The sequence below is a fragment of the Stieleria tagensis genome, assembly GCF_024129865.1.
Taxonomy (GTDB): domain Bacteria; phylum Planctomycetota; class Planctomycetia; order Pirellulales; family Pirellulaceae; genus Stieleria; species Stieleria tagensis.
This window is the reverse complement of record NZ_JAMYFE010000042.1, coordinates 115,344-157,011: the sequence shown is the minus strand read 5'-3', so window position 1 is coordinate 157,011 and position 41,668 is coordinate 115,344. Positions and strand designations below refer to the sequence as shown.

Below are 41,668 nucleotides of genomic sequence, written 5' to 3'. Positions count from 1 at the left end.
TACCAAAACGGCGGTCGTCAGGTCAAGAGATACAAAAATGAATGCGTTCCTAGGTTGCGAGCACCGGGAACACGCGCTGCCCGGCGGGATTCGGCGGCATGTTCACCCGGGGTTCCTGCCGAACCTGCCTCCAGCAGGTTCGGCAGTGACCCCGGGCTAAGCCATTGAACGCCGTTGGCGTAAAGATGAGATTGAGTGCATGCGACTCTCCCAATGGGTGGCACGCGAAGCTGGACGACCTTCGGGGCGGGCGAGTGAATCGCGAATGAGCTGGCTTCAAAACTGACGCGTCGGGTTGCCAAAAACCAATGCGCTCACGCGAAAGCGCACCGCGGCGGCTTTCGCGAGAAAAAACGATCGCTGGATGGATGCTAGACGCGGTTGATTGATCAGCGGCTGAGCATTAGCTCACGGTTCCCTGCTGCTCGCATTGCAAAGCCCGAGGAACCGGACGCTTGCGCGTACCGGTTGATCGACCCAGAATGTATTCTGACAGGTTCACGCAACACTTTCCCAACGATGCATGTGCGTCCATCGATGCCAATGGACAAATCATCCGGACTAGGGCAGTTCGATGGTGCGTAGTGAGAACGTGCCATTTTGATCGATGATGGCGACCGCGTGGCTATCGTTCAGTTTGTCCATCTGCTGAACACCTTCGAGTGCAACCACGGTTTCAAACGCCTGACCGGCGGTACCACCGTTGTCGACTTTCTCCGTCAAACTTTCTCGCTCGCCGATGTCGTCCGTACTGATCTTCATCACACCACGATTGTTGTTGCTCATCAAAATCGATGTCTTGCCATCTTTCTCATACACCAGCATGTCCAATGGGGTGTTGCGATTGCCCAGTTCGGCGACAGTCGTGCCACGTACTTTTTCTGATCCGTCGAGTGCGTTGACAGGGAAACGCACCAGGGGTGTGCAAGTGAAACCGGCCAGCAGACTCGGTTGACCATCGACGTTCATTGGCAAGAACGTTTGGATCGTTGCATCTTCGACGCGACCGTGTGCGGCGTGAAAAATTTCCACGCTGGTCATCACACTGTTTTCGGCAAACGGGAACGGCATTTCGATCACGCGAGAGGGTGCATCACCGGCGGCCAATCCTGAAACCAAAACCTTGCCATCGAAAAACGCCAAATCGGTGATCGATTCATTGCGTGCATTTCGGGTCCGACCCCGACGACTGACTTCTTTGTCTTCCGGCGGATTGGGAAGCACCTTTTTGGCGTGCATCACTTTGTCCAAGTTGACTTGGCTGATTTCACCGGCGCCGCTGATTCTGACCAATTGAACTTGATCACCGACCTTGATCGTCAGATAGGAATTACCAGAATCCGGATTGACGGCCAACTCCCCAAGTTCCACTTTGCCGTCCAAGTTCAACGAGGATTGAATGGCAGCGGGCAGGTTATCAATTTGTGGCGCGGCGTCTTGCGCGCTGCCAGAGTCCTCGGTGGCCAATGCGTAGATGGTCGCCGCTTTCGGGTCCGCAACCAGCAGGACTCCGGAACTGGCAAAGGCCATCGGGCCGACCGACTGAAGCTCGACCGGCCCCGGGGTCAATCCGGATGGGCCGGCGATCAATGTCGACGCTGCCAGCAGGCCCGCAACGCAACTGACCGACAACGCATGAAAGAATCTCGACACGGCAGACATGGTAGAATCCTTGTGACAGATGGTGGGTAGGAATTCGAAACTGGGAAGTCATCACGATAACGCAATCAACCAGTCTCTGTGGTCAAGAAGATTGTATTTCGTCGCCCAATCTGAAACGCCTACCCGCCAGCCCTACAGCTGCCCACCCGATTCGGAATTCAACCTCGATGACAGATACAGACGTTCAGAACTGCGTTCCGCTGGCACAAAATCGCGCCGTCAGCCGTCGCGATGCCCTGCTGACTGGATTGGCCATCAGCGGAGCGGCTGCCGCGGCATCCAACGCTGGTCAGGCGGCGGCGCAATCACCGCCGCCACAGCAAAAGAAGGATGACCGCAAGGCATCGCCGAAACGCTATTCAGCCAAAAAGTCAATCAACCTGTGGGCATTTCCCTATCCCGAGCGGATGTCGCTGCGGGAATGTATGCAATTGGCGAAAGACGCCGGCTTTGATGGGATCGAATTGAATTACGATTTGGAAAACGATCTGTCGCCAGCGGCGTCTCAAAAAGAGTTAGTCGCCATTCGGCAGCTGGCCGATGAGATCGGGATTGAAATCAGCGGCCTGTGCTCGTTCCTGTTTTGGCCGTATCCGCTGTCAAGCTTGGATGCGGCCAAACGAAACCGAGGAATCGAACTGGCGGGACTGATGGCTGACGCGGCGGCGACGATGCGGGTTGAGAACCTGCTGGTTGTCCCCGGAGCGGTCTACATTCCCTGGCGAGACGATCACCAGCCGGTTCCCAATGACACCTGTGAGAAACTGGCTCGCGAAGCCGTCGGGCAATTGGTCAAAGGTGCCGAAAAGAAGGGCGTCTCGCTGAACATGGAGAACATTTTCTTCAACGGGTTCTTGATGACCCCGATGGAGATGAATGATTTTGTCGACAGCTTCGGCAGCGAAAACGTGCAAGTGCATTTTGACACCGGAAACATTTCGATGTTCCAGTTCGCCGAGCACTGGGTGCCGATCTTGGGCGAGCGGACTAAGAATGTGCACTTCAAGGAATACACCAAGAAGGGCACCGATTACTCACTGGAAACGTTTCGCCCGCTGTTGGACGGTACGACGAACTGGCCGGAGGTGATGAACCAACTGGAATTGATCAACTACCAAGGCTTTGTGACATTCGAGTATTTCCATCCCTACCCGCACTATCCCGAAGCGTTGGTGTACCAAACATCCGATTCGTTGGATCGGATTCTCGGTCGCATGTAGTGGGTCAACGCGAGCAGATCCCTCGCTCGCGCGTTTTGAAGCCAGCGTTAAACTGCCGTTTCAACTCAAATGGATCGGCAAATCGCGACTTCGATCTCGTCACTCTCCCGCGAGGCGGGCGAGTGAATCGCGAAAGCGCTGGCCGGAAAACTCACGCATCGCGCTTGCGATGAAATTGCGACCGGTTAGGCGCCGGCTTGCACGACGGGTTGGGTGTGACGGTCGCTGCACAGCACGACCAGCAAGTTCGACACCAATGTCGCCCGTTGTTGGTCGTTGAGTTCAACGATGTTGTCGCGTTTGAGATGAGCCAGTGCCATGTCCACCATGCCGACGGCGCCATCGACGATCCGGGTACGAGCGGCGACGACGGCGCCGGCTTGTTGCCGTTGCAGCATTGCCGCTGCGATTTCCGGTGCATAGGCAAGGTGGCTGATGCGGGCCTCCAGGATCTTGATTCCGGCCTTTTCCAAACGATCTTGGATGTCGTCGCAAAGACGGTTACAGATTTCATCGGTGCTGCCACGCAATGATTCTTCATCGTCGCGGCTATCGTAGGGATAACGAGTCGCCAAACCACGTAATGCCGCTTCACTCTGCACCTCGACAAAATTTTCGTAGTCATCAACCTCGAACAACGCCTCGGCGGTATCGACAACCTTCCAAACCACCACGGCTGAAATTTCGATCGGGTTGCCGTCGCGATCATTGACTTTCGAGGGCTTGCCAGCCGAACGAGACTTGTGCTGGGTGATCACTCCCTGCTGGTTCTTTGTTTCCGGCGTGGTAGCGGATCCGGTTTCAAAGTTACGCACTCGCAAGCTGACTTTCCTCTTTGAGTAAAACGGATTGACCCAAAAGAATCCCGATTGTTTGACGGTGCCACGGTAATCGCCGAACAGCAACATCACACGGGAACTGTTGGGTGCCACGGCGATCATGCCGAACATTCCCACCAGCGCACACAGAAAGACGATGATGGCAACCGGCACCAACCAGCCGTTATCGAACCCAAGCGGTGTGGCAGCGACAAACAGAGCGGGGCCTCCCAGCAAGCCCAGCACGCACATCATCAGTGGCCCCCAGCCAGAGATCGGCTGCAGGTGTTTTTCAGCGTGATGTGGTGTTTCAGAGTGCAGATTCGTAGACATGGCCGTTCTCGGTGTGGGATGGGGTGGTTTCAAAACAGATCGAACTTGCCCCCATTGAAAACAGTCCTGAATTTGTGTCGCAAGAGGCGCAAAAAAGCAGAAGATGGCTTTGGGTTTGCACGGCAGGCGGCAACCAGCCCATACTCGGCATCCCCGTTTAAACCACCGACCACCTGGAATTGCTGAATGAGTCAATCTGAAGACAAACCCAAAAATGCCCCCACAGCCGTCCCGGCCGGCACACAACCCGGCGAAGTCACGCCATCGGACCAGCAAAAAGCGGAAATTGCCCAATTCGTGACAACAATCCGGAATCCTGCGGAACAAGTCGGGTTACATGTGATTGAAGCCTTACAGCACGATGACACCGTGGCGGTGTTGACCACGGTGGCATTGGGCGCCGACGGCCAGCAACGCGTCATCAGTGCGGCGTTGGACCCGGAACGGATGAAGCAAGTGCAGGAGATTCTGGCCGCCGCGGAATCGGAGCGTGAACCCGAGGAACCTTGTATCGGGTTTCATTGCTTGATTAAACCAAAGAAAGACAACGATCGAAATATTACGGTTTAACACGCTGCAAATGGCAGAGTGTGATGGCTGAACGCCGCCGCTGGCGGCTACAATAGAAAGGTTACCCGCCAACAATTCCTACCAATCGGTTTGCGGTCCTCCCGGGCCGACAACTGTCCCGCCGATGCAATTTCGCAATGGTCGATTGATGACGCATCTCCAAACAAGTCACCGGCTTGTTAACGGCTCGAAATTTGTCACTGGTTCCCGACCGAGCGCCGCAATTTTTGCCTGCCGAATGGCGCTGATCCTGATGGCAAGTTTGTTGGCCATTGATTCCGCCCGAGCGGACAGTAGCGAGGCCCCCATTCCCCAGGCTTCGAATTCATTCGCCGACATCGTCGTTCCCTTTCTCGAAACGCATTGTGTGGGCTGCCATGGCAGCGACGACGCGGAAGGCGGCATCGCGTTGGATCGATACGAACAGTCGGGAAATGTTCAAACCGATTATGAATTGTGGGAAAAGATCATTCGTTTGATTGGCGCCCATCAAATGCCGCCAGCCGAGGAGCCGCAACCGAGTTCCGATGCGGTCATTGAAGTCACGGCGGCGATCGAAACGGAACTGGCGACATTCGATTGTAGTGCCGAGAAGCATCCCGGCCGGTTGACGATCCAACGATTGAACAAAGCCGAATACAACAACACGATTCGCGATCTGGTTGGACTGGACCTGCACTTGGCCGACGACTTTCCATCGGACGACGTGGGCAACGGTTTTGACAATATCGGCGACGTGTTGTCGATCCCGCCGATCCTGATGGAAAAATACTTGGATGCGGCGATGGTCATTGCCCAGCGAGTCTATGACGACGAACAGGCTCGCAAGCGGGTGTTCCCACACCAAGCGGAATCAGATGAGGATCGCATTGAGACCGCACGGCGGAATGTCAGCGAGTTTGCGGCGCGGGCCTTTCGCCGGCCATTGCGTGAGGACGAGAAAGCCCGCTTGTTCGAGATCATGCGATTTGCCTGGCAACAGGATGCCAGTGAAGCGGACATTTTCCAAACCGTGATCGCAGCGATCCTGTCCAACCCCCATTTCATCTTCCGAGTCGAAACGGACGCGGACGTCGATGAGCCCGATACCAATGGGATTCGATCACTCAATGGATACGAACTGGCATCTCGACTGTCTTATTTCTTGTGGAGCAGCATGCCGGATGAGCGGCTGTTCGAACGGGCCGCCTCGGGCGAACTGACCGATCACGAGGTTTTGAAATCGGAAGCCATCCGCATGTTGGCCGATCCAAAGTCGGCGGCCTTGGTCGATAATTTTGCCGGCCAATGGCTGCAATTGCGCGATGTTTCGCGTCTGATGCCGGACCCCAACAAGTTCCCCGAATTTGATGGGAAATTGCGCCAAGCGATGCGCCGCGAGACAGAACTGTTCTTTGCCGCAATGATCCTCGAAGACCGCAGCGTGCTGGAGTTTTTGAGCGCTGATTACACTTATGTCAACGAACGACTGGCGCGGCATTATGGTATTTCGGATGTGACCGGCGACCAATTCCAGCGGGTCCCGTTGGCCCAGGGACGACGCGGCGTGCTGACCCATGCCAGCATTCTGATGTTGACGTCCAATCCGACCCGCACCTCGCCGGTCAAACGAGGCAAATGGATCCTGGACAACATGTTGGCCGAGCCGCCGCCGCCACCGCCGGCCAATGTCCCGGAACTGGAAGAGGGCACGGAAACGCTGGGATCACTGCGTGAGCAGATGGAACAGCACCGCGCCAATGAGTCCTGCGCGGTCTGTCACCGGACGATGGATGCGCTCGGTTTTGGACTCGAAAATTTTGATGCGATCGGAGCTTGGCGCGACAACGACGGCAAATTCGAAATCGATGCCTCGGGCGAATTACCCGGTGGGCGATCCTTTGACGGCGCCGCGGAGCTGATGCAAATACTGACCGATGAAAAGAAACAACAGTTTTGCAAATGCTTGGCTGGCAAAATGCTGACCTACGCACTCGGCCGTGGACTGGATTCCTACGATCGCTGCAGCGTCAATGATGCGGCGCAGGTTATGAAAGACAACAACTATCGATTCTCCTCACTGGTCACAGCAATCGTCACCAGTGATCCGTTCACACTGCGGGAAGCAAAGAGGGAAGAATGAGCATTCACCAAAGTCGATTGACCCGCCGCACGGTATTGCGCGGGCTGGGCGTTTCACTGGCATTGCCTGCGCTCGATTCCTTGCTGCCCAAAACCACCGTGGCGGCAGATCTGGCTGCCGCGGCGCCCCAGCGGATGGCGTTCCTGTTTGTCCCCAATGGCGTTCACCTGCCCGACTGGACCCCGCAGCGTCTGGGTTATGGATACGACCTGCCGCACATCCTGTCGCCGCTGTCCGGCGTTCAACAGGATGTGACAGTGATCAGCGGACTGACACACGACAAGGGACGTGCCAACGGCGATGGAGCCGGTGACCATGCGCGCAGCGCATCGGTGTTTTTAACCGGAGCCCAGCCGCGCAAGACCGACGGGTCGGACATCCGTTCCGGCGTTTCGGTGGATCAAGTCGCCGCCCAGATTGCCGGCCATGCCACTCGGTTCGCCTCGCTGGAACTTGGCTGCGAACCCGGACGCAGCGCGGGCAACTGTGACAGCGGATATAGCTGTGCCTATTCGTCCAACGTTTCTTGGGCATCGGAAACGATGCCGGTCGGCAAAGAAACCAACCCACGATTGGTGTTCGAACGTCTCTTCGGTGACTCGCCGCAACGAGGGCGAGACCAAAACGCAGCTCGACGCGAAGAGTTAAAGAAAAGCATTTTGGATTTCATTTCCGATGACGCCCGCGCCTTGCAATCCAAACTCGGCAGCCAGGACCGCCACAAGTTGGGCGAATTCTTAAATGGTGTCCGCGAAGTCGAACGACGGATCGAACGTACCGACGATGGACCACAGATTTCGATCGATGTGGATTACCCACTACCCAAAGGCACCCCAGAAGATTACGGCGAACATATTCGTCTGATGTGTGACATGATGGTGCTCGCATTCCAAACCGATCGGACACGAATTGCGACCTGCATGCTGGCCGATGCCGGCAGCAACCGCAGCTACCGACACATCAATGTTGCCGACGGCCACCATGATCTGTCGCACCACCGTGGCAGCGCAGAAAAACATGCCAAGATTCGGGAAATCAACCGATTCCATGTCGCCCAGCTCGCCTACTTCATCCAAAAACTGAAAGCGACGAAAGAGGGCGATGGCAATCTGTTGGACAATTCGATGATTTGTTACGGCAGTGCGATTAGTGATGGCGATCGGCATAATAATGAAAACCTGCCGGTGGTTTTGGCCGGACACGCCGGCGGAATGATTGATGCCGGAAGGCATGTTCGGGTCAAATCCGAAACCCCCATGTGCAACCTGTTCCTATCCATGCTGGAACGCTTCGGCACGCCGGTCGATTTTGTCGGCGACAGCACCGGACGGCTCTCGGAGTTGCAGGTTTGATGGCGATACAGCGATGGATGGCCATGCAGCGACTGGCCGTGATCTGGGTGCTGGCACTTGGCTCGTTCGCGTGCGCCGACCAGCCTGGCGATCGTGTCGAATCATTGGCAAACGATTTAAAAAGTGTTGAACTGCAAACGCGACGCGATGCGGCCTATGAACTGGTCAAACTCGGACACGATGCGCTGCCGGCGATCGACGCCTTGATCTTGGGGCTAGATGATCAAGACGGCCAGGTCTGGATGCAATCGGCGATGACGATTGCCAGGATCGGTTCCGACGCATCGGCGGCGATTGATCCATTGATCGAAAACTTGGGCAACCGAGATCAACAACGACGCTACCGTGCCGCATGGGTGTTGGCGCAAATCGGCCAGCCGTCGATTGAGGCGTTGACCGCCGCACTGAGCGACGAATCGAGCCAACGCCGCAGTGCCGCCGCGGATGCGTTGGGCTGGATGACAGACCACAGTTCTGAATTGACCCCGGTGCTGGCGACTGCGTTGGAAGACTCGGATCCTGATGTCCGCCGCCAATCCATCAAGGCGTTGGCCGGTTTTGGTGTGGACGCAACCGACGTGCTGAGCACAGCGCTGCACAGTGACGACGAACAGGTGCGTGCAATCGCGGCAAGTGGCTTGGCAACGTCGCCCGCAGTGCCGGATTCCGTGCGTGATCGTTTAATCGAATTGACAGCAGATACCGATTCCGGCGTTCGCGGCGCAGCGCTAATTGCATTGGTACCGACCAATTTGCCACGCCCCCAGCTAATCGAGTTGATCGCAGCCGCCGTCACCGACGACGAGTCATCCGTCCGCAGCGCCGCCGTCCTGGCGATTCGTAAACTCGGGCCGGATTCCCAGTTGGTTGTTCCGGCCTTGATCGCGTTGCTAGACCAGGACGCTGACAAATCACGCGCGGCGGCATTTGCACTGGGGACCATGGGAGCGAATGCCAGTGGCGCCACGGACGCCTTGATCACTGCCTTGATGCAACCGACCGACCAGGGGCCTGAAATCGCTCGCGCGCTCAGCCGGATCGGCAGCAGCGCGGTGCCGGCGCTACTGCGTGCGTCATCCGACGCTGGACCGGTCGCCAGCCGATTGGCCGAGGCGCTTGCAGGGATCGGTCCCGCCGCCATCACGCCGTTGATCGATGCTTTAAACGACGAATCGATTGAAGCCCGCACCAGCGCCGCACGCGCCTTGGCAGAAATGAAACCGATTCCGCCGGCAGCCCTGGAGCCCTTGGCCCAATCACTGGACCACGAGTCGAACGACCTACGAGCGGCGGCAGCGATTGCACTCGGGCGTTACCCGACACTGGATTCGGAATGGATTGCCAAGCTGGGGCAACTTGCCAACGATCCGCAAGCCAATGTGCGGGCTGCTGTGATCTTAGCCGTCGCCAAATTGGACACCCCTGAAAACTCCAAACCGATTTTGCTAAATGCATTAAGTGATTCCGATGCCAGCGTCCGCAGTCAAGCGATCAACGGTCTGGCCATTTTGGAAGATGACGCGAAAAGCGCAATCGGTCAAATCACGGGAGCGCTCGCTGATTCCGATCCGCAGGTTCGTCGTGTTGCCGCGCAGGCGCTGGGTGGTTTTGCAGCCGACGCCCGCGAATCCAGCGCCGCGCTGACCGCCATGTTGCGCGACAATGATCCGAGCTTGCGAGCCACTGCCGCGGAAGCATTGGGGAAGATCGGAACGGATTCGCCAGAGACGATCCAGGCTTTGTCAGACAGAGTTGCCGATGCAAATGAATGGGTGCAACTGGCGGCGCTCACTGCGTTGACTGAAATCGGCCCGGCAGCCAAATCTGGCGTGGATCAGATCGCTGCGCTGTTGAATCATGACCGCTCCGACCTGCGCTCCGCTGCGGTCAAAGCGATCGCGAAAATCGAAACCGACAAAGCACGCACCGCCGGATTGCTGATTCAGTCACTGGGCGATTCCGAGTGGACCGTTCGCCGTGATGCCGCGATCGAACTGGGGGAAATGGGATCCGACGCCAAGGCCGCCGTACCGATCTTGTTCGCGATGCTGGAAAACGAACAGGACCAAGACGCGGCGCGAGGGGCGCTGCGTGCGATCGATGATGCCGGTCCCGAAGCGGTTCCCGTCCTGCTGGCAGGCCTGGAATCGGACGATCGCCGTTTGCGTTTTTATGCCATGTTTCTATTGGGCAAAGTCGGCCCGGATGCGAAAGCGGCCCTGCCAACCCTGAAACGTCTGCGCGATGAAACCGAAAGCAAGCGGTTTAGAGAATCCTTTCAAAAGACAATCGATCAAATTGAAGCCAAAGACCCCGAAAGCGATTCCCAGGAAAAACAAGATGAAGATGGTTGATGCAGTCCGGCAATCCGTTTTGACGTTGGCGATTTCCAGCGCTGTGTTGTTCACCAGCACGCTCGCCGCCCAAGATGACACAGCAACCCCGGACGTCCCCCAACCGATCTCGCTGTGGGATACCGGTGCCCCTGGATCAGAGGACCGCAAGGACGAAGCTGAAAACGTTGACCGTGCGCCGGGAAAATGTAACGTCACCAACGTGCATGACCCATCGATCACACCGTACTTTCCCGCAACAGACGACGCGACCGGCACGGCGATCATCATCGCGCCCGGTGGCGGTCACCGCGTGCTGTGCCTGGGCCATGAAGGCGACGCGCTGGCCCAGTGGTTTGCCGATCACGGGATCGCCGCGTTTGTGCTGCGTTACCGATTGGCTCGTGAAAAAGACTCTTCCTACACCGTCGACGATCACGCCATGGCCGACACGCGGCGCGCTATCCGCATGGTTCGGAACCGATCGGAGCAGTGGGGAATCAATCCGCAGCGAATCGGGATACTCGGGTTTTCCGCCGGAGGCGAACTGGCCGCGTTGGCGGCAATGGATTCCGACAATGGCCTAGCCGATGCCGCCGATCCGATCGATCGCGCCAGTAGCCGCCCCGATTTCCAAGTCCTGATCTATCCCGGTAGTTCCGATCGTTTTCGAGTCGAAAAAGGAATGCCCCCTGCCTTCATCGCCTTGGGTGCCCAAGATCGACCGGACATCTCGTTAGGCATGGCCCAGCTCTATCTCAAATACAAGCAAGCCGAAGTGCCTTGCGAGCTGCACATCTATTCCAACGCCGGACACGGATTTGGCTATCGCCCGGGCACCACAAGCGCCGCCGGTGATTGGCCGCTGCGATTGCGTGAATGGTTAGTCGACAGCAAATTCCTGCAACAGTAGGCCAGGTGCAACCTGGCAACCGCTGGGCAACCAATGAACCGAAACACGCCAGGTTTCACCTGGCCTACTGGCCTCTAGGCGAACCAGTCGTCGACGACGCGGCCATGGACATCGGTCAGCCGGAAATCACGACCGGAATAGCGATAGGTCAACCGCGTGTGGTCGATCCCCATCAGATGCAACACCGTGGCGTGTAAATCATGCACATGCACACGTTTCTCAATCGCATGCATTCCAAAATCATCGGTTGCACCATGGGTCAAACCACCACGCACACCGCCGCCGGCCAACCACATCGAAAAACCGGTGTGATGATGATCCCTGCCGGCATGTTTCAAGTCTGTGCTTTTGTCAATTTGGGCGTAGGGTGTGCGGCCGAACTCGCCACCCCAAATCACCAGCGTGTCCTCCAGCATGCCACGGCTTTTAAGATCATCCAGGAGTGCGGCGGTGACACGATCGGCATCGGCGCACAGCGTTTCATGACCTGAGTTGTTGTTCTTGTGAGTGTCCCAGGGTTGCTTGTTCTTCTTATTGACATAGAAAACTTGAACCACACGGACACCGCGTTCGAGCAAGCGGCGACCCAGAAGACAACTTCGGCCAAATTCAGAATCCCCGTATGCTTCGCGCGTCAGAGTGGTTTCGCGATTGAGATCAAAGGCCTCGGACGCCTCGCGTTGCATCTCGAACGCCAACTCCATCGACCGAATGTGAGTTTCCAAGACGGCTTCGCCCGGTCGTTGGCCACGGTGAATCTCATTGAACCGTTGAATCAAATTCAATTGGTCACGTTGGTCGGCACGTGACAAATGGGGGTGCCGGATGTTGCGAATCAGTTTGTCGACATCGAAATGATTGGTATTGATTTCAACGCCTTGATGTTGCCCCGGCAGAAACGCGTTGGACCACAATTGGGGGCCGACCACGGGCAATCCCGGTGACAGCGCAACGAACGAGGGCAGGTTGGCATTTTCGCTGCCCAAGCCATACGACAACCACGATCCCATACACGGCCGTGTGGGTTGCTGGTTGCCCGATTGCATCAACAACAAACCGGGTTCGTGATTGGGTACATCGGTGTGCATCGATCGCACCACGCACAGATCGTCCGCATGACGTGAAAGATTGGGAAACAGGTCACTCATCACGACACCGCTTTCACCGTGCGCTCGAAATGGAAACGGTGACGGCATGTATCCCGAGGAACGATTTTTGTTTGCGATTTCGTCGCCCGTCGGTGTGTCTCCCTCGTGCTTGGCTAGCATCGGCTTTGGATCAAACGTGTCCACGTGCGAGGGGGCACCGTTCATGAACAAGAAAATCACACGTTTGGCGCGCGGCGGGTGATGCAAGCCGCCCGAGACCGATTCGCCGGTGGCTGAATCGGCGGCAAAGGCACGATTAGATGCCAGTGCGGACAACAACCCCACGGCGCCAAAACCGGCACCGCTACGGCGTAACAGACTGCGTCGAGAAAGCGGGGTATTCATCGCTAATCCACCAAAAACATTTCGTTGCTGACCAACAACGCTTGGGCCAACTGTTTCCAGCCCTCGTCGCCGCAGTCACTGACAAAGGTGATGGCAAGTTGAAGTTCGTCATCGTTCGGCTCGCGGCCATACGTTCGGCGATACAACTGCATGATTTGATCGGCATCCGTCGCATCCTGCCGTACCACTTGGCCAGCCAATTTGCTGCTGTAGTGGACCAGGAACGGACTATTAAGCAGGAATAGTTTTTGCAGCGGGGTCGTGGTTTCATGCCGACCGGGGCTGTGGGCATTCGGATCGGGAAAATCGAACCGCGCCAACATCGGATTCAAATCTAATCGACTGACTTTGCTGTAAACCGTGCGACGGTTGGCGGCGACATCATCCGGCTCGATCGACCGACCCTGCAATGCGGCATCAAGTTGTCCTGAAACGGCGAGAATCGAATCTCGATACGCTTCGACACTCAAGCGCCGCCGTGGCATTCGCCAGCGCCACTGGTTGTCGGGATCCAGTTCCGATTTAACCGGATCGACGTGACTGCTTTGCCCATAGGTTGCCGACAACACGATCTCACGCTGCAGCCACTTGATCGACCAATCCGCAGCCATAAATCGAACCGCCAAATCATCCAATAACAACGGATGCGTCGGCAGAGATCCCAAGGCTCCGAAATTACTGGGCGTGCCCACCAGCGGAGCTCCCATCAATTGATCCCAAATGCGATTGACGATCACCCGTGCTGCCAGCGGATTGGAACGATCCGTCAACGCCTGGGCCAATTCACGACGGCCACTGCCATCATCAAAGGTTTCGGGATCGGACCCCGCAATCACACTTAGGAAACGCCGTTCTACCTGAGGGCCCAACCGTTTGGCATCGCCACGGATCATCACATTCAGGTCGTGTGGTTTTCCTTCGCGGATGATGTGAATGGCTTGATCAGGATTCTTTGCTTGTCCGCCTTTAGTTTCCACCGAATCGTCCAGCGGACGGTTAAACATTTCGGTGCTGGCAAAAACGCCGGCCAGCGCGTAGTAGTCAGTTGTCGGAATCGGATCAAATTTGTGGTCGTGACAGCGGGCGCAGGCGACCGTCAATCCCAATAAACCACGCGTCACGGTATCGATCCGGTCCTCCCATTCGTCGGCCATGACCTCCAAATCGTTTCGCCGATAGTACTTGGGTCCCAGCCCCATGAAGCCCAGTGCGACATGCGACGACGGATCGTCTGGATGAATCAGATCGGCCGCCAATTGCAATCGCACAAATTCGTCATAGGGCATGTCGGCTGCTAAGGCAGCGATCACCCAATCGCGATACAGATAGGCATTGGGGTAGGTCAAGGAGCTGTTGTTGCCAACGATATGCGCCTGGTCCTCGGCATATCTGGCAACGTCCAGCCATAGCCGAGTCCAGCGTTCGGCGTTTGCCGGTGACGCAAGCAAGCGATCGACCACGCGTTGTTTTGCCAGCGGGCTATCATCAGCGATGAATTCTTCCACCTGCTCGAATGTCGGTGGCAAACCGATCAGATCAAAGCTCACACGGCGCAACCAAACTTGTTTGACCGCAGGTTCATTCGGTGCGATGCCCTGTTCAGCGAGCCTGGCAACAACGAATCGGTCCAGTTTGCGTTCAGACCAATTGTCCGCCGCCATTTTGTTCGCGGCGTCGATCTCGCTCGGTTCATGCAGAGCGGGTTTTTGAAAGGCCCAGAACTCGCGGGCCCGATCCCAGTCGATGGGATTGTCCGCCGCCGGCTGGACCATCGCTGGTGAACCCGTTGATTTCGGCATTGCAGCGCCGCTGCGGATCCAGGTCTCGAAATCACGCAAAACATGTTTCGGCAACGGTTGGTCGGGCGGCATTTGCACGCCGTCATAGCGAAGTGCCGCCAACAACAGACTGCCACCTGGCTGGCCCGGCTGGACGGCGGCCCCGGTGTCACCGCCGCGCAACATCGCGTCTCGCTCGTCCAGACGCAGCCCGCCTTGCACCAGATCGGCGCCGGCGGAGTGACACTCATAGCAGTGCTGGACCAGCACCGGCCGAATCTTTCGCTCGAAAAAATCCAGTGATTCCGCCTCGACCGCCGCCGGGTTTTCGGCGAGGACCGGAACGGTGAAGCTGGATGCGACAACAAACAGCAAGACGTTACGAAGCGCGCAGCCAAGTGGAAAGGGAAACACGATCTGGCACGTTTTGATTCAGGCGGGAACGGCGGGGCGGGACTTGATAGTGTAAACGATTCCTGTGCCGACCTGGAACAAAAACATTGCAACCGGCCTATCGGGAGATGCGGGCGCGGTAGTTGGATTCGTTGTCACGTGGGTTGCGCCGGGGGACAAACACGTCGCCAGCGGGCGGCGGTCCGGCTTGGGTATAAATCCACAGTTCATACGAATCCCAAACCACCAGCTCGTCGCGCGCATCGCCGGTCAAATCGATGGAATCGTAAGCCAGTGTCGGATGCCCATCGGCGGGCAATTTCAAAACGCATTGGCCGTTGCCATCGTACAACCCTCCGTGCTCCGGCGAAGGGTTGATAAACAGGTGCTCCACGCCATTGCCGATCCAGTTCACCGGCGTGATGGCGCTGCCATGTTCGGGACGCGGTTCATAGACACCAATGACGTCCGTGTTGCTGTCCAGCAAATGTAGAATGCCCTGATTCTTCCAAAAGTTCATGACCGCAACCTCTAACCCGGGCAGATCATCTCGCAGATTTGCCACCGTGATATTCTGGGCGTGCCCGACGCGTAGGTGCCGCCGAGGCAATCCTTGATCGTCCAACACGATCAGACCTTCATCGCTGCCGGCCCACAGCACCGTGCGTTTGCCATCACCATTGAGGTCGACCACGGCAATGGCATCGGCATGGTCATTAAACGTGTCGTCGCGACTCCACAACACTGCTCCATCGGAATCAATCAACGAATAGCCGATCGCTAGCTCGTCTTTTCCGTCGGCATCCAAGTCGACAGGGAATGGAAAATGCCCGGTGTTGCACTCGATCGACCACAACGGTTCAAACTGATCGGTCATCGCCCAGACGTGCCCATAGCGATCTTTGATCAAAAGGTCATTGGATCGACCTTGACCGCGCAAATCAGCAAGCGTTAACGAGTCACCGAGAATGTTGGGAAATCGATTGGCGGGAAATTTCGTGTTGGGATTTTCCGGTGTCGGCGCCGAACGAATCTCGTCTCCAGTGCGACCATCGGCGATCACGATTCGCATGTCCCTGCAATAGATGACTTCACAAGCGCCGTCGCCATCAAAATCGTGAACTTGAAAACCGACATCGTTCGTCAAATGATGTCGGTACCGATCTTGTGAACCAATCTGCCACAGGACCTTTCCCGCCAGATCAATGGCCGTGATACACGACACTTCGCTGTTGCTGTCGGTGGGACCATGGTGCTGGATCTGAGCGATGACGATTTCCAATTGACCATCGCCATCCAGGTCAGCAAACCGCAGATTGCGATCGGCACCAAAATCGCGGGTCTCAATCGATTTCCAAAGCTTGGCAGCCGGCATTGCCCGGGCGGCGACGCGCCGCCGCGATTCGCGTTTTCCGGCCGCGGCCTCGATCCGGGCCGATTCGTCCTGGGAACAAGAAACCATGATGTCGCGAAACGTCGCCGGGACATCAGCCAACAAACCGACTTTGCCCGAGGGGAACGTGGTGTCGCTGGCGGTCAGCGATTGGCCTCCGACATCGGCAATGATTTTGTTGCCGCTGACGGTGACTCGAATCGAGATTGATTCGTCCTGGCGTGACGGGAATGGTTTGGCGGCCAAGACGTCTTCGCCAGGAACACGAAACGCGACTTCGTTCTGCACCCGCATGATCACGGCTTGACCGTCATCGAGTCCGACAAACAGATAGTTGCGATCATTCAGCAACCGCACGGCGACACCGCTGCGCCCGGCATTGGGGTCAACAGTCAGCTGGACTGCCATTGAGTAATCTTGCCACAACTGGTCACCGGCACAGACCAGCGGGTGCCAGTGTCGATCACGATTGTGATAGGTCTGAATCAGCCCGTCGCCGGCGTCGTCATGAATGACCCGCCAGGCCCGCTGGGAAGCGGAACGGGAAGTAAACGTTGAAACCGTCCATACCCCCGGCGCGACCGCACCGGACAGAAAGTGGTATTCCGTCGTCGGCCCCACCACGGGCATCAGCGGTCCACTCGGCCGATCGCGCAAGCTGTCCTGGATCAACAAATGATCCTCCGCATACACGTTTTTCGGCCAGCCGATTTCGGTGGCCGCCCACCACACGAGTATCAATACGAAACACAGTTTGATGGACAGATTGGACATCACATGCACTCGCGGGTTGGACGGTCAACGGATCAAACGACTACAGCGTTTTGATCTTCAAATTGCGCCAACGCACTTCGAAGGGTCCCGCTTGTTTGCCGATGCCGTGGACCTGCAATCCGATCAATCCTTTGGGATGCGTTTCATAAATTTCTTGGTCGGTCAGGTCCGCAATCATTGCGCCATTGATCCAAACTTTGATATTGGGTCCTTTGGCGACGATACGGAACTGATTCCACTGGCCGTTCTTGAAATGATCGTGTTGGTTCACCGATTCGTCTTTCGAATCGGGTTGGGGTGACAACCAGCCGCGACCGGTGGCTTCGCCGTAGATGAATCCGGCTTGCGCGGGCCCGGATTCGATTTCGACCTGAGGTCCGTAAACGCGGCCGCCGTATGAATTTTTCTTGTCGACGTCTTTCAGAAGCGACCGAATTTGGACACCGGAATTCAAACCGTCGTCGACTTTGGTTTCGAAAGTCAATTCGAAGTCACCAAATTGTTCGTCCGTACACAAGAACGAGTTTCCGCTGCCTTTGGCGGTCTTGCCGACAATCACGCCCCCGTCTTCGATCGCGTAGGTCGCGAAACCGCTTTTAACGGACCAACCGTCCAGGGACTTTCCGTCAAACAGCGACTTCCAACCGTCTTCTGCATGGGCAGTTGGCTGGGCGGAAACGGCAAACAATAAACCGACAACGGTAGCGAGGCAAATTCTGCGAAGCATCTGGTTTCACTTTGGAGGGACAGGGGGGTAAGGCAGGATTACTGATCGCGGCATTATAGATCAATTCCAACCAAAGGGTTTGCGGATCGACCTCAATGCGTGCTAGCGGAAAATCACCAGACATTCGCGGAGTATTCGTTGGCAATGGCGGCTCCAACAGCTGGGGACGCAGGAAACGGCCGTGGTGCAACCGGGGCGGCTGCGGACAGCGTAGGGTTTACGGATTTCGGCTATCGAAACCGCAGATTCCTGGCTACCTTTGGAGATCACCTTCTTTCCCGCTTCAGCCTTCCAATCCCGTACAGCCTCGGTGCCCGAACGAAAGCCTCCGCCAGCCGATGACGACGCCCCGAAACGATTCCGTATCACCCGGAAGCGATTGGGCACCATTCGTTTTGTCGACCCCAAAGGCGAATATGGCTTTATCGAAGCCGAGGATTTCCGGGACGACGTGTTCTTTCATCACAGCGTCTGGCAAACCGCCGCGGCATCAACCGCCGGCCCATTGTCGTCCAAAGTGGAGCGTCGGCCCGAGTCCCAGCCCGATGCCAGCCCCTATGCGCGACGACCGCAGCGTCCGGCCAAATTGAATCCAGAAGAATTGGTCACCAAACACGTCGAGTTCGAAATCGACGACGAGCTTTGGGAAAGTGAACAGCGATTGCGGGCAACCGTGGTCCGACCGACTCGCCGACCGATGGGTCGCAAATTGTCCGGCCGAGATGCCACGTTTAAAATTGTCACGCACCACCCCAAAGCACGGCGGAAACGTCCTGATTGGCGTGGCTAAACGGACTTGCCATGCCCTAGTCAGGCTGGCGGTGACGACGTGAAATCCAGACGCTACACCCGGCATGACGCAAGACGTACTTGCTGGTGCTGCCCAACAGAAAGTCGTCCAGCAGACTGTGTCCGGAATCTCCAATGACAACCAGTTCGCTATTGTTCTTTGCAGCCAGATCGACGATTGCGTCGCCGACGCGTTGACCATGCGTGATGATCGATTCGGTATTGGGGAATGATTCCGAAATCCGATGCTCCATTGCCTTACCACCCTGTTTCATCTCGTTGAAGACTTCTTCTTCATTGGCGATCGCGGCAGCCGACAATCCGTTGCCCAACAGGTAGTCATAAATCGGCGCAACGCTCAACAGTTTGATCTCTGTCTGAGGGCTCCAATTCAACGCCAAAATCTCCTCGACCGCCTGTCGTGATGCCGCGGAACTGTCATAGCCGATCAACAGACGGTTTGATTCCGACTGCGATTGGACGCCGACGGCGTGCTGTGGATCGGATTCCTGTGGACGCACAATCAGGACGGAACATTTGGCATGTGTGGCAACGCTATCCGATACACTGCCAATCAACAGCCGGCCTAGCATGGAATGTCCTTGGGCACCGATCACGATCAAATCGCACTGCATTTGATCGGCCTGCGCCAAGATCACTTTAACCGGATGCCCTGATTGGCAAATCCGATCGACGCTGCGACAGCGAGCGCTTAACAGATCACTGATCTTTGCCTGGTGCATTTCCGCTCGCGTTTTTTCTTCACGCACCAAGTCGGGAAACCACTGCTCGGTCGATTCGGGACTGGCTCCATACGGATCACCCAGCGCGGTGATGATCGTGACGTCTAGCGGTGCAGTGAATTTCAGTGCATTGAGAAACTCTGCGGCCGCGGAGGCATAATCGGAGCAGTCGGTTGCGAATAAAATCTTCATTGGTCATCTCCAAATGGGCCGGCGAAATCCTGTTAGGTAGCATCTGTGGTCTGGCCAGTGACACGATTGCGTGTGACCCAGACGCTACAGGGTGCATGCCGCAACACGTACCGCGAGGTACTGCCGAGCAGAAAACGATTGACCGCACTGCGCGGCGTTTCACCGATGATCAATAGATCGATTCCATTGCTTTCCGCAAAGGAGACGATGCCTTCGCCGATGTGATCGGCTTTGACCAAGTGCGGTTGGGCTCCGGGAGCAACGTCGGAAAGTCGCTCCTTGGCCTGCATCAAATCCGTTTCATAACGTGCCGTCAAATTCAATTCCTCATCCGCGATCCGTTGGCCGATGAAATCGGACAAATAGGTTTCGACGGTCAACAAATGAAATTCTGTGCCGGTACGCCACGGGATTTCGGAGATTTCCTCCAGTGCCGCAGTCGCCGATTCACTGTTTTCATATGCCAGACAGACGCGAATCGGACGATTCGATTCTTGCAAACCAGTGGCGCGAACCACCAACGTGCTGCAAGGAGCATGTGTGGCGACATGGTCACTGACACTGCCCAATAGTAGACGCCCAATTTGGGAGTGTCCCTTGGCACCAAGAATAACTAAATCTGCATTCGTCTTTGCTGCGGTCTCAACAATTTTTTCGCCCACCGGACCATCACACAACTCGTGCCGAAGTGACGCATTGGCGCCATCGAACATTGCAAAAATAGTTTGATAGGTATCGACGGCAAATTGTTTGTCTCGACGATATGCCTTTTCCAGCAGTTCCGCTGTGGAATAGCTGCTGTGGATGAACGGTCGCTGCACTACACTGAGCACCGTTAGATCCAGCCGATCGGGGTGTGGTAGATGGGCCAGCAGACGGGCCGCTTGAAGCGAAGCTTTTGATCCGTCGGTGGCCAATAAGACGTGATGCATGAATGTGTCTCCTGTGGTTGGCGTCAATCTTGAGATTGTAGACAGTTCGTGCCCGTGCGCGTGCCCGTGCGGTTGTTTGCTAGACAGCGTTTGTTTGTCCACTGCCAAGGTGAGTGATAAGTGTGAATGACGAAACTGAATTAAAACATCTCGAAGCCGAACACTATTTCGACGAACTGGAAGACATGATTGTCCAACGGATGCGTTCAGAAGCCTCCACCAGTCGCGCGCGCGCCGAGTTGATGCGCAGCACAGGCGTGGATGATCCGGTTCTGATCGACGAACTCAGTGAACTGGGGATCACTGTCGACGAAATCATTGCGTTGCGATTCCTGCCGCTGGTATTGGTCGCCTGGGCCGAAGAAACCGCTGACACGGGCGAACGTGATGTGGTGCGTGCCGAAGCGGCCGAGATCGGTATCCATGAGGACTCCTCGGCTTGGATCTTACTGGACAGTTGGCTACGAAATCGGCCGCCGGGAATCGGCGTGGATGCGTGGAAACGCTACACCCACAAAATTTTGAAAAATGTTTCCCCGCTCGCCACCCAGCGATTGCTGGAATTGACTCGCAAGCAAATGACCAACGTCGCAAAAGCCTCCGGCGGGCACCTGGGATTCGGCAAGGTCAGCCAGAAAGAACGAACGATGATCGAACGTCTGATTACAATCATGCAGGAACAAGCCTCGCCCAACGGCCAATGAGGTTCCCAGACGTAAATCATGAATCATGCGACGTAGACCTTCCTCGGCCCGACGCAGGCTGCTGTTTCAGACCGTCGAGGCTAGAGAATTGCTGGCCGCTGACACCGGTCTGCTTCAGCCGGCAACATTTGCTGCGCCAGCCGAGCCAGCAGCGATCATCGCAACAGTTGCGTCGACATGCCCCTTTGATTCCGAAGATGTCAATCATGACGGCAAAGTAACTCCGTTGGATTCCTTGGTCATCATCAATTGGCTGGCGCGCGGCAGCCAATACCATTCGGCGATGGACACCAATTTGGACGGCGCCGTCACTCCCCTGGATGCGTTGCGGGTCATCAACCGAATGATGCTCAGCCAGTACAACGATGGTTTGTCACCAGGACCGGATTGCCCTACCGAAATCCAGTCGATCGACGGCACCGGCAACCATCTTGACGACCCATCGCTGGGTTCGGCAGGCACCCAGCTGAAAAGAATCGTTGAAACCGACTATGCCGATGGGTTCAACGCGCCGTCGGGTGAAAATCGAAGGTCAGCTCGTGAGATCAGTAACTTGGTTTCAGCTCAGGATGGTTCGATCCTGAACGACCGCCGGCTTTCAGATTTGATTTGGCAATTCGGTCAATTCATCGACCACGATATCAACCTCACAGCAGGCGAAGACCCCGCGGGCGAACGATTTAATATCCCGGTGCCAAGCGGTGATGTCTTTTTTGATCCGCTGGGCAGCGGGACACAGGAAATCGAACTGACACGATCGACTGCTGCCGATGGCAGTGGCGGCACCGATAGCGTTCGCCAACAGACCAATCAAATCACAGCCTTCATCGATGGATCGATGATCTACGGCAGTGACAATCAGCGTGCCGCAGCACTGCGGTCGTTCCAAGACGGTCGCTTGCTGACCAGCCAAGGCGATTTGTTGCCGCTGAACACTGCGGGCCTGGACAACGCCGGTGGCACCGACGACACCCTGTTTTTGGCGGGTGACATCCGTGCCAATGAACAGGTCGGATTATTGGCCATGCACACGCTATGGGTTCGCGAACACAATCGTTTGGCAGGTGAAATTGCCGGCAAGAATCCTGCGATGAATGATGAAGACGTCTTTCAGAGAGCGCGGCGAATCGTCATCGGCCAACTGCAAGTGATTACGTTTCAAGAATACCTGCCCGCGCTGTTGGGAACTGAAACGATCCAGCCCTACCAGGGCTATGACGCCGCAGTGAATCCGTCCATCAGCAACCTATTCGCCACCGCAGGATTCCGATACGGTCACTCCACTCTGTCACCACAAATATTGCGATTGGACAACGACGGCAATGTGATCGATGCCGGCAACCTGGCATTGCGTGATGCGTTCTTTCATCCCGCAGCGATCATCGACCAGGGAATTGAATCGGTGCTGAAAGGATTGGCATCACAACAAGCCCAGGAAGTCGACACCCGCGTGGTTGATGACCTGCGTAACTTCTTGTTCGGACCGCCCGGCAGCGGAGGGTTTGATTTGGTGTCGTTGAATATCCAACGCGGCCGCGATCATGGATTGCCGGATTACAACCGTGTTCGCCAGCAACTGGGACTCAGCCCAGTCGACTCCTTTGCCGACATCACCTCTGACACGGAATTGCAAGCAGCACTCCGGCAGGCCTATGGCGACACCAGCGATATCGATGTCTGGGTTGGCGTTTTAGCCGAAGACCATTTGCCGGGATCCAGCGTCGGTGAAACGTTGCAAACGATCATCGCCGGCCAGTTCATGGCGCTTCGAGACGGCGATCGATTTTGGTACCAAAATGTGCTGACCGGCGACACGTTGCGGCAGGTTCAATCCACGCGTCTCAGTGACGTGATTCAACGCAACACCGGTTTGACCACCATCCAGTCCAACGCATTCTTTCTGCCCACCACCGACGGCGCCGATCGGTGACGACACTTCGAGTATTCAATATGATGCGGTTTTTTGCCAGGTCGACGACTCATTCCAAACCCACACTCGCTTGCTGGACGCTAGCCACCGTTTTCGCTCAATCGTTGCTGACGCTATCCCCGTTGACGCTGACGGCGGGTGCCCAACCGAACAGTCGCCCCAACATTCTGTTGATCTTTTCCGACGACCAAGGGGTCAACGATGTCGGTTGCTACGGCAGCGAAATCAAAACGCCGCACATTGATTCGCTGGCAAGAGATGGACTGAAGTTCAACCAATTTTACGCGGCCAGCAGCATCTGCACTCCGTCGCGTTTTGGATTATTCACAGGTCGTTTCGCGCAGCGTTCTCACGATCAACTGACCAGTGCGTTGATGTTCCTGACGGAACCGGATGCTTTGCGTGGCATTCGCGCCGATGAACAAACCTATGTTTCTCAATTGCAACAGGCCGGCTACCAAACACACTTGGTCGGCAAATGGCATCTCGGCCACGGGCAAGATTCGTTTTGGCCGACTGAGCATGGCTTTGACACATTCTATGGACACACTGGCGGTTGCGTTGATTTCTTCACTTGCCACTACGCCAATCGCCCCGATTGGTACCGTGGCAAAGAACTGGTCCCGACACAGGATTACGCGACGGATGTGATCACCGCCGAAGCGGTCCGCATCATCCAATCCAACGATTCAACTCGCTCGACCCGATCACCGTGGTATCTGCAGGTGTCCTACAACGCGCCGCACTTTGGCAAAGGCTGGGACGCCCAAACGCAAAAACCACAAAACATGATGCAACCCAAACCGAGCGACCTAGAACGCGTGATGGCGATCGCCGATCCCTTGCGTCGTTCCTTTGCCGCCAAGGTGGTCGGGATGGATGATGGCATCGGCCAGTTGCTAGGCTCGCTGGCTGCGACCGGCCAGGCCAGCAACACGTTGGTGATTTTCATGACCGATCACGGCGGCGACCCCGACTACGGCGGTTCAAATTTGCCACTGCGAGGCGGCAAGGCCACGTTGTTTGAGGGTGGAGTGCGGGTTCCCTGCCTGGTGCGCTGGCCTGGTCAAATTGCTGCGGGAACACAGACCGACGCGATTGCATCAGCGCTGGACTGGTACCCGACCTTCACAGCGCTGACCGGGATCACGCCGGTGCCCGAAAACCTGGATGGGCAATCGATTCTACCAATCCTGCAGGGAAAAACGGCACCGCCCCACCGGCCGATCATTTGGACCACGGGATCACATGCCGAACTCGGTCGCAAAGCTTGGCACGCCGTGCGAGATGGGAAATGGAAATGGATTCAACCGCCCGGAAAACCCGCGATGCTATTCGATTTAGATTCGGACCCCAGCGAGACCACGGACATCCTCCAATCCCATCCACAGGTGGCAGATCGATTGAATCAATTGTCGCAAGACACGATCAGCGTTCCGTAGTCGGAATGTCATCAAACGCGATCTCCAAGGTGCGTTCCCATCGCGAACGCAGTAGCTGCATCTGATCGTGACTCCAGCTCTGCCCTAGCAGACTGGCCAGGTGCAGCCCTAAAATCACCGCGATTCCGATTGGCACACACAACAGCGCCCAGGGCGGATTTCCCATCATCCACTGCACAAAACCGAAAATCATCGCAGCGCTCAAACAAAACGCCGCCACCATGTAGATCGCCATCACCATCGTCCAGATTTCCGGACGTGGTGAAAACCGACAGAATGCCTCGGTGGACAGCGCGTCTTCACAACGGTTCAATTGCACCGACAGATGTGGCGACCAAAACCGCCGTTCGGCGGGTTCGATTTTGTAGTCAAACACCCAACCCGCTGAATCAGCGTGTTGCACCAGTTCGTCCGTTTGAATCGCTTGACGTAAACGCAGTTTCGCCTGCTCCATATCCACCGGCAATTCGACGCGAAATGTCGGTTGCATTTGCAATTGATTCGTCATCATTTCTGTTGTCATGGCAAAACAATCCGAAGATCGAGAAGACTTGTTCCGTGACGGCACGGGGATGCCGATCCGTGGACGATTCTGGATCGACGAGAGTGAGATCGTGATCGGATTTCGCCGTGACGGGCAGCCCAGTTTATACTGGGACCAAGACCCCGTCTTTCAGTTCGATGCCGATTCAAGATTGCGCAGGGTGTTCCTGGATTCGGTACGCTACAAAGTTGATGCGGGCCAATTGCTTCGCTTGGTCCAGTCAGGTGACGATGGAGTCGAATCGTCGACACAGCGACTGAAACTGGTTGCCCAACCGCTGACAAAAACCGAAGTCGACGAGGTTCAAAAACGACTCGCTGGTTGTCTGCAAGGAATCGATCGGTTTCTGCAAGCTTACAAGGGTATCGACCAGTTGACTCTGGTAGAAACCACCGGTGAGCCGCCTGGCGAGTTCATCGACCGCGTCAAGCAATGGCGAGCGACCGTTTCCATTCCCGTTGAATTTGCGGACGGTCCGTCGGCATGAGTTTTGATGGTGCGCTTTTATGACAACCCGAAGCGCGAGCGAGGGATTTAGGGTGTTAACGAAATCTCTCGCTGACGCTTCGGGTTACCAGTGCCTCACGCGAAAATGCAACTCCCACCTCTCCCGACCCTTTGTGCGATTGAGTCTGCTATGAAACCGATTTTGATCTGTCTGACGCTGGCTTTGTTTCACTGTGCGTGCAGTGCCCCGGACAGCCGTGCAGATGAAGCAGAAGCATTTTCGAAAATCCAACCGTTAGTTGAACAAGCCATCGAATCCGGTGAGCTGCCGGGAGCGGTTGTCTGCTTTGCCGACGCTAAGAAAATTCGTTATTTAAAGGCATTTGGCGACCGCCAAGTGGAACCCTCTCGCGAGCCGATGACCACGGACACGGTGTTTGATCTGGCATCAATCACCAAACCGGTGGCCACCGCAACCTCGGTGTTGTTGCTCAGCGACCAAGGCAAGCTGGACCTGCAACGACCGGTCGCTGATTACATGCCTGAATTTGGGGCAAACGAAAAACAGTCGATCACGATCGAGCAGTGTTTATTGCACACCAGCGGGCTGATCCCTGACAACGCCTTGTCAGACTACGACGATGGTCCAGAAGTCGCGTGGCAACGCATTTGCCAACTGAAACCGCGCAGCACGCCGGGTAGCAAATTTTCATACTCGGACGTCGGCTTCATCGTGCTTGGAAAACTGGTCGCGCAGGTCAGCGGTACTACACTCGATCAATATGCCAGCCAGAATCTGTACGGTCCGCTGAACATGCAAGACACGCGATTCAACCCACCATCGTCTCTGCACCAGCGGATCGCGGCGACCGAGAAGCAGGGCGACGGTTGGCTGCGTGGCCAAGTTCATGATCCTCGCGCGGCGCGATTGGATGGAGTCGCCGGCCACGCCGGTTTGTTTAGCAGCGCAAGTGATCTGGTGACATTCGCACAGAACTTAATGGCTGCCGCCGACGATCAATCGCCGGTATTTTCGGCGGCGATGTTTCAGCAAATGACCGCGCCACACACCGTCCCCCGGGGCACACGAACCTTGGGCTGGGATCATCAATCCCCATACTCCAGCAACCGTGGCGAGGCATTGTCCGGCGCTGCGTTTGGACATGGCGGGTTTACCGGAACAGTGCTGTGGATCGACCCCGAAAAACAATTGATCTTTGTCTTTCTCAGTTCTCGCTTGCATCCTGACGGCGTGGGCAGTGTCAATGGCTTGGCAGGTCAAATTGCAACGCTGGTCGGCCAGCAATGGTAGCGGGCTAATGCTACTTTGATGCCTGCGGCAATTCGTACACACTGTAGGTCGCATTGCGTTGGCCGGCGGTTGGATAAAGTTTGACCAGCGGCAGATGATCGCCGGTGACTCGATTGTCCACCACCATCAAACGAACACCGTACTGCGTTCGGAACTCACGCAGTTTGCTGTACTGAATCGTCACACGGACTTTGCCCAGTCGCGCCGGATAGATTTCTTCGAAGCGCCGCTCCCATTCGATCAGCGACGCAGCGTCTTGGGGGACATCTTTCCAGTTCACCACTTCGGCGCGATGCGCATACCACTTGAACGTCTGCTGGTGGCGCGGCGTCAATAGAACTTCTTCCGGCGGTGTTGCCAGCTTGATCCAATCACAGACCGCAATCCAATCGGCATGCGACTGCCGCTGCTTTGCCGCATCGGCATCGGGATGCACTCCCAGCATGTGGTGGCTGGTCGACACCGGGATTTGCAAATGGTTTCGCTGGTAGGCGGACGCCACAAACAGTCCCACCGACAAGAGTAGAACCAGCGCGGCCGCCCAACGCTGCGCTGGCCAAGGTTGTGCATCATTGCCACCGGTTCGCAGTGCTTGGCAGATCCACAGCGCCAAAACCAGCGGCACGACCGCATCGCTTAACCGGAACCAGTAGTAACGCAGCAATTTGGCGGCCAGATCCGGAGCGTGTGGCGGCAACAGACCAACAATCAGCCCGCAACCTGCGATCACCAAGGCACCGACGCCAATCCAGGCCACGCGTCTTTGACGGCGATCGTGGTGCCGCCGCAGCGCCAGCACGGACAACATCGAGACCACCAAGATGCCGTGCCGGACGTACCACCAGGTGGGAAAATCGCCGGGCAGCAGGTGGTGACGGATCCGCATGTAGCTATAGATTTTGGCGGCGGCGATGCTGTCGGCCGGCGAGACACCGAGTGTCAGACGAATCGCCGGCCACAGGCCCAACAGTGACAACGCCCCACCGAGAAACAGTCCACTGCTGAAAAACCGCGCACGCGTCTGATCCGAATCTGGCGAGATGCGTTCGGTGACGACAAATGCGATACATGCTGCGATCACTGCCCAGCCGCCGGTCAATACATGAAAGGCCGATGCGCCGCCCAGCCAGATCCAGCCGAGTGACCAGTTGCGATTGGCGATCGCTGCAAAACCGGCCAGCACCAGTGCGTACGCAGGCACCTTGGCTTCGATCCCGCCGACGACCCATTCGCCGGCAAAATTCCCGTACTCGATGCCAACGATCCACAACACCGCAACCCCCAGGCACTGAAACGCAGCCAATCCAAATGCCCGACAACAACGTTGCAAACCGACCGCTAACATCAACCACCCGACGACGCGAGCGATCCAAATGCTGGTTTCCAACGAAGCGATTTGGGTCAGCCAACCCAGCGTCCAATAGAATGTGGTGTGGGCTTTTGCCGACGTCACAAACAGATCTTGGTCGCAAAACGTTGGGTCCCAAAAATTTTTGGCTTTGACCCAGTAGTGCGCTTCATTGACCGCCGGGGGCGGGTCGCCGGCATAGATAAAAAACAGCGTCAACAGCGCCGCAATCTCCGCCAGTGCGATCCACGGCGAGCGCTGATCAGATTCGACAGGTACAGGGTCTTGGTTCAATGGGTCGCCGGCGGATCCGCGGAAATCAGTTGGATAAAAAATTGTCAGCAGGGCACATCAACGACACAGATCGATCGCCATGCCAATCGCCGACAGCATGCTATTGCGACTGGCGGTTCCCTGCCAAGCCAGATCCAACGCCGTTCCATGATCGACGCTGGTCCGCACAATCGGCAACCCCAACGTCACGTTCACCGCATCATCAAACGAGAGGGCTTTTAGCGGGATCAGGCCTTGATCGTGGTACATGCAGATGTGCACATCAGTGGCCGCGCGCATCGCTGGTGTGAACGCGGTGTCCGGTGGCACCGGACCACTGATCTGCCACCGCAATTGCTGATCGCCAGCCCACTGCCGCACCGATTCGATTGCCGGTGTGATCAGGTTTTCCTCCTCACCGTGGCTGAGCAAGCCATTTTCGCCGGCATGTGGATTCAAACCCAACACGGTGATTCGCGGCGGGCGGCCAAATCGTTTCTCCATCGCGATGCCACCCAGACGGATGGCGCGGGCAATGCTCTCGATCGATAGCGAAGCGATTGCGTCGATCAACGGCAGATGGATATTGGCCAACACGGTCGAACAGGATTCACCCGAGAGCATCATGCAAAATTCGCTGGTTCCCGTCCGCTCGGCCAACAATTCGGTATGCCCCAGAAAACCGGTTCCGGCGTCATGCCAGGCCTCTTTTTGAATCGGACCGGTCACGATCGCATCCAACCGCCCCGCAAGTGTCTGGTCAATGGCCCACTGGACGGCCAGGAACGATGCCAACCCGGTTTTTGGCGAAAACGCTCCGGGAACCAGCGTTTCCAAGTCGATGTCTCCACAGTCGACCAGCCTTGGCTCAGTCGTCGTCGATGCGAATAATTCGTCTGCGGTCACGCGCGCCGGAAGCGGTAACGAAAGTCGGTCTGCGATCGTGGCGATCACCGTCGCCGGCCCGATCAGAACCGGTTGGCAGGACTGGCAAATGGTTGGATCGGCGGCACAGGCAAGCGCGATCTCGGGACCGACTCCGGCGACGTCCCCGACGGTGATTCCCAGACGAGGTGTCGAGCGTTGCAGGGACGGACGGGTTGACATTGGGCTGGTGTTTTTCGAGCGAATCGGTTGAGATAGCAAGCCGGACCGCCCAGCTTAGCATCGCGCCCGGATCACCCCCAAGCCCAGGATGCAACCCGATTCCGCAATGATCTGCATGACAGCACCGCACCGGCACGACTCTCTCACAGCCCGCCACCGGCGACTCGCATTGCCCGGTCGTGTTTCGCGGCGCTGTGTTTCGATGGGCTTGGTCACGCTCGCGATGCTGTGGGTCTGCCCAGCCTGCAACGCCCAACTCCCGGCCGCCCAACTCCCGGCCGGCGTGGCGGAGTCCGTCCCGGTCGCAGATCCTCTTTCCGCACCCTCGGTCATCGTGGTGTGTCCGTCACGCTTTCGCGCCGCGATCGCCCCGTGGCTGGACTATCGCGAAAGCCAGGGTGTTACGGTTCGCGTGATCGATTCGCAACCCACCGCCGCCGCGTTGACAGATTCGATCCGACAACACGCGACCGCCAGCGATCAATTCCTCATCCTCATCGGCGATACCCCGGTGATCGGCTCGACGGCCGACCCCGCATTTCAAGTGCCGATGCACTATGTCGCAACTACGGTCAGTGCAAAATTCGGCAGCACGCCGACGATGGCGACGGACTATCCGTACGCCGATGTCGACGGTGACGGAAAGTCTGACTTGGCGGTCGGACGATTACCGGTTGATACCCCACCGCAGTTGGCTGCGATGATCGGCAGAATCCGAGCCTATGAATCCAGCGTTGATTTTTCTCGTTGGCGACATCGCATTCAATTGGTCGGCGGCATCGGTGGTTTTGGCATGTTGGCCGATGCTGCGATCGAATCGGTCACACGCATGATGGTGACCGCCTCTTTACCAGCGGAAGTGCGAACGAGCGTGGCGTATGGCAGTCCCGGGCACCTGTTTTATCCACGCGAACGATTTACCGATTCGGTATCCAACCGCTACAGCCAAGGCTGTCGCTTCTGGGTCTATGCCGGGCACGGCATGGTCGATCGCCTGGACCAAGTCCCACGCGGGCCGACCGGTATGCCGGTGCTGGACAACAATTCTTTGCGAAACCTGAAATGCGATCCGGCAACGGCGCCGATCGCTGTCCTGCTGTGTTGTTTCACCGGCGCGATCGATGCCAGCGTGGACAGTTTCGCCGAACAGATGCTGTTGCATGAATGCGGTCCGATCGCAGTGATCGCGGGAAACCGGGTCACCATGCCCTATGGGAACGCGTCGTTGACGATGGGTTTGATCGATTCGATCTATGGACAAGGTTTCCGCACGGCGGCGCCCGCGGAACGACTGGGCGAGGCCTGGTTGGATGCGATCACACGATTGGAGATTGATCCCGCGGAAGATCGCAGCCAATTGCGAACGATGATCGATGCGATTGCCACACTGGTCAGTCCGGCGGGAACGAAACTGGCCGACGAACGCAGCGAACATGCGGCGCTGTACGGATTGCTGGGTGACCCACTGTTAAAATTGCATCCACCATCCAAGGTCGTTGTCGAAACCGCCACGGGTTTCGATTTTGGCCAACCCATCGACGTCACCGTGAACAGTCCGATCGACGGCCAGTGCGTCGTGATGCTCGATCATCCCCTGGGCGAACAACGCCGTGCGGTTCCAGGACAACCGTTTATCGATCCCAACGAAATCACACTCACGCAACAAACTGGTCCGGTCCAATCCGATCAGCCGAAAACCTTTTCATTGTCGCTACCAGAATCGCGAACCGGCCTGATCTCCATCCGCGTGCACATCGCCGGTCAACGCACTTGGGCTTCCGGCGCCGGGCAAACCTTTGTCCGCCCGGCGAATTGAATGCCAGTTAAACTGCTATCTTTACGGTTGAACGGTGTATCACGGAACTGGAATTCCGTCGTACCCGTCGATCGAACTTTGTCGCAGCAGTGGTTCCAGTTTCAAGTTTGAATTGCAACGGTAAGGATTGATGAAGGTTATTTCGCTGACGTGCAATCATTGTGGGGCGCCGCTGGAGGTGCCAGCCAAGGCTCGGTTTGTGACCTGCGGATTCTGCGAAGCACGACTGGCGATTGAACACACCGGAAATAGCTACACGACGTCGGTGTTGGAAGAACTGCAGGAAACCACTGCAAAACTGGCTCAGGACGTGGCCCAGATCAAACAGTCCAGCGAGATCGATCGGCTGGATTCCCAGTGGCTACAGACGCGATCCCAGCACATGGTCACCAACAAGAACGGTCACCAGAGTTTGCCGACCAAAGGCGGTGCGATCATCGGTGGTGTCGTCATCACACTGTTCGGATTGTTTTGGACCGTGATGGCACTGGGCATCACCAGCGCGGGCGCCGGGATGGGTGCACCGGGTGTGATCCGTCTGTTTCCGTTGTTTGGGCTGCTGTTCGTCGGATTTGGAATCTTCATGTCATTCCGCATGCACCACAAAGCGGACGCCTACCAAAAAGATCTGCAGCAGTATCGGCGAAAACGTCAAGACCTGGTTGACGACATCACTCAAAACTAACCGATCAATTCGCGGCGGAATCGGTGGTTGGTTGCGAACAAACGCAGCATCGACAGGTACACCACCGACACGGTTCCCAGCGCGGTCGCCCCGGCGATCAAGAACATGATCACGATTTGGTAACGCACCGCTTGTGCCGGATCAACGCCCGAAATCACCTGACCGGTCATCATCCCCGGCAGACTGACCAACCCCACAACCATCATCGAATTGATGATCGGGATCATCCCCGTCCGCACCGCTTCTCGCATCGGTTCGGCGGCGGCCTCGTGACGCGTCGCACCAAGCGCGATCAAGGTTTCAACCTGACCGCGTTGGCGAACCAGCGATTCGGTGAACGTGCTTAACCCCACCGAAATTCCGTTCAGCGCATTGCCCAAGACCATTCCCAACAACGGGATCGCGTATTGCGGTTCGTACCATTTGGGCAAGTCACAAAAAACCGCGAACAACACGTACGCAGTCAGTGTCCAGGAACTGGCCCAAACCGAGACGGTTGTGATCAACCGCAGCCCCGGGAACGTTCGCTTGCTGCGGGCTGCGGCGGTCCACCCGGCGACCAAGGTCATCACGGCCGCGATGGCGATGACGACGTACCAACGGTCGACGTGAAAAATCCATTCCAAGACCAACCCGACCAGCGCCAACTGAACGACCGTGCGAACACTGGCCAAGACCAACATCTTTTCGATTCGTAGCCGCAAGACGACTGAAATGATTCCATTGATAACGATCAACGCCGCCGCCAATGCCACCTGCGCATTGCTTAATTCAATGTAGTCCACCATCAATCAGTTTTCCTCTAGCTGGGTTTGACCGCTACGCATCGTGATGATGGAGTTGCAAATCCGCCGCGCCTGGGTGGCATCATGCGACACCCAAATCATGGCACGGTCATCGGGCTGATCTGCCAACCAGTTGATCACGATGGATTCGATATGTTGGCCGGACTGGGAATCGAGCGCCGACGTGGGTTCGTCCAACAACAGCACACGTGGCGACATCTGAACCGCTCGCAATAGCGCGACGATCTGAGCCTCGCCCCCAGACAACTGCTCATGTGGCTGCGACAAAAACGATTCGCCGCGGCCGATCGATTGAAGTTGTCGGACGATCCAGTCCCGATCAAACGTCCGACCGCGATTACACTTCAACAAATAGGGCAGGCACAGGACCGACTGGACCGTGCCTTCAAAGGGCGCCGCGCGCTGATGCACATACATCACCTGGCTGCGAAATTCACTGGCCTGATGATGGCTGACCGGCCGCCCCAGCCACAGAATCTGGCCGCTGTCGATCGGCTCTAACAGCGCCAGACTGCGCAGCAACAACGATTTGCCACTGCCCGACGGACCGAGCAAACCGATTCGGTCGCCTGGCACCAGTTCGATCGACACATCATCCAGCAAGCTACGATGCGCGATACGACGGGAAATCCCTTGGGCGGCGATCAATGGAAGCTGGCTCACGAGGACCGTCCCTGCGGCGGAGAGAGACAAAGGAGTTGGAAAGTTTGGCGGCTGTCGTGTGGGATGAAAACCCGGCAAGCGCCCCGTCACCCGACGCGAAATCGCTTGCAATTGCGGTTGTAGCGTGAGAAGATTCAGCCTGGTAGCTCGCCCCCCCAAGCCCACTCTCTTCTAATCCCCCACAGGTGCTTTGATGCGACTTCTTGCGACCACGTTGCTGTTAACCGGTTCGGTTCTGTTTTCTGCCAATGCTTTTTCACAAAGTGACGATCCGTTTGGCAATGGACAACGACCCGACCCATTCGGCGGAAAGGCAACAGCGACACCCGTCGCGCAAGCGCGAAAGGCTCTTCAAAACGGTCGCAAGCCAGTCCACGTTGCCACCCCACGCCAACATGACGTGGAACAGCAAATCCAAGCAGCGCTTGATTCAGAGACGTCATTCAATTTTGTCGAAACACCGTTGGCGGAGGCGGTGCAGGTTCTGTCAACAATGCATGACATTCCAATCGTGATCGACTATCGCGCGCTCGAAGAAATCGGATTGACTAAAGACCAGGGCGTGAATCTAAGTTTGTCCAAGACGTCACTGCGCAGCGCGCTGCGACTGTTGCTGCGAGACTTGGACATGACCTACATGATCAAAAACGAGGTATTGCAACTGACGACTCGTGCGGCGGCCGAGAACAGTTTGATTCTGGAAATCTACCAGTTGCCCGATAATCTGCGACCCAAGGCCGAGCAGGTGATCAAAATCATCAGTTCCACAATCGTGCCTGACACCTGGGAAACTCTGGGCGGCCCATCATCCATCCACGGTCTTGACCATTTGGTAGTGGTGTCGACGACCAGCGATGTGCACGACCAAATCAAAGAATTCTTGGCAAAACTATCCGAAAAATACGGCCAGTGATCCGCCGCTGCGCCACATTGTTTCTCTTGCTGGGACTGTCTTGGGTCACCATGACGACGACTCATGAACTGGGTCACTTGATCGGCGGCTACTGTGGCGGAGCCAAGTTGACGGACTTTGACCTGGCGCCGTGGAGGTTGCCCTACAGTTTTCACCACCCAGATCCTTATCCCCTGTTGACCCTGTGGTCCGGACCGCTGATCGGCATTGCCCTGCCAGCACTGCTGGCAGGTTTCATTCGTCGTCACTGGGCGGTGTTTGTCGCCGACTTTTGTTTGTTGGCCAATGGATGTTATCTTGCCCTCGCATGGCTGACCGAGGACCCACTGTTGGACACGGCCCGATTGATGGATGCGGGGGCACACCCATTTTCCATTGTGGTGTTCTGTGTGCTCGCGATCGGCATCGGATACGCCCGCTTTCGCCGTGACTGCGTCCGCCTTTTCCAGACTCAGCGCGATGATCTGGCGAAATCTTGACGAACCCGGCGGCCGGAATCGGAGTCACGTCCCCCGTCATCCGAATCTCGCCCCCAGCAAATATTGACTGTACCGACGGCTATGAAATACCCACTTTCGACTTTTGGAAATCGTCTGGCATTGCAGTCGGGCATCGGTGAATTGATGCAGGATTTGGGCCAGGCTCTGGCATCGGGCGACGAAAATCTGTGCATGTTGGGCGGGGGCCAACCGGCTCACATTCCTCAGGTCGATCAAATTTGGGCGCAGCGCTTGAGCGAGATCGCGGCGGATCCTCAGCAGGTCAACCGCGTGTTGGGCGATTATCAGCCGCCTGGTGGTGACGCAGCGTTTCGCGATGCCGTCGCAAGTTTGTTTCGGCGTGAGTTCGGCTGGCCGATCAGCGGTGAAAATGTCTGTATCACGGCGGGCGGCCAAACGGCATTTTTCCTGCTGCTCAATGCACTCGCCGGGCAATTCGATGACGGCACGACCAAAAAAATCTTACTGCCGATCGTTCCCGAATACATCGGCTATGCCGACCAATCGACGTCTTGTGAATTGTTCCGCGGCGTGCGACCGTTGATCGAGCGGATCGGGGATCATGAATTCAAATACTCGATTGATTTCGACTCGCTGCGAATCGATGACCAGATCGCCGCGATCTGTTTGTCGCGTCCGACCAACCCATCGTCCAATGTGATCGGCGATGAAGAACTTCAGCGACTTGCGGAATTGGCCGACCAGCATGGGATTCCACTGATCGTCGACAACGCCTACGGCGACCCATTTCCCGGCGTGATCTTTACCGACACCTCACCGATTTGGAATCCGTCGATGGTACTGACCTACAGTCTTTCGAAACTGGGGTTACCGGGGACGCGAACCGGCATCGTGATCGCCGATCAAGCGGTCATCGAAACGATCTCGTCGATGAATGCGATCACCTCCCTGGCCAACAACAATGTCGGCCAAGCCATCATCCAACCGTTGATCGAAAGCGATGAAATCCTGACGGTCAGCCGTGAACTGATTCGACCGTTCTATCAACAGCGAGCTGCCGAAGTCCAAACCTGGTTAAGTGATGTACTCGACGATTCGGTGCCCTATCGAATCCATCGCAGTGAAGGCGCGTTTTTCATCTGGTTATGGGTCGAAGGTTTGCCGATCACCTCGGCAGAACTCTATGATCGACTGAAGCGCCGTGGTGTGTTGGTGATTTCCGGCCACTACTTTTTCTTTGGCATCGATGATCCGTCATGGGATCACCGCAACGAATGCCTGCGAATCAGTTTCACCGCGCCCGAATCAGTTCTCCGCAAGGGCTTTGCAATCCTGGCCGAAGAGATCAATCAACTCTTCGCCACGAACTGATCGTTTCGCAAAGGGGCAGTCGCTTTGGTTGGTGTGGAGGATTGATTCGACCAGACAGGTTTCAGACGCAGTGGCGCATGGTCGGATGAATCCTCCGCACCAGCGCTCACCGCCAGGTTGCACCTGGCCTACTGGTGAAGAGGGAACCACGAATCACTCCAACGACACGAATCCGGACACCGAGCATGGGTATTCGTGCCATTGGTGTTATTCGTGGTAAAACATGGCAAACCGTTTTGACAGTGGTGCCCGTCCAGCCATCCCTTTCCCCCGCAGTGATTTGTGATGACGATTCGAACCTTGACCCAATGTGTTCTTCTGATGGCGTTGGGTCTGTGGCCCTGCGGCGTCGTTGCCATGGGGCCTGAACCCGGGGACTTGTATCGCGAGTTCGCCAAACACAACGGTGGCAATCGTGACTGGAGAGTGACCGACAAAGAAGCGGTCAAAAAGTTCGACGCCGCGAAAGAACACCTACCCAACGCGCGGCTGGAAATCCAAATCGATGATTTGCAGCATGCCGTTCGCGCCGAAGCATTGTTCGATCGTTGGGGAGGCCACCGCGGCACGATCAACAAACGAATTCGCTTCAACGACAATGCTTGGATCAACGTTCCCGAGATCGAATCCGTTCCGGCGGGGATCCGCGCCGAACAGTTGATGTATCAAGACAATCCGATCGTCGCGATTCCGCTACAGGATTTGCGTGAAGGCGTGAATATTTTTGACGCTGATTGTGATGAACAAGGCGGATTCGGCTGGGGACAGTGGGGCCTGTATTCACTGGTCGTTCGCATTTATTACGACCCGGTCAAAAAGGGTGAAAAACAACGAATGAGTGGTCGTATTACATCACCCGCACCGGGCGCGGCGCTTGGCGAAAACCCAACGGTTCAGATCCAGGCGGATGCCACGATGGGCGTTTCTCGGATCGATGTCCTGGCGTCCTACGATGGCTATGACGAAGACGGTGACGGGGTCTATGACGGCTATCATGAAAGTCATTTTCAACTGGTCAGCGGCCAACCCAATGAACTTCGCGACCACGTTGGCACACTTTGGCAACAGCCTTACCAAACCACCTGGGACACCCACTGGGTGCCCGACCAACGGCCCGGCGCGGTCGCGCTGGTGGCCCGGATCCAAGACTCACGAGGCTACTGGACGGTGACCGAACCGGTCACCGGCCTATCGCTCGTCCGGCCCGATGTGTCGGTCAAACTGTATCGGGCAGAAGACGTTCCAGAAGACTTCAGTGTGCGTGCGGATGAAACTCAATCCTGTACGTTCACGATCCCGTCGACTGATCCAATCGCATCGGCCAGTGAAGCAATCTTGCACTTGCGGACCTGGCACGGCTGGGATGGTCATCACGATCCGATTCGTATCAACAATCACGAGTTGGCGATTGGCGGCAAGAACCATTTTTATGACTATGATCGATTGCCACTGCCGGTCGAATCGCTGAAATCGGGGACCAACACGTTTGCGATGCATTCGACAACCGAGCACCACATGTTGGAAGTTTTGTGGCCGGGACCTGCGATCGCCGTGCGGATGCCGCGACCGGCGGTTTCAATCCAGCAGGACTTGTACCAACAGCGCGATCATTTTGTCGTCAACACACCCGCCGCAACCTATTGGCTGGATCAACGATCCGGCGGCCTATCACGTCTGATCGATCTCGACGGCAACGATTGGATCGCCTTCAAAAAAAAGCCCTGGGATCAGTACCCCGCCTCGGCGGCGGCGGCCTTTCGCGGAATGCCAAATCTATTGTTTGGTGGCGATGAAAGCGGGTTCGGACATCCTGGTTGGGACCGCGGTCAAAGCCGCCAAATCGACGAGCGAACGATTCTGTCGACCAGCGACAGTGGACAATGGCGATTGCGTTGGACGTTCAGCGATCAGCATGTGGATTTGACGGTGGAAACCGACGTTGCCCAACGCAAGTTTTGGTTTCTGTACGAAGGCCCGGTTGCCGGACGCTGGGCGCCCGACCAACAGTACTTCGCCACCGATTCACTGTCGCCGGTGACCCAACCGCGCGACTACATGGCCGGGGAACGAATCGAGGGGCATTTTCGCTGGGTCTATCTAGGCGACAGTTCAGTTGCACGGGTGCTGGCGATCGCACACCGGACCGCAGACCAGCAGCGTGACACGTTCTCGCACCTGGGCGCCAGCGATCAAGGGCTTGATGCTGACGACGGCATGGTTGTGTTGGGGTTCGGACGCGGCCCCAAGGGGATTGATCCGCTGCTGACTGGTGCCCAATCGTTTCGCATCGGTCTGATAGAATCCGCCGGCAGCTCCATGACCGAGTACGAATCGATCGGCAAACAACTGGAACCATGGGCTGTTCCAGCTGCTTCCGATGCTACCCCCCGACCACTAGACTGATGCCACTTCACCCGCAATCTCAATCGTTTTTGGATCAATTGGCCCAGCAGAATCCGCCTAGCTGGGAACAGTTAGGCGTCGACGACGCACGCGCGGTATTTGATTCTTTGGTGGGCGCACACGGCGAGAGCCCGCCGGTCTCGCGGGTCGAAGACCACAGCACACCTGACGGAATTCGGTTACGACTGTACGTCGACCACGCCGATCCACGACCGGTGGTGATGTTCTTTCACGGTGGCGGATGGGTGCTGGGCAACATTGCCTCGCATGATGCCCTGTGCCGTCGGTTTGCCATCGATTCCGGCTGTGCCGTGGTGTCGGTCGACTATGGCCTGTCACCGGAAAATTCGTTCCCCGGTCCGATCGATGATTGTTATCGGGCCACGCAATTTGTCGTCGATAACGCGTCGCTGCTGAACGTTGATGCCTCGCGACTCGCGGTCGCCGGGGACAGTGCCGGCGGCTATTTGGCGACCGCCGTTGCGATTCGAGCACGTGATCGGTCCGGCCCCCAGATCGCATTGCAAACATTGTTCTATCCAGTGATTGAGCCCCATTTCGAGACCGAATCCTATCGCGAATTTTCCCAAGGATACGGCCTGACCCGCGATTCGATGCGTTGGTTTTGGAACCAGTTCCTGGGCGACCAACCCGCATCCGCCGCATCGGTTCCCAGTCGCACGCCTTCTCTCGCAGGACTGCCCGCTGCGCTGATTGTCACGGCCGAGTACGATGTCTTGCGTGACGAAGGCAACGCCTATGCCAGCCAACTACAGGCCGCCGGCGTTCCGGTCACACACCTTCAATGCGATGGGGTGCTGCATGGTTTCGTGCACTTCGCCGGCCTGTTCGACCGTGGACTGGAAATCGGTCGCGATCTCGCACAGCAGACCGGACAACGGTTACGTGCCTAGCGTGTCGTCGCCGTTCATCACCGCGTCTTTGATCGCTTGCACCAATCGCGTTCGGCTGAGTCGGGCCGACGCATGTTCGTCGACGTGAATCCCCATTGATGTGGCCAAGCGGATTGCCAAGTCCACATCACGAATGCCGTGATACTGGTTGGTGACGCCATCATCGGTGTAGATCGTTTGATGGTCGTGATTGAACCCCGACTCATAGGCATCGGAAAGTTGCTCGATCCAATCCTCCGGCAACCGCCGTGTGCGGCAATACGCGACACTCCAAATTTCATCGCCGGTGCATTCCGACAACAGCGACAGGACACGGTGTCGTGGCAGCGGTGTCATCGATTGGCCAACAGTTGGTCGATCTGCGCCGCCAAGATAAAATCGTTTTCACTCAGGCCACCGATCGCATGGGTCGTCAGCACGACCTTCAGGTGACGATAACCGGTCAGGTGCAAATCTGGATGATGCTGTTGGGTTTCGGCGACTTCGGCAATCCGATTGACCAGTTCAACCGCCCTGACAAAATTCTTGCAATTGATTTTGCGCGAGATCGCCGATGCCGCAGCATCAAGTTCCCACTCGGGCGTGGCTTGGGCATACGAATCGGCTTGTTCACCGGTCAGCTTGTCGACACCGCCTTCGCAGGGTACGCACTTGGCTGCGGCTAGCGACTGAGCGGTCGGACGTTCACTCTCGTTTATCAACAAAAAATCCCTTTAGTAGGCTCAGGTGCAACTTGGCAAGCAATCGGGAGTGGATCTTGTGAAAGATCCGCACGCGACAGTGTCCACGACGGGCACCCCCATTCTTGCGACTCGTAGACGCTTGTCGATGGTCTTGAGAGTAGCAATCCGGTCCAGGCGAACGACTCGGCGGAGCAATCCACTTTCTGGGCGACACGCTAGCTATTCTCTCCAGCCTTCCCAGGGAAACCGCCGAGGTAACCTACGACCTTTGGGAAGGTTTCTGAAGTCGATCTGGCGATTTTCTGGAAGAATCTCTAATGTTCCCCGAATGGCCTTGGATGGCGACTGCATTCGTTCGCCATTTTAGCCGAATCGGGGGGAATCGGTTCAGCCTGCCTCTTCTCTATTCCACACGAAGGATCGTGACGATGTCCAACGGCGAACGCACACGTAAATCAGATTTTCGAAAACGTTCTCAGCGCCAGACGGCGACGAAACCCACCGCGCCGATCGAGGTGTTGTTGGAAACCGATTCGCCGCGATTTTTGATTAGCCGCATGAGTGCAATCGGCGACACGATTCTGACGCTACCCGTTGCCTGTGCCCTGCGCGATCGATTTCCCAAGTCGCACATTTCATGGATCGTCGAAGAAAAATCGGCTCCGGTGGTTCGCCGCCATAGCGCGGTCGATGATTTGATCGTGCTCGAACGCAGTTGGTTCACCAGCCCAAGCCGGCTGCGCAACGCCCGTCAACAACTGCGTGACCTGCGCTGCGATGTGTCAATCGACTGCCAGGGAATGACCAAATCCAGTTTGGCCTGTTACCTGTCCGGTGCTCAACACCGCATCGGTTACGCAGGAAAAAATGCACGTGAACTGAGTCGCTGGTTTTCAAACATCCAAGTCAAACCCGTGTTTCATCACCTGACCGATCGCTCACTCGAATTGCTGACACCGCTGGGAATTCATTCGCCCGCGGTGCGATGGGATCTGCCGGTCAGTGGCCCGGCCCAATCCTGGGCGCGGCGCTACCGCAGCACGGTTTCTGCACCGCGCGTTGCCATTCTAAATCCCGGTGCAACCTGGCACAGCAAACGCTGGTTGCCCGAACGATTTGGTGCGACCGCGCGCTATCTATACGATCGCTACGGCTACACGAGCATCGCGGTGTGGGGAACTTCTCTGGATCGTTCGATGGCAATGGACATTGTTTCATCGAGCAACGGGACGGCGATCCTGGCACCGGAAACCGATCTCCAACACCTGGCCGCTCTGATCGGAACAGCTGATTTGTTTATCAGCAACGA

Annotated in this window: 35 protein-coding genes (1 of these 35 running past the window's edge); 20 read left to right on the top strand and 15 right to left on the bottom strand. The window is 56.7% G+C overall.

Annotation, left to right across the window (positions count from 1 at the left end):
• Positions 1 to 561: 561 nt before the first annotated feature.
• Entirely contained in the window at positions 562 to 1,662 is a 1,101-nt protein-coding gene (locus tag NHH03_RS10145) for a hypothetical protein (RefSeq protein ID WP_253155815.1), read from the bottom strand.
• Between the two features lie 167 nt (positions 1,663 to 1,829).
• Between NHH03_RS10145 and NHH03_RS10140 the strand changes: the two genes are divergently transcribed.
• Positions 1,830 to 2,882 carry a sugar phosphate isomerase/epimerase family protein gene (locus NHH03_RS10140; protein WP_253155813.1) on the top strand — a complete coding sequence of 351 codons (1,053 nt, stop codon included), beginning with the start codon at positions 1,830 to 1,832 and terminating at the stop codon, positions 2,880 to 2,882.
• A gap of 185 nt (positions 2,883 to 3,067) precedes the next feature.
• Here the strand turns inward: NHH03_RS10140 and NHH03_RS10135 are convergent, their stop codons facing one another.
• Positions 3,068 to 4,033 (bottom strand): SPFH domain-containing protein, encoded by a 966-nt coding sequence (locus tag NHH03_RS10135; protein ID WP_253155811.1) that lies wholly within the window; start codon positions 4,031 to 4,033, stop codon positions 3,068 to 3,070.
• 186 nt (positions 4,034 to 4,219) lie between these two features.
• On the opposite strand from NHH03_RS10135, the gene NHH03_RS10130 reads away from it, so the two are divergent.
• The 5 genes from NHH03_RS10130 (at position 4,220) to NHH03_RS10110 (ending at position 11,323) form a co-directional block, all read left to right on the top strand.
• The gene (locus NHH03_RS10130) at positions 4,220 to 4,603 is read left to right on the top strand and encodes a hypothetical protein (RefSeq protein WP_253155809.1); all 384 of its coding nucleotides are present in this window, start codon (positions 4,220 to 4,222) and stop codon (positions 4,601 to 4,603) included.
• Positions 4,604 to 4,856: 253 nt separating this feature from the next.
• Positions 4,857 to 6,725 carry a DUF1592 domain-containing protein gene (locus NHH03_RS10125; protein WP_253155808.1) on the top strand — a complete coding sequence of 623 codons (1,869 nt, stop codon included), beginning with the start codon at positions 4,857 to 4,859 and terminating at the stop codon, positions 6,723 to 6,725.
• Positions 6,722 to 8,077: a DUF1552 domain-containing protein gene (locus tag NHH03_RS10120; protein WP_253155807.1), complete on the top strand. Its 1,356-nt coding sequence runs from the start codon at positions 6,722 to 6,724 to the stop codon at positions 8,075 to 8,077. The genes NHH03_RS10125 and NHH03_RS10120 overlap by 4 nt, the downstream gene beginning before the upstream one ends.
• A complete protein-coding gene (locus NHH03_RS10115) occupies positions 8,077 to 10,431 on the top strand; it encodes a HEAT repeat domain-containing protein (protein WP_253155805.1) in 2,355 nt (784 codons plus the stop codon). The genes NHH03_RS10120 and NHH03_RS10115 overlap by 1 nt, the downstream gene beginning before the upstream one ends.
• The gene (locus NHH03_RS10110) at positions 10,418 to 11,323 is read left to right on the top strand and encodes an alpha/beta hydrolase (protein WP_253155804.1); all 906 of its coding nucleotides are present in this window, start codon (positions 10,418 to 10,420) and stop codon (positions 11,321 to 11,323) included. The genes NHH03_RS10115 and NHH03_RS10110 overlap by 14 nt, the downstream gene beginning before the upstream one ends.
• A gap of 74 nt (positions 11,324 to 11,397) precedes the next feature.
• Here NHH03_RS10110 and NHH03_RS10105 read toward each other — a convergent pair whose 3' ends face one another.
• The 4 genes from NHH03_RS10105 to NHH03_RS10090 form a co-directional block, all read right to left on the bottom strand.
• Positions 11,398 to 12,816: a DUF1501 domain-containing protein gene (locus tag NHH03_RS10105; RefSeq protein ID WP_253155803.1), complete on the bottom strand. Its 1,419-nt coding sequence runs from the start codon at positions 12,814 to 12,816 to the stop codon at positions 11,398 to 11,400.
• A gap of 2 nt (positions 12,817 to 12,818) precedes the next feature.
• Positions 12,819 to 15,008 (bottom strand): PSD1 and planctomycete cytochrome C domain-containing protein, encoded by a 2,190-nt coding sequence (locus NHH03_RS10100; RefSeq protein ID WP_253155801.1) that lies wholly within the window; start codon positions 15,006 to 15,008, stop codon positions 12,819 to 12,821.
• A gap of 97 nt (positions 15,009 to 15,105) precedes the next feature.
• Positions 15,106 to 17,154, bottom strand: coding sequence for a rhamnogalacturonan lyase family protein (locus NHH03_RS10095; protein ID WP_253155800.1), 2,049 nt, complete (start codon positions 17,152 to 17,154; stop codon positions 15,106 to 15,108).
• A 40-nt stretch (positions 17,155 to 17,194) separates the two neighbouring features.
• Positions 17,195 to 17,881: a 3-keto-disaccharide hydrolase gene (locus NHH03_RS10090; RefSeq protein WP_253155798.1), complete on the bottom strand. Its 687-nt coding sequence runs from the start codon at positions 17,879 to 17,881 to the stop codon at positions 17,195 to 17,197.
• A gap of 310 nt (positions 17,882 to 18,191) precedes the next feature.
• On the opposite strand from NHH03_RS10090, the gene NHH03_RS10085 reads away from it, so the two are divergent.
• Positions 18,192 to 18,671: a cold shock domain-containing protein gene (locus NHH03_RS10085; RefSeq protein WP_253155797.1), complete on the top strand. Its 480-nt coding sequence runs from the start codon at positions 18,192 to 18,194 to the stop codon at positions 18,669 to 18,671.
• A gap of 16 nt (positions 18,672 to 18,687) precedes the next feature.
• On the opposite strand, the gene NHH03_RS10080 is transcribed toward NHH03_RS10085, so the two are convergent.
• Both NHH03_RS10080 and NHH03_RS10075 read right to left on the bottom strand, forming a co-directional pair.
• Positions 18,688 to 19,605, bottom strand: coding sequence for a universal stress protein (locus NHH03_RS10080; RefSeq protein WP_253155795.1), 918 nt, complete (start codon positions 19,603 to 19,605; stop codon positions 18,688 to 18,690).
• Positions 19,606 to 19,637: 32 nt separating this feature from the next.
• Positions 19,638 to 20,537 (bottom strand): universal stress protein, encoded by a 900-nt coding sequence (locus NHH03_RS10075; protein WP_253155794.1) that lies wholly within the window; start codon positions 20,535 to 20,537, stop codon positions 19,638 to 19,640.
• A 122-nt stretch (positions 20,538 to 20,659) separates the two neighbouring features.
• Here NHH03_RS10075 and NHH03_RS10070 point away from each other — a divergent pair, with 122 nt between their 5' ends.
• From NHH03_RS10070 to NHH03_RS10060, 3 genes are read left to right on the top strand one after another with little or no spacing between them, the layout of a single operon-like run.
• Positions 20,660 to 21,241 (top strand): hypothetical protein, encoded by a 582-nt coding sequence (locus NHH03_RS10070; protein WP_253155793.1) that lies wholly within the window; start codon positions 20,660 to 20,662, stop codon positions 21,239 to 21,241.
• Positions 21,242 to 21,266: 25 nt separating this feature from the next.
• A complete protein-coding gene (locus tag NHH03_RS10065; RefSeq protein WP_253155791.1) occupies positions 21,267 to 23,171 on the top strand; it encodes a peroxidase family protein in 1,905 nt (634 codons plus the stop codon).
• Between the two features lie 20 nt (positions 23,172 to 23,191).
• Positions 23,192 to 24,613, top strand: coding sequence for a sulfatase-like hydrolase/transferase (locus tag NHH03_RS10060; protein WP_253155790.1), 1,422 nt, complete (start codon positions 23,192 to 23,194; stop codon positions 24,611 to 24,613).
• Here the strand turns inward: NHH03_RS10060 and NHH03_RS10055 are convergent.
• A complete protein-coding gene (locus NHH03_RS10055) occupies positions 24,600 to 25,136 on the bottom strand; it encodes a hypothetical protein (protein WP_253155788.1) in 537 nt (178 codons plus the stop codon). The two genes, NHH03_RS10060 and NHH03_RS10055, sit on opposite strands and share 14 nt — an antisense overlap.
• On the opposite strand from NHH03_RS10055, the gene NHH03_RS10050 reads away from it, so the two are divergent.
• Positions 25,135 to 25,644, top strand: coding sequence for a hypothetical protein (locus NHH03_RS10050; protein ID WP_253155787.1), 510 nt, complete (start codon positions 25,135 to 25,137; stop codon positions 25,642 to 25,644). The genes NHH03_RS10055 and NHH03_RS10050 overlap by 2 nt on opposite strands.
• A 150-nt stretch (positions 25,645 to 25,794) precedes the next feature.
• Positions 25,795 to 26,916, top strand: a complete 1,122-nt coding sequence (locus tag NHH03_RS10045; RefSeq protein WP_253155785.1) for a serine hydrolase domain-containing protein — start codon at positions 25,795 to 25,797, stop codon at positions 26,914 to 26,916.
• A 10-nt stretch (positions 26,917 to 26,926) separates the two neighbouring features.
• Here the strand turns inward: NHH03_RS10045 and NHH03_RS10040 are convergent, their stop codons facing one another.
• Both NHH03_RS10040 and pdxA read right to left on the bottom strand, forming a co-directional pair.
• Positions 26,927 to 28,558 carry a DUF6798 domain-containing protein gene (locus tag NHH03_RS10040; protein WP_253155784.1) on the bottom strand — a complete coding sequence of 544 codons (1,632 nt, stop codon included), beginning with the start codon at positions 28,556 to 28,558 and terminating at the stop codon, positions 26,927 to 26,929.
• A gap of 57 nt (positions 28,559 to 28,615) precedes the next feature.
• A complete protein-coding gene (gene pdxA, locus NHH03_RS10035; RefSeq protein ID WP_253155782.1) occupies positions 28,616 to 29,644 on the bottom strand; it encodes a 4-hydroxythreonine-4-phosphate dehydrogenase PdxA in 1,029 nt (342 codons plus the stop codon).
• A 115-nt stretch (positions 29,645 to 29,759) separates the two neighbouring features.
• Here pdxA and NHH03_RS10030 point away from each other — a divergent pair, with 115 nt between their 5' ends.
• Both NHH03_RS10030 and NHH03_RS10025 read left to right on the top strand, forming a co-directional pair.
• Positions 29,760 to 31,460, top strand: a complete 1,701-nt coding sequence (locus NHH03_RS10030; protein ID WP_253155781.1) for a C25 family cysteine peptidase — start codon at positions 29,760 to 29,762, stop codon at positions 31,458 to 31,460.
• A gap of 130 nt (positions 31,461 to 31,590) precedes the next feature.
• On the top strand, positions 31,591 to 32,145 hold the full coding sequence (locus NHH03_RS10025; protein WP_253155779.1) for a hypothetical protein: 555 nt from the start codon (positions 31,591 to 31,593) through the stop codon (positions 32,143 to 32,145).
• Here the strand turns inward: NHH03_RS10025 and NHH03_RS10020 are convergent.
• The gene (locus tag NHH03_RS10020) at positions 32,142 to 32,933 is read right to left on the bottom strand and encodes an ABC transporter permease (protein WP_253155777.1); all 792 of its coding nucleotides are present in this window, start codon (positions 32,931 to 32,933) and stop codon (positions 32,142 to 32,144) included. The genes NHH03_RS10025 and NHH03_RS10020 overlap by 4 nt on opposite strands.
• 3 nt (positions 32,934 to 32,936) lie before the next feature.
• On the bottom strand, positions 32,937 to 33,614 hold the full coding sequence (locus NHH03_RS10015; RefSeq protein ID WP_253155776.1) for an ABC transporter ATP-binding protein: 678 nt from the start codon (positions 33,612 to 33,614) through the stop codon (positions 32,937 to 32,939).
• Positions 33,615 to 33,807: 193 nt separating this feature from the next.
• On the opposite strand from NHH03_RS10015, the gene NHH03_RS10010 reads away from it, so the two are divergent.
• From NHH03_RS10010 to NHH03_RS09990, 5 genes are all read left to right on the top strand, one after another.
• On the top strand, positions 33,808 to 34,527 hold the full coding sequence (locus NHH03_RS10010; RefSeq protein ID WP_253155775.1) for a hypothetical protein: 720 nt from the start codon (positions 33,808 to 33,810) through the stop codon (positions 34,525 to 34,527).
• A 50-nt stretch (positions 34,528 to 34,577) separates the two neighbouring features.
• Positions 34,578 to 35,006 (top strand): hypothetical protein, encoded by a 429-nt coding sequence (locus NHH03_RS10005; RefSeq protein ID WP_253155773.1) that lies wholly within the window; start codon positions 34,578 to 34,580, stop codon positions 35,004 to 35,006.
• An 81-nt stretch (positions 35,007 to 35,087) separates the two neighbouring features.
• A complete protein-coding gene (locus NHH03_RS10000; protein ID WP_253155771.1) occupies positions 35,088 to 36,359 on the top strand; it encodes a valine--pyruvate transaminase in 1,272 nt (423 codons plus the stop codon).
• Between the two features lie 285 nt (positions 36,360 to 36,644).
• On the top strand, positions 36,645 to 38,762 hold the full coding sequence (locus NHH03_RS09995) for a hypothetical protein (protein ID WP_253155770.1): 2,118 nt from the start codon (positions 36,645 to 36,647) through the stop codon (positions 38,760 to 38,762).
• Entirely contained in the window at positions 38,762 to 39,676 is a 915-nt protein-coding gene (locus tag NHH03_RS09990) for an alpha/beta hydrolase (RefSeq protein ID WP_253155768.1), read from the top strand. The genes NHH03_RS09995 and NHH03_RS09990 overlap by 1 nt, the downstream gene beginning before the upstream one ends.
• On the opposite strand, the gene NHH03_RS09985 is transcribed toward NHH03_RS09990, so the two are convergent.
• Together NHH03_RS09985 and NHH03_RS09980 are read right to left on the bottom strand one after the other, a co-directional pair.
• A complete protein-coding gene (locus NHH03_RS09985) occupies positions 39,665 to 40,012 on the bottom strand; it encodes a hypothetical protein (RefSeq protein WP_253155767.1) in 348 nt (115 codons plus the stop codon). The two genes, NHH03_RS09990 and NHH03_RS09985, sit on opposite strands and share 12 nt — an antisense overlap.
• A complete protein-coding gene (locus tag NHH03_RS09980; RefSeq protein WP_253155766.1) occupies positions 40,009 to 40,377 on the bottom strand; it encodes a 4a-hydroxytetrahydrobiopterin dehydratase in 369 nt (122 codons plus the stop codon). The genes NHH03_RS09985 and NHH03_RS09980 overlap by 4 nt, the downstream gene beginning before the upstream one ends.
• Positions 40,378 to 40,787: 410 nt before the next feature.
• Between NHH03_RS09980 and NHH03_RS09975 the strand changes: the two genes are divergently transcribed.
• Positions 40,788 to 41,668 carry the 5' portion of a glycosyltransferase family 9 protein gene (locus NHH03_RS09975; protein WP_253155765.1) on the top strand. The gene runs 241 nt beyond the window's last position, so the window shows 881 of its 1,122 coding nt (coding positions 1-881); it begins with the start codon at positions 40,788 to 40,790; its stop codon lies beyond the right edge, outside the window.

Bases quoted from the DNA above. Each gene is read 5' to 3' on its own strand.
- NHH03_RS10145 (WP_253155815.1), bottom strand. From the start codon at position 1,662: ATGTCTGCCGTGTCGAGATTCTTTCATGCGTTGTCGGTCAGTTGCGTT.
- NHH03_RS10140 (WP_253155813.1), top strand. From the start codon at position 1,830: ATGACAGATACAGACGTTCAGAACTGCGTTCCGCTGGCACAAAATCGC.
- NHH03_RS10135 (WP_253155811.1), bottom strand. From the start codon at position 4,033: ATGTCTACGAATCTGCACTCTGAAACACCACATCACGCTGAAAAACAC.
- NHH03_RS10130 (WP_253155809.1), top strand. From the start codon at position 4,220: ATGAGTCAATCTGAAGACAAACCCAAAAATGCCCCCACAGCCGTCCCG.
- NHH03_RS10125 (WP_253155808.1), top strand. From the start codon at position 4,857: ATGGCAAGTTTGTTGGCCATTGATTCCGCCCGAGCGGACAGTAGCGAG.
- NHH03_RS10120 (WP_253155807.1), top strand. From the start codon at position 6,722: ATGAGCATTCACCAAAGTCGATTGACCCGCCGCACGGTATTGCGCGGG.
- NHH03_RS10115 (WP_253155805.1), top strand. From the start codon at position 8,077: ATGGCGATACAGCGATGGATGGCCATGCAGCGACTGGCCGTGATCTGG.
- NHH03_RS10110 (WP_253155804.1), top strand. From the start codon at position 10,418: ATGAAGATGGTTGATGCAGTCCGGCAATCCGTTTTGACGTTGGCGATT.
- NHH03_RS10105 (WP_253155803.1), bottom strand. From the start codon at position 12,816: ATGAATACCCCGCTTTCTCGACGCAGTCTGTTACGCCGTAGCGGTGCC.
- NHH03_RS10095 (WP_253155800.1), bottom strand. From the start codon at position 17,154: ATGTCCAATCTGTCCATCAAACTGTGTTTCGTATTGATACTCGTGTGG.
- NHH03_RS10090 (WP_253155798.1), bottom strand. From the start codon at position 17,881: ATGCTTCGCAGAATTTGCCTCGCTACCGTTGTCGGTTTATTGTTTGCC.
- NHH03_RS10080 (WP_253155795.1), bottom strand. From the start codon at position 19,605: ATGAAGATTTTATTCGCAACCGACTGCTCCGATTATGCCTCCGCGGCC.
- NHH03_RS10075 (WP_253155794.1), bottom strand. From the start codon at position 20,537: ATGCATCACGTCTTATTGGCCACCGACGGATCAAAAGCTTCGCTTCAA.
- NHH03_RS10065 (WP_253155791.1), top strand. From the start codon at position 21,267: ATGCGACGTAGACCTTCCTCGGCCCGACGCAGGCTGCTGTTTCAGACC.
- NHH03_RS10060 (WP_253155790.1), top strand. From the start codon at position 23,192: ATGATGCGGTTTTTTGCCAGGTCGACGACTCATTCCAAACCCACACTC.
- NHH03_RS10050 (WP_253155787.1), top strand. From the start codon at position 25,135: ATGGCAAAACAATCCGAAGATCGAGAAGACTTGTTCCGTGACGGCACG.
- NHH03_RS10055 (WP_253155788.1), bottom strand. From the start codon at position 25,136: ATGACAACAGAAATGATGACGAATCAATTGCAAATGCAACCGACATTT.
- NHH03_RS10045 (WP_253155785.1), top strand. From the start codon at position 25,795: ATGAAACCGATTTTGATCTGTCTGACGCTGGCTTTGTTTCACTGTGCG.
- pdxA (WP_253155782.1), bottom strand. From the start codon at position 29,644: ATGTCAACCCGTCCGTCCCTGCAACGCTCGACACCTCGTCTGGGAATC.
- NHH03_RS10030 (WP_253155781.1), top strand. From the start codon at position 29,760: ATGACAGCACCGCACCGGCACGACTCTCTCACAGCCCGCCACCGGCGA.
- NHH03_RS10025 (WP_253155779.1), top strand. From the start codon at position 31,591: ATGAAGGTTATTTCGCTGACGTGCAATCATTGTGGGGCGCCGCTGGAG.
- NHH03_RS10020 (WP_253155777.1), bottom strand. From the start codon at position 32,933: ATGGTGGACTACATTGAATTAAGCAATGCGCAGGTGGCATTGGCGGCG.
- NHH03_RS10010 (WP_253155775.1), top strand. From the start codon at position 33,808: ATGCGACTTCTTGCGACCACGTTGCTGTTAACCGGTTCGGTTCTGTTT.
- NHH03_RS10005 (WP_253155773.1), top strand. From the start codon at position 34,578: ATGACGACGACTCATGAACTGGGTCACTTGATCGGCGGCTACTGTGGC.
- NHH03_RS10000 (WP_253155771.1), top strand. From the start codon at position 35,088: ATGAAATACCCACTTTCGACTTTTGGAAATCGTCTGGCATTGCAGTCG.
- NHH03_RS09995 (WP_253155770.1), top strand. From the start codon at position 36,645: ATGACGATTCGAACCTTGACCCAATGTGTTCTTCTGATGGCGTTGGGT.
- NHH03_RS09990 (WP_253155768.1), top strand. From the start codon at position 38,762: ATGCCACTTCACCCGCAATCTCAATCGTTTTTGGATCAATTGGCCCAG.
- NHH03_RS09985 (WP_253155767.1), bottom strand. From the start codon at position 40,012: ATGACACCGCTGCCACGACACCGTGTCCTGTCGCTGTTGTCGGAATGC.